Annotated in this window: 53 protein-coding genes and 1 pseudogene (2 of these 54 running past the window's edge); 25 read left to right on the top strand and 29 right to left on the bottom strand. The window is 69.3% G+C overall.

Annotated features, from left to right (window positions below; all coding sequences use genetic code 11):
* Together SK854_RS39450 and SK854_RS39455 are read right to left on the bottom strand one after the other, a co-directional pair.
* Nucleotides 1–846 carry the 5' portion of a sensor histidine kinase gene (locus SK854_RS39450; RefSeq protein WP_319980245.1) on the bottom strand. Its footprint begins 414 nt before the window's first position, so only the first 846 of its 1,260 coding nucleotides appear in the window; its start codon is at nt 844–846; its stop codon lies off the left edge, out of view.
* Complete coding sequence (locus SK854_RS39455) at nt 843–1,544, bottom strand: response regulator transcription factor (RefSeq protein WP_319980246.1); 702 nt, start codon at nt 1,542–1,544, stop codon at nt 843–845. The genes SK854_RS39450 and SK854_RS39455 overlap by 4 nt, the downstream gene beginning before the upstream one ends.
* Nucleotides 1,545–1,710: 166 nt before the next feature.
* Here SK854_RS39455 and SK854_RS39460 point away from each other — a divergent pair, with 166 nt between their 5' ends.
* Genes SK854_RS39460 through SK854_RS39470 form a run of 3 tightly spaced genes read left to right on the top strand, consistent with a single transcriptional unit; the run spans nt 1,711 to nt 4,585 of the window.
* Complete coding sequence (locus SK854_RS39460) at nt 1,711–2,784, top strand: LolA family protein (protein ID WP_319980247.1); 1,074 nt, start codon at nt 1,711–1,713, stop codon at nt 2,782–2,784.
* On the top strand, nt 2,781–3,785 hold the full coding sequence (locus SK854_RS39465) for an ABC transporter ATP-binding protein (RefSeq protein ID WP_319980248.1): 1,005 nt from the start codon (nt 2,781–2,783) through the stop codon (nt 3,783–3,785). Before SK854_RS39460 ends, SK854_RS39465 begins: the two co-directional genes overlap by 4 nt.
* A complete protein-coding gene (locus SK854_RS39470; protein WP_319980249.1) occupies nt 3,782–4,585 on the top strand; it encodes an ABC transporter permease in 804 nt (267 codons plus the stop codon). The genes SK854_RS39465 and SK854_RS39470 overlap by 4 nt, the downstream gene beginning before the upstream one ends.
* Nucleotides 4,586–4,675: 90 nt before the next feature.
* On the opposite strand, the pseudogene SK854_RS39475 reads toward SK854_RS39470, so the two are convergent.
* From SK854_RS39475 to SK854_RS39495, 5 genes and pseudogenes are all read right to left on the bottom strand, one after another.
* Nucleotides 4,676–5,071, bottom strand: a pseudogene (locus tag SK854_RS39475) (HIT family protein); the annotation flags it as partial.
* Nucleotides 5,026–5,784 (bottom strand): SDR family oxidoreductase, encoded by a 759-nt coding sequence (locus SK854_RS39480; RefSeq protein ID WP_319980250.1) that lies wholly within the window; start codon nt 5,782–5,784, stop codon nt 5,026–5,028. The gene SK854_RS39480 and the pseudogene SK854_RS39475, both read right to left, overlap by 46 nt.
* Before the next feature lie 11 nt (nt 5,785–5,795).
* Nucleotides 5,796–6,749, bottom strand: coding sequence for an ABC transporter ATP-binding protein (locus SK854_RS39485; protein WP_319980251.1), 954 nt, complete (start codon nt 6,747–6,749; stop codon nt 5,796–5,798).
* Entirely contained in the window at nt 6,749–8,368 is a 1,620-nt protein-coding gene (locus SK854_RS39490; RefSeq protein ID WP_319980252.1) for an ABC transporter permease, read from the bottom strand. Before SK854_RS39490 ends, SK854_RS39485 begins: the two co-directional genes overlap by 1 nt.
* A complete protein-coding gene (locus SK854_RS39495; RefSeq protein ID WP_406601884.1) occupies nt 8,332–9,330 on the bottom strand; it encodes a thiamine ABC transporter substrate-binding protein in 999 nt (332 codons plus the stop codon). Before SK854_RS39495 ends, SK854_RS39490 begins: the two co-directional genes overlap by 37 nt.
* Before the next feature lie 137 nt (nt 9,331–9,467).
* On the opposite strand from SK854_RS39495, the gene SK854_RS39500 reads away from it, so the two are divergent.
* Together SK854_RS39500 and SK854_RS39505 are read left to right on the top strand one after the other, a co-directional pair.
* Nucleotides 9,468–9,761 (top strand): 4a-hydroxytetrahydrobiopterin dehydratase, encoded by a 294-nt coding sequence (locus tag SK854_RS39500; RefSeq protein WP_319980253.1) that lies wholly within the window; start codon nt 9,468–9,470, stop codon nt 9,759–9,761.
* A 155-nt stretch (nt 9,762–9,916) separates the two neighbouring features.
* Nucleotides 9,917–10,819 carry a glycoside hydrolase family 88 protein gene (locus tag SK854_RS39505; protein WP_319980254.1) on the top strand — a complete coding sequence of 301 codons (903 nt, stop codon included), beginning with the start codon at nt 9,917–9,919 and terminating at the stop codon, nt 10,817–10,819.
* Here the strand turns inward: SK854_RS39505 and SK854_RS39510 are convergent.
* The 5 genes from SK854_RS39510 to ychF form a co-directional block, all read right to left on the bottom strand.
* Entirely contained in the window at nt 10,736–11,950 is a 1,215-nt protein-coding gene (locus tag SK854_RS39510) for a mannosyltransferase (protein WP_319980255.1), read from the bottom strand. The genes SK854_RS39505 and SK854_RS39510 overlap by 84 nt on opposite strands.
* Before the next feature lie 277 nt (nt 11,951–12,227).
* Nucleotides 12,228–12,383 carry a DUF6131 family protein gene (locus SK854_RS39515; RefSeq protein ID WP_089909616.1) on the bottom strand — a complete coding sequence of 52 codons (156 nt, stop codon included), beginning with the start codon at nt 12,381–12,383 and terminating at the stop codon, nt 12,228–12,230.
* Nucleotides 12,384–12,445: 62 nt separating this feature from the next.
* Nucleotides 12,446–15,154 (bottom strand): AfsR/SARP family transcriptional regulator, encoded by a 2,709-nt coding sequence (locus tag SK854_RS39520; protein WP_319980256.1) that lies wholly within the window; start codon nt 15,152–15,154, stop codon nt 12,446–12,448.
* Nucleotides 15,151–18,267 carry an AfsR/SARP family transcriptional regulator gene (locus SK854_RS39525; protein WP_319980257.1) on the bottom strand — a complete coding sequence of 1,039 codons (3,117 nt, stop codon included), beginning with the start codon at nt 18,265–18,267 and terminating at the stop codon, nt 15,151–15,153. Before SK854_RS39525 ends, SK854_RS39520 begins: the two co-directional genes overlap by 4 nt.
* A 285-nt stretch (nt 18,268–18,552) precedes the next feature.
* Nucleotides 18,553–19,632: a redox-regulated ATPase YchF gene (gene ychF, locus SK854_RS39530; protein WP_319980258.1), complete on the bottom strand. Its 1,080-nt coding sequence runs from the start codon at nt 19,630–19,632 to the stop codon at nt 18,553–18,555.
* 80 nt (nt 19,633–19,712) lie between these two features.
* On the opposite strand from ychF, the gene SK854_RS39535 reads away from it, so the two are divergent.
* Both SK854_RS39535 and SK854_RS39540 read left to right on the top strand, forming a co-directional pair.
* Nucleotides 19,713–20,999, top strand: coding sequence for an AlkA N-terminal domain-containing protein (locus tag SK854_RS39535; RefSeq protein WP_319980259.1), 1,287 nt, complete (start codon nt 19,713–19,715; stop codon nt 20,997–20,999).
* Nucleotides 20,996–21,493, top strand: a complete 498-nt coding sequence (locus SK854_RS39540) for a methylated-DNA--[protein]-cysteine S-methyltransferase (protein ID WP_319980260.1) — start codon at nt 20,996–20,998, stop codon at nt 21,491–21,493. The genes SK854_RS39535 and SK854_RS39540 overlap by 4 nt, the downstream gene beginning before the upstream one ends.
* Here SK854_RS39540 and SK854_RS39545 read toward each other — a convergent pair.
* Genes SK854_RS39545 through SK854_RS39555 form a run of 3 tightly spaced genes read right to left on the bottom strand, consistent with a single transcriptional unit; the run spans nt 21,490 to nt 26,014 of the window.
* Nucleotides 21,490–21,981 (bottom strand): hypothetical protein, encoded by a 492-nt coding sequence (locus SK854_RS39545; RefSeq protein ID WP_319980261.1) that lies wholly within the window; start codon nt 21,979–21,981, stop codon nt 21,490–21,492. The two genes, SK854_RS39540 and SK854_RS39545, sit on opposite strands and share 4 nt — an antisense overlap.
* Nucleotides 21,982–22,001: 20 nt before the next feature.
* Nucleotides 22,002–24,878: an SMC family ATPase gene (locus SK854_RS39550; protein ID WP_319980262.1), complete on the bottom strand. Its 2,877-nt coding sequence runs from the start codon at nt 24,876–24,878 to the stop codon at nt 22,002–22,004.
* Nucleotides 24,875–26,014, bottom strand: coding sequence for an exonuclease SbcCD subunit D (locus SK854_RS39555; protein ID WP_319980263.1), 1,140 nt, complete (start codon nt 26,012–26,014; stop codon nt 24,875–24,877). The genes SK854_RS39550 and SK854_RS39555 overlap by 4 nt, the downstream gene beginning before the upstream one ends.
* Nucleotides 26,015–26,112: 98 nt before the next feature.
* On the opposite strand from SK854_RS39555, the gene SK854_RS39560 reads away from it, so the two are divergent.
* The 3 genes from SK854_RS39560 (at nt 26,113) to SK854_RS39570 (ending at nt 31,361) form a co-directional block, all read left to right on the top strand.
* Nucleotides 26,113–27,024 (top strand): DNA recombination protein RmuC, encoded by a 912-nt coding sequence (locus SK854_RS39560; protein WP_319980264.1) that lies wholly within the window; start codon nt 26,113–26,115, stop codon nt 27,022–27,024.
* Nucleotides 27,025–27,113: 89 nt separating this feature from the next.
* Nucleotides 27,114–27,839 (top strand): DUF6542 domain-containing protein, encoded by a 726-nt coding sequence (locus tag SK854_RS39565; RefSeq protein WP_319980265.1) that lies wholly within the window; start codon nt 27,114–27,116, stop codon nt 27,837–27,839.
* A 144-nt stretch (nt 27,840–27,983) separates the two neighbouring features.
* Entirely contained in the window at nt 27,984–31,361 is a 3,378-nt protein-coding gene (locus SK854_RS39570) for an nSTAND1 domain-containing NTPase (protein WP_319980266.1), read from the top strand.
* Here the strand turns inward: SK854_RS39570 and SK854_RS39575 are convergent.
* Nucleotides 31,358–32,302, bottom strand: a complete 945-nt coding sequence (locus SK854_RS39575; protein WP_319980267.1) for a 4-hydroxy-3-methylbut-2-enyl diphosphate reductase — start codon at nt 32,300–32,302, stop codon at nt 31,358–31,360. The genes SK854_RS39570 and SK854_RS39575 overlap by 4 nt on opposite strands.
* Before the next feature lie 63 nt (nt 32,303–32,365).
* Between SK854_RS39575 and SK854_RS39580 the strand changes: the two genes are divergently transcribed.
* The 8 genes from SK854_RS39580 (at nt 32,366) to SK854_RS39615 (ending at nt 37,848) form a co-directional block, all read left to right on the top strand.
* Nucleotides 32,366–32,860, top strand: coding sequence for a lipid droplet-associated protein (locus SK854_RS39580; RefSeq protein ID WP_319980268.1), 495 nt, complete (start codon nt 32,366–32,368; stop codon nt 32,858–32,860).
* The gene (gene xseA, locus SK854_RS39585; protein ID WP_319980269.1) at nt 32,857–34,107 is read left to right on the top strand and encodes an exodeoxyribonuclease VII large subunit; all 1,251 of its coding nucleotides are present in this window, start codon (nt 32,857–32,859) and stop codon (nt 34,105–34,107) included. The genes SK854_RS39580 and xseA overlap by 4 nt, the downstream gene beginning before the upstream one ends.
* On the top strand, nt 34,100–34,441 hold the full coding sequence (locus SK854_RS39590) for a sugar ABC transporter substrate-binding protein (protein ID WP_319980270.1): 342 nt from the start codon (nt 34,100–34,102) through the stop codon (nt 34,439–34,441). Before xseA ends, SK854_RS39590 begins: the two co-directional genes overlap by 8 nt.
* Nucleotides 34,438–34,668, top strand: coding sequence for an exodeoxyribonuclease VII small subunit (locus SK854_RS39595; protein WP_319980271.1), 231 nt, complete (start codon nt 34,438–34,440; stop codon nt 34,666–34,668). Before SK854_RS39590 ends, SK854_RS39595 begins: the two co-directional genes overlap by 4 nt.
* 67 nt (nt 34,669–34,735) lie before the next feature.
* Nucleotides 34,736–35,776 (top strand): class II fructose-bisphosphatase, encoded by a 1,041-nt coding sequence (gene glpX, locus SK854_RS39600; protein ID WP_319980272.1) that lies wholly within the window; start codon nt 34,736–34,738, stop codon nt 35,774–35,776.
* 131 nt (nt 35,777–35,907) lie between these two features.
* Nucleotides 35,908–36,678: a S1 family peptidase gene (locus SK854_RS39605; protein ID WP_319980273.1), complete on the top strand. Its 771-nt coding sequence runs from the start codon at nt 35,908–35,910 to the stop codon at nt 36,676–36,678.
* Between the two features lie 137 nt (nt 36,679–36,815).
* Nucleotides 36,816–37,358: a L,D-transpeptidase gene (locus SK854_RS39610; protein WP_319980274.1), complete on the top strand. Its 543-nt coding sequence runs from the start codon at nt 36,816–36,818 to the stop codon at nt 37,356–37,358.
* 79 nt (nt 37,359–37,437) lie between these two features.
* On the top strand, nt 37,438–37,848 hold the full coding sequence (locus SK854_RS39615) for a L,D-transpeptidase (protein ID WP_319980275.1): 411 nt from the start codon (nt 37,438–37,440) through the stop codon (nt 37,846–37,848).
* Between the two features lie 45 nt (nt 37,849–37,893).
* Here SK854_RS39615 and SK854_RS39620 read toward each other — a convergent pair whose 3' ends face one another.
* Nucleotides 37,894–38,835 carry a Glu/Leu/Phe/Val dehydrogenase dimerization domain-containing protein gene (locus SK854_RS39620; RefSeq protein ID WP_319980276.1) on the bottom strand — a complete coding sequence of 314 codons (942 nt, stop codon included), beginning with the start codon at nt 38,833–38,835 and terminating at the stop codon, nt 37,894–37,896.
* 111 nt (nt 38,836–38,946) lie between these two features.
* On the opposite strand from SK854_RS39620, the gene SK854_RS39625 reads away from it, so the two are divergent.
* Entirely contained in the window at nt 38,947–39,408 is a 462-nt protein-coding gene (locus tag SK854_RS39625) for an Lrp/AsnC family transcriptional regulator (RefSeq protein ID WP_093602793.1), read from the top strand.
* A gap of 28 nt (nt 39,409–39,436) precedes the next feature.
* Here the strand turns inward: SK854_RS39625 and SK854_RS39630 are convergent, their stop codons facing one another.
* On the bottom strand, nt 39,437–40,405 hold the full coding sequence (locus tag SK854_RS39630) for an NAD(P)/FAD-dependent oxidoreductase (protein WP_319980277.1): 969 nt from the start codon (nt 40,403–40,405) through the stop codon (nt 39,437–39,439).
* Between the two features lie 63 nt (nt 40,406–40,468).
* Between SK854_RS39630 and SK854_RS39635 the strand changes: the two genes are divergently transcribed.
* On the top strand, nt 40,469–41,863 hold the full coding sequence (locus SK854_RS39635; RefSeq protein WP_319980278.1) for a class II fumarate hydratase: 1,395 nt from the start codon (nt 40,469–40,471) through the stop codon (nt 41,861–41,863).
* Between the two features lie 23 nt (nt 41,864–41,886).
* Here the strand turns inward: SK854_RS39635 and SK854_RS39640 are convergent, their stop codons facing one another.
* Nucleotides 41,887–42,573 carry a hypothetical protein gene (locus SK854_RS39640; protein ID WP_319980279.1) on the bottom strand — a complete coding sequence of 229 codons (687 nt, stop codon included), beginning with the start codon at nt 42,571–42,573 and terminating at the stop codon, nt 41,887–41,889.
* 19 nt (nt 42,574–42,592) lie between these two features.
* On the bottom strand, nt 42,593–43,264 hold the full coding sequence (trhA, locus tag SK854_RS39645) for a PAQR family membrane homeostasis protein TrhA (RefSeq protein ID WP_319980280.1): 672 nt from the start codon (nt 43,262–43,264) through the stop codon (nt 42,593–42,595).
* A gap of 77 nt (nt 43,265–43,341) precedes the next feature.
* On the opposite strand from trhA, the gene SK854_RS39650 reads away from it, so the two are divergent.
* Complete coding sequence (locus SK854_RS39650) at nt 43,342–44,124, top strand: isoprenyl transferase (RefSeq protein WP_319980281.1); 783 nt, start codon at nt 43,342–43,344, stop codon at nt 44,122–44,124.
* Between the two features lie 62 nt (nt 44,125–44,186).
* On the opposite strand, the gene SK854_RS39655 is transcribed toward SK854_RS39650, so the two are convergent.
* On the bottom strand, nt 44,187–44,453 hold the full coding sequence (locus tag SK854_RS39655) for a hypothetical protein (protein WP_319980282.1): 267 nt from the start codon (nt 44,451–44,453) through the stop codon (nt 44,187–44,189).
* Between the two features lie 86 nt (nt 44,454–44,539).
* Nucleotides 44,540–44,809 carry a hypothetical protein gene (locus SK854_RS39660; RefSeq protein WP_319980283.1) on the bottom strand — a complete coding sequence of 90 codons (270 nt, stop codon included), beginning with the start codon at nt 44,807–44,809 and terminating at the stop codon, nt 44,540–44,542.
* A gap of 229 nt (nt 44,810–45,038) precedes the next feature.
* Between SK854_RS39660 and SK854_RS39665 the strand changes: the two genes are divergently transcribed.
* Nucleotides 45,039–46,289 (top strand): DUF885 domain-containing protein, encoded by a 1,251-nt coding sequence (locus SK854_RS39665; RefSeq protein WP_319980284.1) that lies wholly within the window; start codon nt 45,039–45,041, stop codon nt 46,287–46,289.
* Nucleotides 46,290–46,677: 388 nt separating this feature from the next.
* Nucleotides 46,678–47,982 (top strand): PhoH family protein, encoded by a 1,305-nt coding sequence (locus SK854_RS39670; protein ID WP_402910872.1) that lies wholly within the window; start codon nt 46,678–46,680, stop codon nt 47,980–47,982.
* 61 nt (nt 47,983–48,043) lie between these two features.
* On the opposite strand, the gene SK854_RS39675 is transcribed toward SK854_RS39670, so the two are convergent.
* The 5 genes from SK854_RS39675 to SK854_RS39695 all read right to left on the bottom strand — a co-directional run bounded on the left by SK854_RS39675 (nt 48,044) and on the right by SK854_RS39695 (nt 54,221).
* Nucleotides 48,044–48,814 carry an ABC transporter permease gene (locus tag SK854_RS39675; protein WP_319980286.1) on the bottom strand — a complete coding sequence of 257 codons (771 nt, stop codon included), beginning with the start codon at nt 48,812–48,814 and terminating at the stop codon, nt 48,044–48,046.
* The gene (locus SK854_RS39680; RefSeq protein WP_319980287.1) at nt 48,811–49,764 is read right to left on the bottom strand and encodes an ABC transporter ATP-binding protein; all 954 of its coding nucleotides are present in this window, start codon (nt 49,762–49,764) and stop codon (nt 48,811–48,813) included. The genes SK854_RS39675 and SK854_RS39680 overlap by 4 nt, the downstream gene beginning before the upstream one ends.
* A 4-nt stretch (nt 49,765–49,768) precedes the next feature.
* Nucleotides 49,769–51,208: a GuaB1 family IMP dehydrogenase-related protein gene (locus SK854_RS39685; protein WP_319980288.1), complete on the bottom strand. Its 1,440-nt coding sequence runs from the start codon at nt 51,206–51,208 to the stop codon at nt 49,769–49,771.
* A 60-nt stretch (nt 51,209–51,268) separates the two neighbouring features.
* A complete protein-coding gene (locus SK854_RS39690) occupies nt 51,269–52,468 on the bottom strand; it encodes a GNAT family N-acetyltransferase (protein ID WP_319980289.1) in 1,200 nt (399 codons plus the stop codon).
* A 223-nt stretch (nt 52,469–52,691) separates the two neighbouring features.
* On the bottom strand, nt 52,692–54,221 hold the full coding sequence (locus SK854_RS39695) for an ATP-dependent DNA ligase (protein ID WP_319980290.1): 1,530 nt from the start codon (nt 54,219–54,221) through the stop codon (nt 52,692–52,694).
* Between the two features lie 90 nt (nt 54,222–54,311).
* Between SK854_RS39695 and SK854_RS39700 the strand changes: the two genes are divergently transcribed.
* Nucleotides 54,312–54,461, top strand: coding sequence for a hypothetical protein (locus SK854_RS39700; RefSeq protein WP_319980291.1), 150 nt, complete (start codon nt 54,312–54,314; stop codon nt 54,459–54,461).
* Here the strand turns inward: SK854_RS39700 and pdxR are convergent.
* Entirely contained in the window at nt 54,458–55,810 is a 1,353-nt protein-coding gene (pdxR, locus tag SK854_RS39705) for a MocR-like pyridoxine biosynthesis transcription factor PdxR (protein ID WP_319980292.1), read from the bottom strand. The genes SK854_RS39700 and pdxR overlap by 4 nt on opposite strands.
* Before the next feature lie 47 nt (nt 55,811–55,857).
* On the opposite strand from pdxR, the gene SK854_RS39710 reads away from it, so the two are divergent.
* Complete coding sequence (locus tag SK854_RS39710) at nt 55,858–56,796, top strand: DMT family transporter (RefSeq protein ID WP_319980293.1); 939 nt, start codon at nt 55,858–55,860, stop codon at nt 56,794–56,796.
* A gap of 6 nt (nt 56,797–56,802) precedes the next feature.
* Here SK854_RS39710 and SK854_RS39715 read toward each other — a convergent pair whose 3' ends face one another.
* A protein-coding gene (locus SK854_RS39715; RefSeq protein ID WP_319980294.1) for a hypothetical protein crosses the window boundary here: on the bottom strand, nt 56,803–57,194 show its 3' portion. Its footprint extends 7 nt past the window's final position; only the last 392 of its 399 coding nucleotides appear in the window; its start codon lies off the right edge, out of view; it ends in the stop codon at nt 56,803–56,805.

Raw genomic sequence — 57,194 nt, forward strand, 5'->3', positions numbered from 1 at the left:
CAGCACGAGGTCCACCGCTTCTGCCCGCGGCGGTGCCCCGGTGTCCGCCCGCGCCAGGATCAGCAACGACTCCACCAGCGCGCTGAGCCGGATCGACTCCTCGACCACGGACTCCAGCACCTCGATCGAGAAGTCCGGATCCGGATGCGCCACGGCGACCTCGGCCTGCGCCCGCACCGACGCGACCGGCGACCTCAGCTCGTGCGCCGCGTCGCCCGTGAACCGCCGCAACCGGTCCGACGCCTCGTCGCGCCTGGCCAGCAACGCGTTCAACGCCTCGGCCAGAGCCTGCAGCTCGTCCCGCGCGAGCGGCACCGGCAACCGTTCCCCGTGCGGCAACTCCGCCGCCGCGACCCGCATCCGTTCGACCGGCCGCAACGACGACCGCACCGACAGCCAGGTCGCGATCCCCACCAGCCCCGCCACCAGCACCGCCGCGACGGCCAGCCAGCGCGTGCCGAGCGTGTTGGCCTTGCCGTAGCCGAGCAACGTGCTCGCGTAGACCTCCAGGCGAGGCGTCCCGTCCCCGGAGAACACCACCTGTCCCCGGAACCTGAGCGCGGACTCCCCGTCCATCCGCAGCACCGGCTCGCCGGACCTCAGGGCCCGGATGTCCTGAGCTGTCAACGGAAGCGGCGGCTGACCGTCCACCGGCGTCCCGGACACGTCGAGCACCCGCGGCGGCGACTTCTCCAACTCCTGGTCCACCGCCGTGATCTGGATCAGCCCGATCAACGCCGGCGCCAGCCCGGTGAACGCCAGCAGGCACAGCAACGCCACCCCCGTGGCCACCACGGTGATGCGGAAGCGCAACGTGCGCCGCAACCACCAGCGGCGAGGGTTCACTTGTTGCCCAACGCGTTGTCCAGGTCCGGAGTCGACGCGATGTACCCGTGCCCGCGAATCGTCCGCACGACCTCGCCGGCCCCCACGGCGTCGAGCTTGCGCCGGAGGTACCCCACGTAGACCTCGACCGCGTTGCGGGTGGCTGCCTGCTCGTCTCCCCAGACGGTCCGCAGCAGCTCGTCCTTGGTCACCACGGACCCCGCCCGCGACGCCAGCACGTCGAGCACCGCGTACTCACGCGGCGACAGCGACACGTCCTGCCCGGCCCAGGTGACCTCGCGCAGGCCGCGGTCGATCACCAGCTGGCCCAGCGTCAGCCTCCGGCGAGCCCCGCCGCCGCGTCGCAGCAACGCCCTGACCTGCGCGACCAGCACCACGAAGCTGAACGGCTTGACCAGGTACCCGTCGGCGCCGAGATCCAGCCCGTCCGCCTGGTCGACCTCGCCGTCCTTCGCCGACACCATCAGCACGGGCGTGCGCACCCCGTCGGCCCGCATGCGCTGCAGGATCCGGTACCCGGACAGGCCGGGCAGCATGATGTCGAGCAGCACCACGTCGAAGGCCCCGGTCAACGCCACCCGCAACGCCGTGGGCCCGTCGGAGGCGGTGACGACCTCCATGCCCTCCGCCGACAACCCGCGCTCCAACGCGCGACGTACGCCGACTTCGTCGTCCACGACCAGCACTCGAGGCTTCACGGGTCACAGCATGACGCGCACGGCTCTCAGCCGCGCGCAAGATCTCAGCCGACTCTCAGAAATCGTTCTGCGGCAGGCACAAAACCGCAGGTGGGAGTAGTCTCAGCACCATCTCAGCAACCCACCACCAAGCTATGAGTACAACCCTTGGAGGAGGGGACCACTGATGAACAAGCGAAAGGTGACCCTGGCCGCTGCGGCGGCCGGAGTGATCACCGGTGCGACAGGCCTGAGCCTGCTCGCCATGCCGGCGGGTGCGGGCCAGCCGCCGTCCCTGCCGGACGTCTCCGCGGAGACGCTCGTCGAGCAGGTGCTGACGAGCAACCCGAGTGCGTTCGGCGGAACCGTGGAGGTCGACAACAAGCTCGGTCTCCCGTCGATCGCCGAGATCCCGCAGCTCGCCGACGGCAAGCACAGCGCGCGGATCTGGACGGACGGCAACGGCAAGTTCCGCGCCGCCCTGCCGAACGGCCAGTCCGAGCAGACCATCGTCGACGACGGCACGACCACGTGGTCGTGGAACTCCGCCGACAACGAGGTCACCAAGTCCGAGCACAAGGCAGACCAGCCGAAGCCGGACACCGAGAAGGCCGAGACCGTGGACCCGGCCGCGGCGGCCAAGCAGGTCGTCGGGCTGACCAAGGAGTTCAGCGACATCAGCGTCGACGGCACCGCGCGGGTCGCGAACCGTGCCGCCTACGAGCTCGTGCTGACCCCGAAGGCCAGCGAGAAGACCCTGATCCGCGAGGTGCGGATCGCGGTCGACTCCGAGCTCAAGATGCCGCTGCGCGTCGCCGTTCTGACCAACGGCACGAGCGAGCCGGTCGGCCTGGTCGGCTTCAGCGAGATCAACGTCGGCCCGCAGGACTCGAAGCTGTTCGAGTTCACGCCGCCCGCCAACGCCAAGGTCACCACGCCGGAGGCCAAGGAGGAGAAGGGCCGCGACCGCATGCCCGAGATGGGCATCGAGCAGGCGCTTCAGGGTGAGCACCCGCAGATCTTCGGCACCGGCTGGGACACCGTCGTCGGCGCGAGGATTCCGGCGGAGGCCATGACCCAGGTGCCCGCAGAGGCGCAGGGCATGGTCGACCGGTTCACCAAGAAGGTGAGCGGCGCCTGGGGTAGCGGCAAGATCTTCAACACGAAGGTCGCCACGATCCTGATCGCGGACGACGGCCGCGTTGTCGCGGGCGCCGTGCCCGAACAGGTGCTGTTCGACACGATCGGACAGGTGAAGTGACCACCTCGACCAGCGCGCCGGTGACAGCGCCGTCGAAACACGCTGTCGCCGCGCGGACCAAGGGTCTGCGCAAGGAGTACGGGAGCACGGTCGCCGTGGACCGCGTCGACCTCGAGCTGCCGGAAGGTGCCGTGCTCGGCATGCTCGGGCCCAACGGGTCCGGCAAGACGACCACGATCCGGATGCTGCTCGGGTTGGTCCGCCCCACGCAGGGGGAGATCGAACTGCTCGGTCAACGTCTTCCCGACGGAGCCGAGCAGGTGCTGCCGCACGTCGGCGCGCTGGTCGAGGGTCCGGGGTTCCACCCGTTCCTGAGCGGGCGGGAGAACCTCGTCAGGTGTGCCGCGTTCGAGCCTCTGCTGCCCAAGAAGCAGATCAAGCAGGCGGTCGAGGACGCGATCGAACGCGTCGGGCTCGCGCAGGCGGCCCACCGCAGGTACCGGGGGTACTCGCTCGGCATGAAGCAGCGTCTCGGCCTGGCCGCGGCGTTGCTCGTGCCGCGCAAGCTCGTCGTCCTCGACGAGCCGACCAACGGCCTCGACCCGGCCGGCACGCGGGAGATCCGCAAGATCATCGCGGACCTCCACGCGGCGGGCAGCACGGTGCTGGTGTCGAGCCACCTGCTGAGCGAGGTCGAGGCCACCTGCACGCACGTCGCCGTGCTGCACCGCGGAACCGTTGTGGCGCAAGGAGAGCTGACCGAACTGCTGCAGGCGGGCGGATCGGCGCTCCAGGTGATCACACCGGACGTGGAGAAGGCGCTGAGCGCGTTGCGGCAGGCCAAGATCTCCGCCCGGCCGCTCGGTGACGGCCTGCGGGTCGAGCTCGCGGGGACGAGCGCGCCGCAGGTGATCGAGACGCTCGTGCACGGAGGCGCCCAGGTCTACGAGGCGACGCGCTGGAAGACGGGCCTGGAGGAGCTGTTCGCCCGGCTCACCGAGGCCGAGGAGGCCGAGCGCGGAATGTCCGCTGTGGACACTCTGGACGGGGGACGGCGATGATCACGCGTCAGTTCGGTTCCGAGGTGCGCTGGATGCTGCGCAGGCCGCGGACCCTCATCGGGTTGTTCGGCCTGGTCCTGGTGCCGATCATCATCAGCTTCGGCATCTGGACGGCAGGCGACGAGGGTGGCGGCGGGCCGGGGCTCGCCGCGATCATCGAGGGCAACGGCATGGTCGTGCCGATCTTCACGTTGTTCCTGTCGCTCAACCTGTTGCTGCCGCTGGTGGCGTCGATCTGGGCGGCGGACGGACTCGCGGGCGAGGCCCAGCACGGCACGTTGCGCGGCCTGCTGGTCGCGCCCGTGTCCCGCGTGCGGCTGCTGTTCGTGAAGCTGTTCGGGCTCACCGCGATGTCGTTGCTCGCCGTCACGCTGATGGCCGTCGTCGGCATCATCGCCGGCACCGCGTTCCTCGGTTCCGACGGCATGGCGACGCTGTCCGGCACCACCCTCTCGACCGGAGAGGGCCTGCTGCGCATCGGTCTGTTCATCCTGCTGGTGACGTTCCAGATGGTGTCGATCGGCGCGGTCGCCCTCGCCGTCTCGTCCGCCACCGAGCACCCGCTGGTGGTGCAGGCGGCGACCATGGTGACGATCATCGTGTTCCAGGTGCTGGGGCAGTTCAGCTCACTGGACTGGCTGCACCCGTTCCTGATCACCACGGGCTTCCCGGGGTTGATAGACGTGATGCGCGACCCGATCCCGTTGGGGCAGATCGGCGACAGCACGTTGCTCGCCGGGTGCTACCTGCTGATCGGCACCGGCCTGGCGGCCATCCGCCTGGTCACGAAGGACAGCTAGCAGCTTGTCCGCGTAAGGCCGGCGTTGCTCGCCGGTGGCGAATCCCGGTAGCGGCTTCGACCCGTGGAGGTCGTCGCCGTGGTACCGGGGGATGACGTGGACGTGGAAGTGCCACGCGTCCTGGCCACCGGCGGGCTCGTTGTGCTGACGGGTGGAGATCCCCTCGCAGCCGTACGCCTCCCGCATGGCGACGGCGATCTCGCGAACGACGTCGTGCACGGCGTGGCCGTATTCGGCGGGCAGGTCGTAGATGTTCTCGTGGTGGGCGTTGGGGATCACGATGACGTGACCGCGGTTGTTCGCCCACCACCCGGACGCGACGAACGCCGTGGCCCGCTCGGTGCGCAGCACGACGTCGCTCTGACTGTCGATCTCGGTCTCCCCGCCGGCGAGCAGGAAGCAGAACGGGCACTCGTACCCGTCCGGCGCGTGGCTGATCGTCACCGGAACCCGCCCTCGCTGTTGATCACCTGGCCGGTGATCCACTCGGCGTCGTCGGTGCAGAGCCAGGAGATCAGCCGGGCGGCGTCGTCCGGCTGACCCCAGCGGCCGAGTGGCATGCGTTCGCGCACCCACTCCCTCGTCTCCTCGCCCGCGTAACCGGTGTCGGTCGGGCCGGGGTTCACCGCGTTGACCGTGATGCCCTGCCTGATCAGCTGGTGCGACAGCGTCGACATGATCCCCACCAGCGCGCCCTTCGACGCCGCGTAGGCGATCTCGCCCGGCATCGGCCCGAGGTTCTGCCCGGACGTCATGAACACGACACGGCCGCCCGGTGCGCCGTCGTGCTGGCGGGCAAACGCTTGCGCCAACAGGATCGACGACCTCGTGTTCACCGCGTAGTGCGCGTCGATCTTCTCCGCGTCCAGCTCGCCCAGCGCGCCGTCGGGCCCGCTGCTCGCGTGGTTGCACACCAGCACGTCGACGCGCCCGAAAGCCTCGACCGCGGCCTCCACGAGGCGGTCGGGCGCGTCCGGCAGGGCGAGGTCGGCACCGGTGTGCTCGACGCGACCGCCGATGCCCGCGATCACGTCCTCGATCGAATCCGCGCCCCACGGTCGCTCGGCGTCGTGCGCGACGTGGTGCTGCACGAACAGGTCCGCGCCCAGCCCTGCCAGCCGCTGTGCGATCGCGTACCCGATGCCCTGGCGCCTGCTCACGCCCGTGACCAGCGCGACTCGTCCTTCGAGAGATCCCATAGGACTCACAGTCAACCGATGCGGGCGACGCCGTCCAAGTCAATTTCGAGCCGGACCCGGTCCCCGATCTCGGTCATCGGTCCCACGGCCTCGTACTCCTCGCCGTCGATCTCCACGAGCAGCCGCACGTGATCGCGCCGGTGCACCCGCTCGACGACCGTGCCCTCCAGCAGGCCGTCCGAGGAGACCCGAAGCGCTGTGGCCCGCAGCCCGACCCGTTCGACGTCGAGCCCCACGAACGACCCCGGCACGAACTTGCTGCACCCCAGGAACTTCGCGGTCTCCACGTCCACCGGCGACGACCACACCTCGGCAGGCGGCCCGACCTGGACGATCCGCCCGCGCGACATGATCGCCACGCGGTCGGCCAGGGTGAACGCCTCGTCGTGGTCGTGCGTCACGACGAGGGCCGTCGTCGCGGCCTCCCGCAGCAGCCGGGCGAGGTCGACCGCGAGCTGTTCGCGCAACGCCCGGTCCAGCGCCGACAACGGCTCGTCCAGCAGCAACAACCGCGGTGACGGCGCCAACGCCCGTGCCAGCGCGACTCGCTGCTGCTCGCCGCCGGACAGCTGCGTCACCCGGCGGTCGGCATAGCCTTCGAGCCCGACGAGTTCCAGCAGCGACAGCACGCGCTTGTCCCGCGTCTCGCGTTCGACCTTCTTCATCCGCAGGCCGAAGGCCACGTTCCCGGCGACCGTCCGGTGCGGGAACAGCTGCCCGTCCTGGAAGACCAGCCCGAACTCGCGCCGGTGCACCGGAACGCCGGCCAGGTCCGAGGAATCCCACCGGACCGCGCCGGCAGAAGGCTTCTCCAGCCCCGCCACGGTGCGCAGCAACGTCGACTTCCCGCACCCCGACGGCCCGAGCAACGCGACGACCTCGCCGTCCGCCACCGACAGCGACACGTCCGACACCGCGGCCGTCTGTCCATAGCGGACGGTGATCGAGTCCAGTTCCAGCGCCATCAGAACTCCCCGCTGCTCGGCACGCGCAACCGCTCGATCAGCAGCACGCACCCGACCGTCACGACCATCAGCAACGCGCACGCCGCATAGGCCATCTGGCTGTTCAACTCCCCCGGCCGCGACATCAGCCGCGCGATCACCACCGGCAGCGTCGGCGCGTCCGGGCGGGCCAGGAAGCTCGTCGCGCCGAACTCCCCCAGCGCCACCACGAACCCGAACCCGGCCGCCGCCACCAGCGACCGCCCGACCAGCGGCAGGTCCACCTCTCGCCACACCCGCAACGGTGAGGCGCCCAACGTCGCCGCCGCCTGCCTCAGCCGTTCGTCGACGGCCCTCAACACCGGCAGCACCATCCGCACGATCAACGGCGTGACCACCAACGCCTGCGCCAGCGGCACCAGCATCGGCGACGTGCGGAAGTCGCCGGGCAACGCGTCCATCGTGATCAGGTAGCCGAAACCGACCGTCACCGCGGACACCCCGAGCGGCAGCATCAGCGCGGTGTCGAGCACCTCGGAGACGCGACTCCCCGACCGCCGCAACCCGACCAGCACCACCGCCGAGAACACCCCGACCACCAACGCCACGAGAGTCGCGTCGAAGGCCGTCCGCAGCGAGTTCACCGCGGCGTCGATCCCGGTCACCGCCAACGTGCCGCGGTCGCCACGGGAGTTCAGCGCCACGTACCCGGCGAAGCTCCAGCCGTCCCGAGTGGACAGTGACCGCGTCACCAGCCCGACCACGGGCGTCAGCAGCGCCACCACCACGGCGAAGGCGGCGAAGACCACGTACCACTCGCCGCCGGACGGTCGTCGCGCCAGCTCTTCCCTGCCCCGCAACGCCAGCGCGGTCTCGCGTCGCCGCCGTGCCAGGGCGCCCAGCACCAGCACCGCGAGCACGGCGAGGAACTGCAACAACGACAGAGCCGCTGCCCCGGACAGGTCGAACAGCTCGACCGTCCGCAGGTAGATCTCGGTCTCCAACGTCCGGTACCGCGACCCGCCCAGCACCAGGACCACGCCGAAACTCGTGGCGCAAAAGAGGAACACGACCGCCGCGGCCGACCCGATCGCCGGTGCCAACGCCGGCAGCACGACCGACACGAACGCTCGCGGCCGTGAAGCCCCAAGCGCCCGGGCCGCGTCCTCGGCCCGTCGATCCGTGTGCGCCCACAGCCCACCGACGGTCCGCGCGACCACGGCCACGTTGAAGAACGCGTTGGCCAGCACGATCGGCAACACCCCGCCGTCCGGCCAGAACGTCCGGAAAGCCAGGCCCACCACCACGGTCGGCAGCACGAACGGCACCATCACCGCGGCCCGGATCACGCCGAGCCCGCGAATCCGGCACCGTGCCAGCACGAACGCCAGCGGCATCCCGGCGACGACCGCCACGACCGTCGACGCCAGGGCCTGCCCCAGGGTGAATCCGACGAGCTCCCAGGTGTCGCCGTCGACGAGCGCGGCGACCACGCCCCCTTCGCGCAACCCGAGCGACACGATCGCCAGCACGGGCCACGCGAAGAACAAACCCAGGAAGGCCAGCGGCAGCAGCGCCGCCGCCGACCACCCCGTGCGGGAACTCAGCCCTGCACGAGCTTGCGCCACTGCTCGACCCATGCTTCGCGGTTGTCCTTCACCTTGTCCGCGGGCAGGGTCTGCGGGTTCGGCGGCAACGGCGCGTCCTTGGCCCACGACTCGGGCAGCGCGACACCCTCACGTGACGGGTAGACGTACATCTGCTCGGCCACTTGGGCCTGGAACTTCTCGCCCAGCAGGAAGTCGAGGACCTTCTTGGCGTCCTCGGTGTTCTTGGCCCCGGACAGCACACCCGCGTACTCGACCTGGCGGTAGCAGGTGTCCAGCACGGCCTTGGTCTTGCCGCCTTCAGCCGACGGCGACGACGCGTACGACACGACGATCGGCCGGTCGCCCTTGGTGGCGGAGAACTCCTGGTTGTAGGCCTCTTCCCAGCCGCTCACGACCTTGACGCCGTTGGCCTTGAGCTTGGTCCAGTAGTCCTGCCAGCCGTTCTCGCCGTACTTGGCGATCGTGCCGAGCAGGAACGCGAGACCGGGCGAGGACGTGGCCGGGTTCTCGACGACCAGCTTGTCCTTGAACTTCGGGTCGGCCAGGTCGTCGTACGACTTCGGCTCGACACCGCCGAGCTTGGCCGGGTCGATGTTCAGGCACACGTCACCGACGTCGACGGCCTGCAGGCGGTTCGACTCGTCCGCCTTGTACCGCTGAGCGCCCTTCGAGGCCTCCGGCGAGGCGTACTCGGCGAACACGCCCTCCGCCAGCGCCCGCGAGGCGAACGTCGAGTCGACGCCGAACGCGACGTCGCCGATGGGGTTCGCCTTGGTGAGCACCAGCTTGTTCGTCAGTTCGCCCGCGTCACCGCTCGCGATCTGCTTCACGGTGATTCCCGAGGACTTCTGGAACTCGTCCAGAACCTCGGGCTTCACGACGAACGAGTCGTGCGTCACCAATGTGACCTCGTGCGTCTGCGGCGCGGTCGAAGTACCGGCCGAACAACCGGTCAGCACCAGAGCAGCGCAAACAGCAAAAATCTTTCTCACGTCAAATCTCTCCCTACGCCGGTATGACCCGGATCAGGTGGACGGTCGAGGGCTTGCGAGCCCTCCTCTCAGCCCGGCGCTTCACCGGACTCCCGTGGCAACGCGCAGCCTACGTGACGTGGTGGGACGATCAGGACATGGCCGAGCTGTTGAGCGACGATCAGTTGAACGACGTGCTGCCCAAGCTGCCCGACTGGGGTGCCCAGGACGCGGCGCTGGTCCGGACCGTGGAGCTGGCGAGCTTCTCCCACGCGATCATGGTCGTGAACCGGATCGCGGAGATCGCCGAGAACGACAACCACCACCCGGACATCGACATCCGCTACAAGACGCTGACATTCCGCCTGAGCACTCACTACAAGGGAGGAATCACCGCGCTCGACGTGTCCCTCGCCGAGGAAATCGACGGGGTCCTGGACGCCATGAGCTGATTCGGTCAAGATGTGCGCTGCCGCCGCCCGCGGAAATGAGAGGGAACACCCTCATGCGGTTGCTGCCCAAAAAATTCAACACTGTTGTTTTCGCCGTTGCGCTGGCTGGCAGTCTCTTGATCATCCCCACGGCCGCTCAGGCCGTACCTTGTGCCGTGACGGACACGATGATCAAGGCCAGCGCGACGTGGGTCACCAAGGGCCCCGATCTCGCGGCGAACAACTGGTCCAACGCGAACTTCCACGTCGGCAACCTCGCCCAGGTGCGAACCACCGGGATCAGCAACCACAAGACGTGGCCGTGGGTGCAGGCGAACAAGTACCTGCTGCCGGTCGACCCGGCGAACCCCTTCGCCCCGGACGCCCAGTCGACCGGTGAGCCTTATCTCGACGTGGCGTACTTCCACCCGGAGCCCGAGGTGCTGCAGCCGTTGCGCGACAACCTGCGCGCCCAGGTGAAGGACGGGAAGACGCACTACTGGAAGTCCCCGGACGCGCTGAACATGGCGCTGCCGTCGTTCACCCGCGTCGCCGTGGCCGACCACGACCAGGCCATGCTCGACTACTCGTTCAAGTCGTACCGCAGCCTCAAGGCCCGGACGTTCAACGAGTTCACGGGCCTGTGGAGCCTGAACGCGCAGACGAACGGCTGGGCCGTGCAGGGCCTGGCCAAGGCGATGCTCGCGCTGCCGGCCGACCACCCGTACCGCGCCGAGTACGCCAAGACGCTGCGCAAGAGCGTGCAGACGCTCAAGTTCCTGCAGCGCCACGACGGCTTCTGGGGCGCCACGGGCAAGGACTCCGCGGCCACCGCGATGATCACCTACGCGATCGCCGCCGGCATCAACGCGGGCGTGCTCGACCGGGAGACCTACCTGCCGCACGTCCAGAAGGGCTGGCAGGCCCTCCTGACCGCGCTGGACGCCGACGGAACGCTGGGCTGGGTCGCGGCCCGCAACTCGTGGAAGCCCGCGTCAGCCGGTGACACCGGTGGGTTCGCCGTGGGCAGCTTCCTCATCGCGGGGCAGCAGCTCGTCCCTCTCACGCCTGGTTGCTAGGCCGATCGCGACGAGCGTGAGCAGGCCCGCGGCCGGATAGCCCCAGCCGAGCACCACGAAGACCCAGGGCCGCGGGAAGTCCCAGATGTTCGGCTGGGCGAGCAGCAGGAACGAGATCAGGTAGCCGCCGGTCAGCAGCACCCACAGGCCGGCGGTGATCTTGCACAGGAGGTGACCGCCGGAGTAGATCAGCCACAACAGGGCGGGCACCATCCACACCCAGTGGTGGCTCCACGAGATCGGCGAGACCAGCAGGCCGAGCATCTGGACGCTGACGATCAACGCCAGCGCGTCCTTGGTCTTGCTGACCGCGAACCACGTCAGCGCGGCCGCGACGAGCACGGCGACGATGTAGATCGGCCCGGTCTTGACGTCGTAACCGACCGTGCGGCTCAGAGCACCGCGCAGCGACTGGTTGATCGCGCTGCCGACCGGTCCGACGCGGCTCGCGTCACCGAGCAGCTGGAACCAGAACTTGTCCGACTGGGACGGTGAGATGGCCCAGCCGATGCCGTACACCACGACAAAAGCGACGAACGACCACACAGCGGCCATCCATCGACGCTGAATGAGGAAGTACAGCCCGGAAATCGCGGGCGTGAGCTTGATGCCCGCGGCGAAACCGACACCGGCGCCGCCGACCCAGTTGCGCGCGCTGGCGAGCGTGCCGATCAGGATCGCGACGAGCACCAGGTTGATCTGTCCGTAGTTGAGCGTGGTGCGGACCGGCTCGATCCACAGCGTCAGCGCGGTCCACATCATGGCGCGGCGCGGGTCCTGCAGCTTCAGCAGCTTCAGGCTGGTGCGCACGATGTAGTAGAGGCAGCCCAGGCAGAGCAGCTGCCAGATCCAGCGCGAGGCCTCCCACGGCACCCAGCTCATCGGCGTGAAGATCGCGGCCGCGAACGGCGGGTAGGTGAACGGCAGCGGGAACACGTCCGCGTACTGGTCGAGCCGCCACTCGTAGAGGTCGCCGGAGAACAGGTGCGGCGAGCCGTTGCGGTACACCAGCAGGTCGATCATGGTCATCTTCGCCTGGAACGCGACCATGAACAGGTGCCCGGCGACCGACAACGCGAGCAGCCACGGTGCTACGGAGAGCACACGCGCTTCCACAGCACGGAGTTTCACCCCGAAAACGTTACCCGAGGCAACGAAACGGGGTACCCCGGCGTCATTAGGACGGGAGAGATCGCAAGAGGGAGTTTTCTGGTCATGTCTGTTGATCTTGTAGTTGCCGCTGTCGCCGCTCTGGCCATGCTGGGGGTCGCGTTCGGAGTGTTCGCCGCTGCCGCACGCGCCAAGAACAACGTGTAAAACCTTGTGAGACGAGCAGAAGGGGGAGCCTCCACAAAGGAGGCTCCCCCTTCACCGTTTCCGAGGGGAGGAACGGTGACCTGGTGCGCGTTTAGAAGTAGTGCGCCCGTCCGCCGATCGGCTTGCCGACCGCGCCCAACACGGCGAGGATCGCGCCGATCACCAGGAGCACCACTCCCAGGGTCGTCAGGATGCTGATACCCATCAGCCACCCGACGACAAGCAAAATAAGACCGAGGACGATCATGACACCTCCAGGTGGGGAATCCTTTTCTGGATTACCCCACGGGGGTCGGTACAAACCTCGCTTCATACATTTGTCACCGATGCAATCAGCTCCCGCACCTCAGCGGCTTCGGCCCGGCCGAACTCCTCGTACAGCGCCAACGCCTCGGTGAGCTGCTCCTGGGCCACGGCGGGTTCCCCTGCCGCGATGTGCGCCCTTGCCAGACGAACGATCGCGTCCCCCAGAGCCTGGCGGTGCTCCAGCGCCCGCAGCACCTCGACGGATGCGTGGTAGTTCTCCACCGCCTCCGCGTACCGGCCCAGCTCCAGATGAACGTCCCCCAGCGTCTCGAAGTTGTTCGCGCTGGGCATGCTCTGGCGTTTCACCTCGAAGAACAAGGCTTTCGCTTCCAGACAGAGCTCGATCGCGCGCTCCCGGTCACCGGCCTGGTGGTGGGCCCTGCCATACGCTTCGAGGTAGCAGGCTCGCTGGTACTCGCTCAGCTCGGCGATCCTCGGGTGCACGCGACTCAGGATCTCCAGGCCGCGATCGGCCTGCCCCAGCTTCTCGTACACGTGTGCCAGCCCGCGGGAGACGTCAGCCTGCCCGTTGACGTTGCCCCTTTCCTCCTCGAGTCGCAGAGCCGACTGCAGGTGGAGTTCTGCCTCGAAGAACATCTGTTTCGCGATGTAGACCCCTCCGAGCGAGCGGTGGAGACGCGACTGCCCGAGGATGTCGTTCCGTCGTCGTGCGGCATCCAGCGCGAGCAACTCCGTTTCCTCGGCGTCGACCAGCATTCCTGAGCGCAACAGGGGCAGATGCAGCGTGTAGCCCAACCGCCACACGAGGTCGTCCGCGCCCGCGGCCACCATCTCTCTCAGGACGCCCAGCAACACCGGGTACTCGACCCGGAACCACTTCCTCGCCGCCCGGGTGTCCGGCATCGGGACGATCACGGCTGCCGGCGACGGCGGTGCCAGTGGCGTCCAGATGACCTTGACCTCGATCCGCAGGTTCGCGTCCAGCGAGGTGTGCAGGTAGTGGTCGAACATCCGCTGCTGCGCCTCGGCCTGCCGTTCCCGCGACAACTCGTTGAAACGCTCGGCGGCGTAGTCCCGCAACAGGTCGTGCAGCAAGAACCGGCCGGTGTGCGTGCGGGTGACGAGACTGCCCGCCACCAGTTCGTTCAGCCCACGCACTGATTCCGCTCGTGGCACCGCGGAGAGGCTTGCGGCGGCCTCGACCGTGAACTCCGGGCCTGGATGACTGCCGAGCATCACGAACAACCGGGCAGCGGCCTCGCTGACGGACCTCAGCGACCAGGAGAAGACGTGGCGGACGCCGGTGGTGGGGTCGTCGATGTCGAGTGCGTCGAGCCGTTCCTGCTCCAGCTCTGTCGCGAGGGCGGTGAGCGGGTCGCCGTAGGCCGCGCGGGCAGCCACGATGCCCAGCGCCAGCGGCAGGCCCGCACACCGTTTGACCAGCCGCGCGACGGCGTCCGGCTCGGCCGCGGTCCGTGCCGCGCCGATCCGTTCGGTCAGCAGGTCGATCGCGGCCCGCTCGTCCATGACGTCCAGCGCGACGGGCTGGGCACCCTCACGTGCGACGAGACCGCTCAGGCGGTTGCGGCTGGTGACCAGCACCAGGTTGCCGGCCCCACCGGGCAGCAACGGGCGCACCTGCTCCACGTCCCTGGCGTTGTCCAGCACCACCAGAACGCGGCGTCGTGCCAGCAGCGACCTGTACTCGGCGAGCACCGCCTCGTCCGACCCCGGCAGTTCGTTCCCAGGCACACCGAGCGCCACCAGGAAGTCGCGTGCCACCGCGACCGGGTCGAGCGGCTCGGCGCGCAGGTCGAAGCCGCGCAGGTTGACGTGGAGCTGCCCGTCGGGGAAGCGGTCGGCGACCTGATGCGCCCACTGCACCGCGAGCGCCGTCTTGCCGACGCCACCGATGCCGTTGATCGCGGAGATCAGCACGGGTTCGCCGGGGCGCGCCCCGGCGATCTCGGTCAGCCGCGCCAGCTCGTGCTCACGGCCCGCGAAGTGCCGATAGGCGGGCGGCAGCTGCCGGGGCACGACCGGCGAGGCGGGCGTCTCACCGCTGAGGACCTGCGCGTGCGCCTCGCGCAGCCGTTGGCCGGGGTCCACACCCAGTTCGTCGGCGAGCCGCCCGCGGATCTCCTGGTACGCCGAGAGCGCCTCGGCCTGCCGGCCCGCGCGGTGCAGCGCGAGCATCAGCTGAGCCCAGAACGTCTCGCGCAACGGGTGTTGCCGCACCAGCGACCACAGCTCCGGCACCAGCAGGTCGGCGGGCCGGGCCAGATCCTCGTCGATGCGGCTTTCCAGCGCGACGACCTGCTCCTCGACCAGTCGCGGCACGTCGTCGCGGTGCAGCGACTCGGACGTGACGTTGCCCAGCACCGGGCCACGCCACAGCTCCAGCGCGGCACGGTGCTCGCCCTGCGCGACGAGCTCGCGGAATCGGGCGAGATCGAGCTGTCCGGGAGCGACCTCGGCTGTGTAACCGCGCGACGACGTGCGGACGCAGTTGGCGGCCCCCAAAGACTGCCGCAACCGCAGCACTACCGTCTGCAACGTCTTGTGTGCCCGGTCGGGGGCGGGCGGCTCGCCGTCCCACACCCGTTCCACCAGTTCGTCCACCGACACGAACTCGTTGGCGCGCAACAACAGCGTCGCCAGCAGCACGCGTCCGCGACCTGCGGGAACAGCGACAGGCTCGCCGTCGAGGAGCACTTCCAACGGCCCCAGGACGCGGTACTCGACGGTCATCCGGACGAACCTACCGGCACGCCGCAGTCCCGGTAAGCGTTGGTGGCCAACGCTTCCGCGGCCGCCGCGCCTTCCTCGTCACCTGTGCCACGGCGCACGGTCGCGAGTGCTTCGAGCGACTGCCCTTCCAGGTACCGCTGGTGATGGTGCCGGTTCGTGGCGACGGCCTCCTCCGCGCACCGCAGCGCTTCCTCCGTCTCGCCCAGCGCGAGGTGCAGCAGCGCTCGTTCCCTGAGTTCGTCTCCGGCGGTCGAGGCGTAGTCGCCGCCGATGCGGGCACGCATCTCGTCCAGGTGGCGTGCCGCGGCCTCGTAGTCGCCGAGCTTGCGATGCGCCCGCGCGGCGTGCCAGTCCGCGGTGATCCGCTGGTGAACCATCAACTCCCGGTCGGCGAGCTTGAGCTCCACCTGCGCGACGGCCAGTGCGTCCTCGTGCGCACCGCTGTCGTCGAGCAAGTCCGCCAACGTGTTCCAGGTGTCGAACTCCTCCTCCACTCCGACCGTCGTCCGCATCTCGTCGAGAAGGTCGATCAGGCGATCGAAGGCCTCGTCGGCCTCGCCCAGCGCCAGTGTCGCCCGAACAGCGGTGGTGGCTCCCATCGTCAACCGCCGCGTGCTCCCGAGCTCGGTCTGCAACGCGACGTGGGCCTCGTGGTGCGCGATCACCTCAGGCAGCTTTCCCAGCTCCATGTAGATGCTGGTCAGCGAAGCGTGCGCGTGTCCTCGGAGGCCGGGTGAACCGCTGAGCTCCAACGCCCTGAGCAGCGATCGCTCGGCCCCGAGGAGATCAGGGACGTGGAACGAGATCGTGGCCATGTTGACCAGGACCATCGCCTGCCCCTCGACCGAGCCGGTCTGCTCGTGGATGGCGAGCGCCTGCCGCTGGTGGTGCAGGGAGGCCGCCGCGTCGCCCGCGTGCCGGGTCAACGCGCCCAGCACGTTGTGCGCGGACGCCTGGATCGGCAGATCGCCCGTCAGGAGGGCGCGGTCCAGCGCCGCCTGGGCGAGCTGCTTCGTCCGCGCGAAGTCCCCCTGGCTGAAGGTGTAGATCGCGGTGGCGATGTCCGAGGAGGCGATCAGCACGTCCTCGCCCGACTCCTGGGCCGCGCGGTTGCGCACCTCGCACAACGCCGACCAGTTCGCGTCGTCGCGGGTCTCGTAGCAGTGGGCGCCGAGCACAGCGCCGATCTCGTTGGCGGGCCAGTGGTCACCCCGCTCGGTCGCGAGCGCCACCGCCGAGAACAGGTTCTGGTATCCGGCGGTCATCCACGCGAACGCCTCTTCCGACGTCCTCAGCACCACGTCCGGCAGCTGGGTCGTGGTGGTGGCGAGCGGGAACCGCCGCTGGTCCGGGAACAACAACTCGGCCGCGTCGTCGGTCATGCGGCGGTAGAAGTCGTACAGCCGGTTGATGGCTTCGTCGACCTCCTCGCTCGTGCACCGTTCCCTCGCGTACGCGCGCAGCAGGTCGTGCAGGGCAAAGCGGCCGTCGCGCTGCTCGACGAGATGAACGGCCACGAGCCGATTGAGATGACGGCGGGCATCGGGCAGACCCGCGATCACGGCGGCTTCGTCGGCGTCGAAGTCCACGCCGGGCAACACGCCGAGCCGACGCAACACCAGTCGCGAGTCCTCCGACAGCGCGGAGTAGCTCTCGTCGAAGACGACGCTGACCGCGGCCGCCGGATCGCCGGGCACGGCCAGCTCGCCGAGCAGGTCACCCTCCAGCTGCGCGACCTTGTCCGCGATGGTCGTCCCGTCCTGCGCGCGCAGATCCGCGGCCGCGATGCGCAACGCCAGCGGCAGCCCGCCGCACAGCCGCACCAGCGAGGCGGCGGCGTCCGCTTCCGCGCGCACCCGGACCTCACCGAGCACGCGTTCCAGCAGCCGCATGCCCCCGTCGTCGCTCAGCGCCGGAAGCCGCAGGAGGTCCGCGTCGTTCAGGGCCAGTCCACGCAGGTCACCACGGCTGGTGACGATCGCGAGCGCTCCGGTGGACGCCGGCAGCAACGGCCGCACCTGCTCCGCGTTCGCGGCGTTGTCCAGAACCAGCAACAACTTCCGGTCCGCGACCAGCGAGCGGTAGAGCGCCACCTGCTCGTCCACGCCGACCGGGACGGACTCGACGTGCAGTCCCTTGAGGACGAGCGTCAGGGCCTCCTGCGGCGACATCGCGCGCACCGGGTCCTGACCGCGCAGGTTCACGAAGATCTGCCCGTCCTCGAAACGGCCGGCGATCCGGTGTGCCCAGTGCAGGACGAGCGACGTCTTGCCCACTCCGCCGGTACCCGTGATGACCAGCACCTTCGCATCGCTGGCCGCGAGCCGCTCCACGTCGTCCTCGCGCCCGGCGAAGGTGGCGAGATCCGGCGGCAACTGCCTGGGCGTGACGCGCTTCTCCTTCGGTGGCGTGACCTCTCCACGCAGGATCTGCTCGTGCAACTCGCTCAGCGCGGGCGCCGGGTCGATCCCCAGTTCGTCCGCGAGCATCTCGCTGACCTGCCGATATGTCGCGAGCGCACCGGCCTGCTGCCCCGACCGGTACAGGGCGAGCATGAGGTGACCCCAGAAGCGGTCGCGCAACGGATGCCTGCGGGTGAGGTCCTGCAGTTCCGGTACCAGGTCCACCGACCGCCCGGCCGTGAGGTCCGCCTCGATCCGCTGCTCCAGCGCGGCGAGCTGTTCCTCCACCAGCGACGGCACCTCGTCGCGGTGCAGAGACTCCGACGCGACGTTGCCCAGCACCGGCCCCCGCCACAACGCGAGCGCGGGCCCGAACTGCTGCCGGGCGACCAGCGCGCGGAACCTCAGCAGGTCGAGCTGCTCCGGTTCGATCTCGGCCAGGTACCCGCCGGGCTCGTGCCGCACGCAGTTCGCCTCGCCGAGCGCCTGCCGCAGCCGCATGACGACCGTCTGCAACGTCTTGTGCGCCCGGTCCAGATCCGGTGGCGCGCCCTCCCACAACCGTTCGACCAGCTCGTCCACGGACGTGAACCGATTGGCACGCAACAACAGCGTGGCGAGCAGCACCCGGCCGCGGCCGGCGGGAACCGGCACGGGCTCACCGTCGAGCACTACCTCCAGCGGTCCCAGCAACCGGTACTCAGCTCTCACACCGCGGAAGTCTAGGTGCGCCCACCGAGGCGCGCGCTGGGCGCCGGACGTGACGCGATGTCACCGTCTGCGACGCGACCCCGCTCTGCAGGCCGCTGACTTCGTGCCATGACAGCGCTGCCTGACCGGATGCGTCCTCCTCGCGCGGAAGGGTGGTTCGCGGAGGACCTGGATCTCCTGTCGCCGCAGCGGTCGTGGCACAGCCGAGTCGTCACCAACCTCACGCTCGACCGCTCGGACGTGCAAAAGGCCCCTCCGGTGGAGGGGCCTTTTGTCATGAGCTGCTCAGACGTTGAAGCGGAACTCCACCACGTCGCCGTCGGACATGACGTAGTCCTTGCCCTCCATGCGGACCTTGCCCGCCGCCTTCGCGTCGGCCTTCGAACCAGAGGCCACCAGGTCGTCGAACGACACGACCTCGGCCTTGATGAAGCCGCGCTCGAAGTCCGTGTGGATCACGCCGGCCGCCTGCGGGGCGGTGGCGCCCTTCGGGATCGTCCAGGCGCGCGATTCCTTCGGGCCTGCCGTGAGGTACGTCTGCAGGCCGAGGGTGTGGAAGCCGGCGCGGGCCAGGGCGTGCAGGCCCGGCTCGGTCTGGCCGATCGACTCCAGCAGTTCGAGGGCCGACTCGTCGTCGAGTTCGATCAGCTCCGACTCGACCTTGGCGTCGAGGAAGACCGCGTCGGCCGGGGCGACGAGCTCGCGCAGTTCCTTCACGCGGGCCTCGTCGGTCAGCACGCCCTCGTCGGCGTTGAAGACGTAGAGGAACGGCTTGGTGGTGAGCAGGGACAGCTCACGCAGCAGTTCACCGTCCACTTCGGACTGTGCCGCGAACAGCGTGCGGCCCGCGTCGAGGATGTCCTTGGCCTTCTTGGCGTTGTCGAGGACGGCGCGGCGGTCCTTCTGCATCCGCGCCTCCTTCTCGATCCTCGGGATGGCCTTCTCGAGGGTCTGCAGGTCGGCGAGGATCAGCTCGGTGTTGATCGTCTCGATGTCGCTCGACGGATCGACGCGGCCGTCGACGTGCACGACGTCCGGGTCGTCGAAGACGCGGATGACCTGACAGATCGCGTTCGCCTCGCGGATGTTCGCGAGGAACTTGTTGCCGAGGCCCTCGCCCTCCGACGCGCCCTTGACGATGCCCGCGATGTCGACGAACGACACCACGGCGGGCACCTCGCGCTCCGAGCCGAAGATCTTGGCGAGCGTGGTGAGACGGGCGTCCGGCAGCGGCACCACGCCCACGTTCGGCTCGATGGTCGCGAACGGGTAGTTCGCGGCGAGCACGTCGTTGCGCGTGAGCGCGTTGAACAGGGTGGACTTGCCAACGTTGGGCAGGCCGACGATACCGAGGGTCAAACTCACGGTGAGCGAGTCTACGGCAGCCGACGGTCGTGTCCGATTCCCGCGAGCCATTGGGCGTTCCCGCTGGCAGGATCGATGGCATGGTCATTGACGAAGAACACGCGTACCGGGTGTGCTCCGCACGTGACGCCCGTTTCGACGGGTGCTTCATCCACGCGGTCCGCACGACCGGCATCTACTGCCGGCCGTCGTGCCCCGCGGTGACCCCGAAGCGCCGCAACAGCCAGTTCTTCCTGACGGCCGCCGCCGCGCAGTCCGCCGGCTTCCGGGCCTGCCGCCGCTGTCTGCCGGACGCCGTGCCGGGCTCCCCCGAGTGGAACCTCCGCGCGGACCTGGCGGGCCGGGCGATGCGGCTGATCAGCGACGGCATCGTGGAACGCGACGGCGTGACGGGCCTCGCGTCCCGGCTCGGCTACTCGGAACGCCACCTCACCCGCGTGCTGACCGCCGAACTCGGCGCCGGTCCGCTGGCACTGGCCCGCGCCCACCGCGCCCACGCGGCCCGTCTGCTGATCGAGACGACCGAACTGCCGTTCGCCGACATCGCGTTCGCCGCGGGCTTCGCGTCGGTGCGCCAGTTCAACGACACGATCCGCATGGTGTTCGCCTCGACCCCGTCCGACATGCGCGGCCGGGGCAAGGCACCGGTGGGCACGCCGGGCCGCATCGTCCTGCGCCTGCCGTACCGCCCGCCGTTCGACGCCACGGGCCTGCTCGCCCACTTCCGGGCGCACGCGTTGCCCGGCGTCGAAGAGGTGACCACCGACTCCTACGCACGCACCCTCTCCTTGCCGCACGGCGAGGCGACGGTCCGCCTGACGTTCCCGACCGACCACGTCCTGTGCTCGCTGCGCCTGGCCGACGTGCGGGACCTGGGCGCGGCCGTGGCCCGCGTCCGCCGTCTCCTGGACCTCGACGCCGACCCGATGGCCGTCGACTCGTTCCTGGGCGCCGACCCGCTGATCGGCCCGCTGGTCCGCGAGGTGCCCGGCATCCGCGTGGCGGGCAGCGTCGACGGCGCCGAGACCCTGCTGCGCCTGGTGGCCCCGTTCACCGGCATCCCGCTGCAGATCCCGGACGGCGCCCTGACCCACCTCTACGCGGCCGGGGACCACCCCGTCACCGAGGCGCTGGCGAACGGCAGACTCGTCGTCGACGTGGGCCGCTCGATCGAAGACCTGACCGAAGAACTCACTCCCCTGGTCGGCGCCTCCGTGGCCGACGAGGTGGCCATGCGAGTGCTGGGCGCACCGGACGTGCTGGTGCTCCCCGAGGCCTCGCGACACCTGGCTTCCCACGGCCCGGACTGGCGGCCGTGGCGCTCCTACGCCGGAGCACACCTGACGAGGAAGGCAGCAACATCATGAGCGTCGCGCACACGTCCACTGTGGACACCCCGGCGGGGCCGTTCACCGCGATCGTCGCGCCGGACGGGGCAGTGCTGGCCAGCGGCTGGACCGGCGACCTCGCCCTGCTGACGCCCCAGATCCACGCCTCCCTGATGCCGTCCGAGATCACCTCGCGACCCGATCTGGGCGACGTCACCAAGGCCGTCATCGCCTACCACGAAGGCGACCTGACCTCGATCGACACCATCGAGGTCCGCCAGAGGTCCGGCCCGTTCCTGCAGCACGCGTGGGACGTCCTGCGCACGGTCAAGGCAGGCGAACCGGTCACCTACTCCGAGTACGCGGAACTGTCCGGCCGCCCGGCGGCGATCCGGGCGGCGGCCTCGGCCTGCGCCCGCAACTCCGCGGCGCTGTTCGTGCCGTGCCACCGCGTCATCCGCATCGGCGGCAACCTGGGCGGCTTCCGCTGGGGCCTCGACGTCAAGCGCTGGCTCCTGGCCCACGAGAACTAACCCACGAGATCGATCTCCGGCGCGGTACCGGTGATCAGTTCGGTGCCGCACCTGGAGCACGAGCTGGTCACCGGCGCCGCGCCAGAGATCAGGTGACCCTCGATGCCCAGCCACTCGCCGACCCCGTTGTCCCGGCACGTGTGGCACCCGACGCGGTAGTTCAGCCGCACCCACGGTTGCGCGGTCAGTTCCGAGGCCTGGACTTCGGGCTCCATCAGGTCGGTGAACGGCGCCCACCACGACGTGATCCGGCATCGCAGCCTGCGCTCGGCACCGCGCTCGGTGGCGTCGAACGCGCTGACGCGCATCGGGGCCGGGTGCTCGTTGCCGGTGCAGAGCCCGTGAGGCATGCCGTGCTGCAGCTGCACGACACGTCCGACGCGCAGGCAGACGAGGCAGTCGTGGGTGAAGTCGAGCCGGTTCGACCACACGAAGTGGGCGGCCGGGGTCACGGTGACGCGCGCGGTGACTTCCACATGGGACAGCACGGGCCGAGATTAGAGCCAACTCACGCCAGCGACATCTCCAGCGTCGAGCCGGTCCTGGCCTTCCGCACCCGCAGCCGCGTGGGAATCCGCTGCCGCAACTCCTCCACGTGCGACACCAGCCCCACGACCCGTCCACCGGCCCGCAGCTCGTCCAGCGTGTTCATGACGATGTCCAGCGTGTCCGAGTCCAGGGTCCCGAACCCCTCGTCGACGAACAGGGTGTCGAGCAACGCGCCGCCGGTCTCGTTGGCGACCACGTCGGCCAGCCCGAGCGCGAGCGACAGCGACGCCAGGAACGACTCCCCGCCGGACAGCGTCTTGGCCGGCCGGGCCCGCCCCGAGTAGTCGTCCAGCACGTCGAGGTTCAGCCCGCCACGAGTGCCGCGCGCACCGGCCGAGTCGGAGTGCACGAAGCTGTACCGGCCCTGGCTCATCCGGTGCAGCCGGGCGGACGCGGCGACCGCGACCTCCTCCAGACGCGCGGCCAGCACGTACGACCGCAAGGTCATCTTCTTGGAGTTCTGCCCGCGGCCGTTGATCACGTCGGTCAACGCGTCCAGCTCGGCGTACGTGGCTTCCAGCGGCTCCAGCGACTTCCACTCGGCCCGCAACCGCGCGGCCAGCTCACCGACCCGGTCCAACGCCGCCTGCGCACGCGCCAGGCCGGTGGCGGCGGAGGACGCGGCGGCACGGGCCGACGACGCCGCGGCCGTCACCTGGCCCAGGTCCACCTCGTGAGCCGGGTCGATCTCGGCCAGCTCCTCCACCGTCGCCGAGGCCGAGGCACGGGCGCGTTCCCAGGCGGCGATCCGGTCGTCCAGGGCCTGCAGCTTGATCGCCGGACGGGCCGCGGCCAGGACCGCGTCGACGTCGGGGAAGCCCGCGTCGGCGGCCATGGCCGCCACCAGGGCCTGCTGTTCTTCCACGCGGGCGAAGGCGGCGTCACGGGCAGCACGGCGGTCGGCCAGTTCCACCAACGCCTTCGACAGCCGGAGCAGGTGGTCGCGGCGGGTCAGGACGTCGTCGTGCTCGCCACGGGCCTTGTCCAGGCGGGCACCGCGTTCCTCCACCACCCCCACCAGCGACTTGTGTTCGGTGTGCAGGCCCACCAGGTCCTGTTCCACCTGGGCCTTCTCCGCGCCGAGCTCACGGGTCTTCGCTTCCAGGCCGACGAACTCGTTCTGCCGCTGCGAACGGGTGTGGGCCAGGTCGTAGGCCTGGCGGTACTCGGCGATCGCGGCAGCGGGCTCGGCGGAGCCCAGGGCCTCCCAGCAGGCCTGGATGCGCAGTTCGGCGGCGTGGGCGGCACGCTCCGCCTCGTTGCGGCGGTCCAGCGCGAGCTGTTCTTCGGCGGCCGCGTCCTCCTCGGCGGTCGCGTCGACGCCGCCGAGCATCGGTTGCGCGGGCGCGGGGTGCGACGGCGAGCCGCAGACGGCGCAGGGCTTGCCGCGCTTCAACGCCGAGGCCAGTTCGATGGCCATGTTCTCCAGGCGCTGGTGACGGACCTGCTGAAGGACGTCCTTGGCCTTCTGGTGGACGTCGATCGCCTCGTGCAGCTCTTTTTTGGTGCGCTCCAACGCTTTCCCGGCGTCCGGCAGCGCCAGAGCCGCGTCGGCGCGGGACTTCAGGGACTCCAGGCGTGCCGAGGCCTCCGCCGCCGCGTCGAGCTGGAGGCGGCACTGGGCCACGCGTTCGGGCAGCACGTCCAGTTCGGCGTTCAGGGCCAGCAGCCGGCGTTCGACCTGGTACGAGGAGTTCTTCAGCACCGACAACCGGCGCACGTCGGCCTGCTGGCGTTCGGCCTCGGCGGCCAGTTCGCCCAGGCCGCCCGCCTCCTCGCGGTGGCGCGAAGCGTCCTCGCGCAACTCCGAACCCGTGTAACCCAAGCGCTCCAACGCTTCGGCGGCGCGGGCCTCGTCGCGCACGGCGAACTCGTAGGACTGCTGAAGCTTCGCGATCTCGCCGAACGCCGGCACGACCGGAACGGCACGGCGGGCCGCGTCCCGCTCGGCGAACCACGCCGCGGAGTCCGCTGCTTCCACCCGCGCCAGCAACTCGCGGGCCTCACGCACGCGGCGGATCTGATCGGCCTGCACGCGGGCCTGCGCCAGCAACGCGTCCGCCCCGTCGGCCAGGCCCGCCGTCTCCTCCGCCAGCGCCCCGGCCGCGGACACGGCGGAGGTCAGCCGCTCCAGCACGGATTCCAGCCAGCCCGGCTCGAACGACGGCTCCTCGCCCGCGGCCTCGGCCACCCGGTGCATCAGCTCGTTGGCGCCCTGGCGGCGGTCCTCCAGCACCCGGCCGGCGACGACCCGCTTGTCCCGGAACCACTTCTCCACGTCGAGGAACCGCTCGGTGCCGAAGAGCTTCTCCAGCAACACCTCGCGTTCGGCCGTGTCCGACCTCAGGAACCGCGCGAACTCGCCCTGCGGCAGCAGCACGACCTGGAAGAACTGCTCGTACGACATGCCCAGCATGTCCTCGACCGCGCGCGCCACGTCGTCGATGCGGGTGATGCCCTCGCCGTCCCAGCCCTCGAGCCAGGTCAGCGAGCACTTCGCGGGCTGGGTGGTGAAGCCGCCGCCGCGCTTCTTCGGCCTGTCGAACTCCGGCGAGCGCACGATCCGGAACCGCCGCGACTGCACGGTGAGTTCCAGCGACACCTCCGTCGGCACCTCGGGATCGGCGTACTCGCAGCGCAGCTTCTTCACGTCGCCGCGCGCGCCCGGCACCCGGCCGAACAGCGCGAACGCCACCGCGTCGAGCAGCGTCGTCTTGCCGGCGCCCGTGTCGCCGTGCAGCAGGAACAGCCCGTCCGCGCCCAGTTCGTCGAAGTCGACGACCTCAGGCTTCGGGTAGGGACCGAACGCCGTGAGCTCCAGGCGGTGCAGTCTCATTGCTCCTGCTCCCTCGCCACCGACGCGAACGCCTCGCGCAACAACGCCATCTCCGCCGTGGAAGGCTCGGAGCCGCGCGCGTCCGACACGAAGCAGCAGGCCACTTCCTCGTCGGAACGGCCGCGCACCCGGTCCGCGTAGGTCATGGTGTGCTGCTGGCCCTGTTCCGGCCGCCACTCCACGTGCACCGCGTGCTCGAACCGCTTCTGCAACTGCCGCAACGCGTCCATCGGCCGCACGTGGTCCGTCAGCACGACCGACAGGAAGTGGTCTTCCAGCGGTTTGTGCGCCGGATCCTCCAGCACCTCCGCCAAGGTGCCGCTCACCACGGCCAGCTGCCGCGGCACCGGCAGATCCCGCCGTTCCACCCCGACGAGCCCGCCCGCGTCCAGTTCGACCAGCCACACCGACTTGCGGTGCCGCGCCTCGGAGAACGAGTACGCGAGCGGACTGCCCGAGTACCGCAGGTTCTCCGCGAGCGTCTGCGGCCCGTGCAGGTGCCCGAGAGCCACGTAGTCGACGCCCGCGAACACCTGCATCGACACGTCCTGCACACCGCCCACCGCGATGGTGCGCTCGGACTCCGACGGCGCCCCGCCCGTCACGAAAGCGTGCGCCAGAACCACAGAGCGCGCCTCGCGTGATGCCAGGTCGGCGCGAATCCGCCGCATCGCCTCGCCGAGAACGGGGGCGTGCCCCTTGTCCGTCACCCCGAGCACGTGCCGCGCGGGCTCCGGCTCCAGGAACGGGATCCCGTACACCGCGACGGGCCCGTGCTCGTCCTCCAGCTCGACGGGCTTGTCCAGCAACGAGATCTGCGTGCGCAGGTACAGCCCGCCCGCCGCCGCGAACTCCCCGAACACCCCGATCCGCGCCGCCGAGTCGTGGTTGCCGGGCGTGATCACGATCCGCGCTCCTGCCGCGCGGATCCGCATCAGCACCCGCGCGCACAACGCCACCGCGTCGGCCGACGGCACCGCCCGGTCGTACAGGTCGCCGGAGATGACCACGACGTCGACCTTCTCGGAAGACACCAGGTCAGCGAGGCCGCTCAGCACCGACTCCTGCTCCACGAGCAGATCGCGGCCGTGGAAGGTGCGCCCCACGTGCCAGTCGGAGGTGTGCAGGATCCGCATGGCCCCAACCGTAGAGACGGGGTCTGACAAATCTCCGGGAGGGTTCCCGGCGTGTCACCCGATCGAGTTCAACATCTTTGAGAGAGCATCATCGTGCCGTGACCGCAGTGATCATCACCGCCTCGCTCGTCCTGGCGCTCGTCAGCGCCGGGGCGCTGCTGTTCGTCTGGCGCCTCTACCAGGACAGCGTCCGGCGAACCGACGAAGCGCTCCAGGCCATCGGCAGCGAACGCGCGCGCTACGACGCGCAACAGGTTGCCCTGCAACGCTACGAAGTGGCGTTCTCCAGCGTCAGCGGACGCGGTGAGCTGGGCGAACAGGTGCTCGTCGAGACAGCGCGCGCACTCGGCCTGAGGGAAAACCTCCACTACACCCTTCAAACGGACGTGGCGGGCGGCGGCGCGGTCCGGCCCGACATGGTGCTGAACGTCGGCGGTGGCCGCGCGGTCCCGGTCGACTCGAAGATGTCCATGGCGACGTGGGCCGAGGCCGTCGAGACGGACGATCCGCAGGAACGCCAGGACGCGCTGCGGGTGCACGTCCGCAACATCCGTTCGCGCGCCGCCGAACTGGCCGGCAAGGGCTACCAGCGCTGGGCCGACGCCATCTACGGCACGATCATGTTCGTCCCCAACGACGGCGCGGTCGTCGCGGCGCTGGACACCGATCCCGAACTGCTGCGCTGGCTGCTCGACCGCCGCGTCTTCCTGTGCGGCCCGACCGGGTTCGCCGTGATCGCTTCGAGCGCCATGTTCGCGGTCACCGAACGCGCGCTGGCCGACGACGTCGAGCAGGTCAGGCTGCAGGCCGGCCGGGCGAACCGGGCCGCCGACAGCGCCATCGACGCCGTCAACCTCTCCACCACCCACCTGCAGCGCTTCCTCTCGGCGAGGCGCAGGGAGCTCGACGCCCTGGAGGGTTTCCGGGCGAGCGTGGAGCCGCTGACGGACGCTTCCGCCACTCCTACGCCGCTCCCACTGGTCCGAAGGGCGGACGAACAGTCCGCTTAAAACGCACGCAGTGTGCCCGCGGGTTGCTTCTGGGTGAGAAAGCCGCGGACTGACGAACACCGAATGGCCGAACGGCTACCGTGTGCGTCGTGAGTGCGTTGCGCGAGCGTTCAGCAGCTTTCGATGATGACGATGTCGAAGACTACGACGCGGTCCCGTGGAACTACCGAGCGATCTTCGGCGAGTTCAAGGGCATCCCGTGGTGGGCGGCGATCCTCGCTGCCCTGGTCCCGGCGTTCATCGGCGCGTTCATCGACATCAACTCCAGCAAGACCGTCGGCTGGACGTTCAACGCGGTGTTCTTCCTGGGCGCGCTGGCCGCGATCCTGCTGGTGCAGCGCCGCAGCCTGTTCGGGCCGATGGTGCAGCCGCCGCTGATCCTCGCCATCACGGTGCCCTTGCTCGTGCTGTTCACCGGCGGCATCGCGAAGGGCGGCTTGACCTCCATGGCCCTGGGCCTGGGCAGGCCGCTGATCGACAGCTTCCCGGTCATGGCCGTCACCACCGCCGTCACGGTCGGGCTGGGCATCCTGCGGATCGTGCTGCAGAAGGACCCGAACCGCCCGTCCAAGGACGAGGTGCGCGAGGCCAAGGCGGAGATCAAGGAACGCTCCAAGCCCGTCCGCAGGCCCCGCGAGGAGCCCGAGGAGGAAGAGCGCCCGCGCCGTCCCCGTGCGGAACGCGCCGAGGGCACCCCGGCCCGCCGCCCGCGTCCCGAGGGCGCTCCTGCCCGCCGTCCCCGCCCGGAAGGCGCCGCCCGCGGCGAACGCCCGGCGGGCCAGCGCAGGCCCCGCCCGCCGCGCGAGGACCGCTAGCGGTGCGACCCGGAACGTCGGCTGGGTGATTCGCCCGGCGACGTTCCAGGCCGCGCCACTGACTCGTTGTTCGCGATCGCCCCTGGCAACGTCGTACAACGGATCACGGACAACAACCCCCTGACCAGCACGCACTCTGCGAGCATGAGTTCGATGCCTAGGGGAGAACGTCCACTGGACGAGGGCGACAGCCCGCTGCTGCTGTTCGCCGCGGACCTGCGCCAGTTGCGTGCCGACGCGGGGAAGCCGAGCTATCGGGAACTGTCCCGGCGCGCGCACTTCTCGGCGAGCACGCTGTCCGACGCGGCGGGCGGCCGGAAGCTGCCGGGCCTCGACGTCACGCTCGCGTACGTCCGCGCGTGCCACGGCGACGAGCCCGCGTGGGAACGGCGCTGGCACGACCTCGCCGTCGCGATGGCGCAGAGCAGGACGAACGACGGACCGTCGCCGTACGTGGGCCTGAACCCGTTCACGAGAGAAGACGCCGACCGCTTCTTCGGCCGTGAGGCGCTCACGCACACGTTGCTCGACAGGCTCGACCGCCAGCCGTTCCTAGCCGTGTTCGGCGCGTCCGGCGAGGGGAAGTCGTCGCTGCTCAGGGCGGGCATCGCGGCGAGGTTCCCGAACGCCGTGGTGTGCACGCCCGGCCCGGATCCGGACGCGGCCCTCGCCGACGCGCTCGCGCTCCACCCGGACCTGCTGGTCGTCGACCAGTTCGAGGAGCTCTTCACGCTCTGCGAGGACGAGGTGCGGCGCCAGGCGTTCCTGGACGCGCTGCTCGCCGCGGAGTGCCGCCGCGTCATCGCCGTCCGATCCGACTTCTACCCGCACTGCGCCCAGTACCCGAAGCTCGCGGAAGCGCTCACGGACGCCCAGGTGCTCCTCGGCACCATGACGCCGGACGAACTGCGCCGCGCCATCACCCAGCCCGCCGCGACCGTCGGCTGCACCGTCGAAACAGCCCTGCTGACCACCCTCGTGGCCGAGGCGGCGGGACGCAGCGGCGTGCTCCCCCTCGTGTCGCACGCGCTGCTCGAAACGTGGCACCGCAAGCGCGGCAACACCCTCACGCTCGGCGGCTACCAGTCCGCCGGCGGCATACAGGGAGCGCTCGCGCAGAGCGCCGAGGCCGCGTTCGCCACGCTGGACGAGTCCGAGCAGCACCTGGCCAAGCAACTGCTGCTCCGGCTGAGCGCCGACGGCACCAAACGGCCCGTGCCACGGCACGAGGTCGTGGGCGAGGAAGTGCTCGACGTGCTCGCCGGCACCCGGCTCATCACCGTGGACGAGCACACCGTCGAGGTGACCCACGAGGCGTTGTTCCAGGCCTGGCCGAGGCTCCGGGCATGGCTGGACGAGGACCACGAGGGCCTCAGGACGCACCGCAGGCTCACCGACGCCGCCCGCACGTGGCAGGAGCTTGGCCAGGACGACGACTCGCTCTACCGCAGCACCAGGCTCGCCGAGACGACCGAGTGGGTCACCCGTGCCAGGCCGGAGCTGACCGGCACCGAACGCGAGTTCATCGGCGCCTCGAAGGCGCGGGAACGCCGCCGCACCCGCCGTCTGCGCTGGACCGCGGCCGGACTGGCGGTGATGCTGGTGGCCACTGCCGCGAGTGCCGTCGTGGCCGTCCAGCAGCGCCGTGAGGTCGAACGGCTCGGCCTGATCTCGCAGTCCCAGCGGCTGGCGTCCGCGTCGGAGGCACTCGCCGTCAGCGACCCCCAGCAGTCCGCTCGCAAGGCCGGCGAGGCCTACCGGGCCTATCCCACGCCTGAGGCGCGCAGCCGCGTCCTGAGCGCGTCGGCGTCGGCCCGCGGCCGCAAGCTCGACCACCTGGGCGGGTGGAGCTTCGCGTTCGGCAAGGACTTCGTCGGCCTGATGGGACCGGAGGGACTGGTCGTGCACGACACGGCCACCCTGTCGCTGAAGGCCCGCTGGCGCCCGAGCATGACCGGCGTCGTCTACTCCTGGGCCGTCGCGCCGGACGGGCGCACGATCGCGGTGTGTCTGCACGACGGCCGGATCGTGCTGTGGACGGGCCCCGAGGACGACCAGGTCGTGCTCCAGCGCCAGGGCACGCGCGGTGGCGTCGCCTTCACCGCGGACGGCCGCTCGCTCGTCGTCGGTGGCGACGTCTGGGACCTCGCCACCCGCGAGGTGCGGGTCTCGCTGCCGGTCGGGCCGATCAACGGCCCGTTCGACATCGCGGACGACCGGGTGCTGGCGCTGGTGACCGCCGGCTCCCTCTCGTTGTGGGACCTGCAGACGAAGCAACGCACCGGCGGCCTGCAGGTGCAGTCCGGCGAGATCACCAGGGTGCGGTTGCTGCCCGGCGGCAGACTGGCCGCGCTCGCCACCACCGAGGGACAGGTGCAGGTGCGGGACCTCGCGACCGGCGCCGTGGTCGCCACTCCACCGGCGCACACCGGCGTCGTCAACAGCCTGACGCTCAGCGCCGACGGCAGCATGCTGATCTCCGGCGGCGAGGACGGCCGCGCACACATCTGGGACGTCGCGCACGGCAACGCCATCACGACGATCGTGATCAACGAACCGGCCAGGAGCGTCCGGTTCTCACCGGACGGCGGACTGGCCGTGCTCACCCCGCGGGCCCTGCGGTTCTGGCCTCCTGGCAGCGTCCCGCGGACCGCCGGCTACACCGTCCGCGCGCTCACCGTCGACGACGACGGCACGATCGTCACCCTCGACGAAGCCGGCGTGATCGAACGCAGGGACAGCACGCTGCGCACGCTCAAACGCATCGAAACCGGTGTACCGCAAAGCCGTTCCGGCCGCTTCAGCCCGAACCACGACCTGGTCGTACTGAACGACGACCTCCAGGTGCTCGACGCCAGGACCGGGGAGAAGGTCAGCGCGCCGGCGGTGCGCGCCGGGAGCTCGATCACGGGCATCGCGTTCGGTGAGAAGCAGATCGCCGTCGTGAACTCCGCGGAACCCGACGCGGTGTGGCCGCTGGACAAGGAGAGCAAGCCGAACTTCATCGGCGGTGACTCCAGCGGCCCGCGCAGCGCCATCTCGTTCGGCAGGAACGACGGGCAGCTCGTCTTCGCGCGCGAGGACGGCGAAGTGCTGATCCGCGACGCCGGCCTGCAGTTCCAGAACCTGGCGCTGCCCCACACCCACTCCGCGGCGGTGCGGGTGCTCGCGCTCTCCCCGGACCGCGGGATCCTCGCGACGGGTGGCGACGACGGCCTGATCGCGTTGTGGGACACCACCGGCTGGCAGAAGATCGGCGAGCTGCGCGGGCACGCCGACGCGGTCAAGGCCCTGGAGTTCAGCCCGGACGGCAGCCGGCTGGCGAGCGGGAGCTCCGACCGTTCGGTGATCGTGTGGGACGTGCGCGAACGAACCGCGTGGGCGACCCTGCGCGGGCACAGTCGCGGCGTCACGCACGTGGCGTGGCGCCCCGACGGCTCGCAACTGGTGTCCGCGGGCGCGGACGCGATCCAGGTGTGGGGCCTGGACATGGCCCAGGCCCTGCGCACCGTCGAGAACTAGCGGACGAGGTCCTTGCGGAGCTCACGCGGCAACGAGAACGTGATGCGCTCGTTCGCCGTGGTGATCTCCTCGACCTCGCCGTAGCCCTGCGTCTCCAGGTACTTCAGCAGTTCCATCACCAGCAGGTCCGGCACCGACGCGCCCGAGGTGACGCCGACGGTCTCGACGCCTTCGAGCCACGCCGGGTCGACCTCCTTGGCGTAGTCGATCAGGTAGGAGGCCTTGGCGCCGTGCTGCAGCGCGACCTCGACCAGCCGGACCGAGTTGGAGGAGTTCTTCGAGCCCACGACGAGCACCAGGTCGCACGACGGCGCCATCGTCTTCACCGCGGTCTGGCGGTTCGAGGTGGCGTAGCAGATGTCGTCCGAGGGCGGGTCCTGCAGATCGGGGAAGCGGTCCTTGAGCTGCCGGACCCGCACCATGGTCTCGTCGACCGAGAGCGTGGTCTGCGACAGCCAGATCACCTTGTTCGGGTCGCGGACCTCGACCTTGGCCGCGTCCTCCGCGGTGTCGACGAGCTGGACGTGGTCCGGCGCCTCACCGGCGGTGCCCTCGACCTCCTCGTGGCCCTCGTGGCCGATCAGGAGGATGTCGTAGTCCTCCTTGGCGAACCGCACCGCTTCTTTGTGGACCTTCGTCACGAGCGGGCAGGTGGCGTCGATCGTGCGCAACGACCGGTTCGCCGCCTCCTCGTGGACGGCGGGCGACACGCCGTGCGCTGAGAACACCACGAGTGCGCCCTCAGGAACCTCGTCGGTCTCGTTGACGAAGATGGCGCCGCGGTCGGACAGCGTCTCCACGACGTACTTGTTGTGGACGATCTCCTTGCGCACGTACACGGGCGCGCCGTACTTCTCGAGGGCGAGCTCGACCGTCTCGACGGCACGATCAACGCCCGCGCAGTAACCACGCGGCTTCGCCAACAGGACTCGCTTGGGCATGGCTCCAGGGTACCCAGGCCCGTTCCTAGGCATTCGCCGCACAGTTGCGGCAGGCTAGGACCCATGAAGCCACTGCCGTTGCCGGTCCGACTCGCTGCCGGGCTCGCGGTGACCGCCCTCGAACAGGCGCGCAAGCTGCCGCAGCAGCTCGCCGGACTCCCGTTGACGGTGGTCAGCGAGGCAATGCAGTTGTCCATGCGCGTGCAGCAGCATGTGACCGAACTCGCCATCAAGGGCGACGACGTCCTCTCTGGACTGCGCCCGGCCGAGGAAGAACCTGAGTGGGCGACGTTCGACGAGGACGAGACGCCCGTCACGACTTCTCAGGAAACTCCCGCCGACGACCCGTGGGAGGAAGAGGAACGGGCGATCGCCGAGGTTCCCGAGTTCCTCCCGATGTACGACGAACTGTCGATCGCCCAGTTGCGCGCCCGGCTGCGCAACCTGGATGTCGAGCAGCTCGAAGAACTGCTGCGCTACGAGAAGGCGCACGAGTCGCGGCCTGAGTTCGTCGGGATGCTCAACCGCCGGATCGCGACGGTCAAAGCCCAATCGTGAGTGAAGCAAAATCCACGCCGGAGAACCCCTGGCCGGTGCGGACGGTCGCCCGCAAGCTGCTCGACTGGATCAACCGGCTCGGCGACGTCTGGGTCGAGGGCCAGGTCACCCAGCTCAACGCGCGCAGCTCGACGGCGTTCCTGACGCTGCGCGACCCGAGCGTCGACATGTCGATGTCGATCACCTGCAACGCCTCGATGATCCGCGAGCTGCAGCTCGCGGAGGGCAGCAGGGTGATCGCGCACGGGAAGATCAGCTTCTACCCGAACCGGGGCACGCTGTCGTTGCGGGCGGACGACATCCGCGCGGTCGGCATCGGCGAACTGCTGGCGCGCATGGAGCGGTTGCGCAAGCTGCTGCACGCCGAGGGCCTGTTCGACCCGCGCCGCAAGCGCCGGCCGCCGTTCCTGCCGAACAAGATCGGCCTGATCACCGGACGCGCCTCGGCAGCGGAACGGGACGTGCTCACGAACGCGCGAAACCGTTGGCCTGGAGCACATTTCCGGGTCATCAACGTCGCCGTGCAGGGCCCGACCGCCGTCACCCAGGTGATGACCGCACTGTCCACTTTGGAACGCGACCCCGAGTGTGACGTGATCATCATCGCTCGCGGCGGCGGCAGCGTGGAGGACCTGCTGCCGTTCTCCGACGAGGCGTTGTGCCGGGCGGTCTCCTCCTGCCGCACGCCGGTGCTGTCGGCGATCGGCCACGAACCGGACACCCCGCTGCTCGACCACGTCGCTGACGTGCGTTGTTCGACGCCGACCGACGCAGGCAAACGGGTGGTTCCCGATGTCGCTGAAGAGAGTGAACGCGTCCGCCAGATGCGCGATCGCGGCCGGCGCGCGTTGCACGGCTGGGTAGATCGAGAGCGCAAACTGCTCGACGCCCTGCGCTCCCGACCAGTACTTTCGGACCCTTACGGGCCACTGGAGCGGCGTTCCGAGGAAGTGAAGCGTTTTCGCGACCAGGGACGCAGGGCCGTGACGCAACGACTCGATCGGGAGGACGTCCACCTCTCGGGGACGAAAGCCCGCTTGACGACCCTCGGACCAGCCGCCACGCTGGCGCGCGGATATGCCGTTGTGCAACTCGTCACACCTGACGGGCCCGACGGCGTGCTGCGTTCTGTGACGGACGCGCCGAGCGGAACACAGCTGCGGGTACGCGTCGTTGACGGGGCAGTGCGAGCGGTTGTCTCCGGCTCGGAGGTCGACTCGGAAGGGGGAGGTACCGATGATGCGTGATGCCGTGTTCCTGCCCCTGACCATGGAGGCGGCCGGCGAGTGCGCGACGGGACTGCGAACCAAGGCGGAGGCGGCGAACCGCGCCGCCGCCGACTGCTGGACGGCGATGGTGGGCGACTGCGACACCAAGAGCCGCCGCACGCTGATCCTCACGTTGCACGACCTGAGCGAGGCCACCGCCGGCACGGTGCAGTACCGGCGCGTCGCGGAGGCCGAGGCGCTCATCGACGAGGCGGTGCGAGAGGGTGACGGCGAGGAGTTCGCGGAGGCGCTGGTCGGGTACGACCTGGCCGTCGCGACCGTGCTGAGCCGTCTGAGGAGTCAATCCGCGTGAGTTCGGAAACCAGCCAGGAGACTTCACCGGGTTACGAGGCCGCCCGCGACGAACTGGTCGAGGTGGTCCGCAAGCTGGAGGCCGGCGGGCTGTCCCTTGAGGACTCGCTCGCGTTGTGGGAACGCGGCGAGGCGCTCGCCAAGACGTGTGAGCAGCATCTCGCCGGTGCGCGCGAGCGAATCGATGCAGCTCTCGCTGTGGTCGAGGAGGACGTTTCGCAGGCGTGATCCCGTGCAAGGATTCAGTTGCCGATCACAAAATCCGGCACGCTGAGTAGTCGCATGGAGGCGCGCAATGGTGAACACCCCCGCGGAACGACGTCGCGAAGCCCCCGACCGGAACCTGGCATTGGAGCTCGTGCGCGTCACCGAGGCAGCGGCGATGGCCGCGGGCCGGTGGGTGGGACGCGGCGACAAGAACGGCGGTGACGGCGCGGCCGTCGACGCGATGCGCAAGCTCATCCACACCGTCTCGATGCGAGGCGTCGTGGTGATCGGCGAGGGCGAGAAGGACGAGGCGCCCATGCTGTTCAACGGCGAGGAAGTGGGCAACGGCGAGGGCCCGGACTGCGACGTCGCGGTCGACCCGATCGACGGCACCACGCTGATGGCCAAGGGCATGCCGAACGCGCTGGCCGTGCTGGCGGTGGCCGAGCGCGGGGCGATGTTCGACCCGTCCGCCGTGTTCTACATGGAGAAGCTCGCCGTGGGCCCCGAGGCGGCCGACGTCATCGACATCACCGCGCCGCTCGCGGAGAACATCCGCCGCGTCGCGAAGGCCAAGCACAGCGACGTGTCCGACGTGAACGTGTGCATCCTCGACCGGCCCCGGCACGAGCAGATCGTGCAGGAGGTCCGCCAGGCCGGCGCGCGCATCCACTTCATCTCCGACGGCGACGTGGCCGGTGCGATCGCCGCAGCACGCCCCACGTCGGGCGTGGACATGCTCGTGGGCATCGGTGGCACTCCCGAGGGCATCATCGCCGCGGCGGCCCTCAAGTGCGTCGGTGGAGCCATTCAGGGCCGGTTGTGGCCCAAGGACGACGAGGAGCGCGAGAAGGCGATCGGCGCGGGCCACGACCTGTCCCGCGTGCTCACCACGAACGATCTCGTGTCGGGCGACAACGTGTTCTTCTGCGCCACGGGCGTGACCGACGGCGACCTTCTCCGCGGCGTGCACTACCGGGCGGGCGGCTGCACGACCCAGTCGATCGTCATGCGCTCCAAGTCCGGCACCGTGCGCATGATCGACGGCTTCCACAGCCTGCACAAGCTGCGCGAATACGCCTCGGTGGACTTCGACCTGCCCGAGGCCGCGCAGCAGCCGCTGCCGTAGTCGTCTGTGAATCTGTGAACCGTTAACGGAGGGTCACCCTCCGAGTGACCCTAGTGACCAAGTCACTTTCGTCCTTAGTTTCCGTCTTGACCCCGGCAACCCTGCGCCGGGTTCAGGAAAGGAACTCAACGATGAGGGCACGTTCGTTGTTCTCCGCATTCGTCGTGGCCGCGGGCGCTCTGCTCGCCTCGGCCACCGCGGCCACCGCGGCTCCGGCTCCCACCGCCGACGGCGACGTCTCGCCGATGATCGTCGGCGGCACCAACGCCACGCAGGTCTACTCCTGGATGGTCTCCCTGCAGAGCACCTCCGGCAGCCACTTCTGCGGCGGCACGCTGATCAAGGCCAACTGGGTCGTGACGGCGAAGCACTGCGTCCAGGGCTCGTCCGCGGCCTCGATCCGCACCCGGATCGGCACGACCAACCGCACCAGCGGCGGCACCACCACCGGGGCGTCCCGGATCGTCACGCACCCGTCCGCCGACCTGGCGCTCGTGCAGCTCAACACCTCGGTCAGCCAGGCCCCCGCGGCCGTGTCGGCCTCCTCCGGCGCGGTCGGCACCGCCACCCGCATCATCGGCTGGGGCCAGACCTGCCCGACCCGTGGCTGCGGTTCCGCTCCGATCACCCTGCAGGAGCTCAACACCTCGATCGTGACGGACAGCCGTTGCTCCGGCATCAGCGGCGCCTCGGAGATCTGCACCAACAACACCGGTGGCAACAAGGGCGCCTGCTACGGCGACTCGGGTGGCCCGCAGGTGAAGTCCGTGGGTGGCCGCTGGGAGCTCATCGGCGCGACCAGCCGCTCCGGTGGCGGCGCGACCTGCGCGACCGCTCCGTCGATCTACGTGGACGTCCCGTACTTCCGCTCGTGGATCAGCCAGTACGCCGGCACCGTGTGAACTGACCCGGTAGATCGGTAAACGCATTCCGAAGGTCCGTCTCCCAACCGTTACGGGAGGCGGACCTTCGCGTTGCAACCTGAGCACACGTCCCGTCGTCTACTTCGGCAAGGGATGGAACAACCAGGGGGTGCGCGATGAGGATGCTGCTCGTGGCGGTCGCGTTGATGTCGGTGGCGGGGTGCGCGCAGGGGGCCGTGCACGCCGAGACTCCAACGGCGCCACCATCTTCGTCTTCTCCGGCACCTTCTTCCGAGGCACCTTCCTCCGCGCCGCCGGTCTCGTCGGAAGCGCCTCCCCCTCCGCCGCCGCCTCCGCCCGTCGTGAAGCCGACGCCGTGCACCATCAGCGACGGCGCGTGCATCCAGCTCTCCACGAACCAGTCGTGGGTCGTGCGGGGAGACAAGATCGTCTACGGCCCGACGCCGATCACGCACGGGCGCAAGGGTTTCGAGACGCCGCTGGGCAACTTCCCGGTGCTGCGCAAGGTGAAGGACGAGTGGAGCCGGCCTTACAACGCGCCGATGCCGTGGTCGACGTACTTCACCGAGAGCGGCATCGCGTTCCACGAGGGCTCGCTGACCGTGCCGTCACACGGTTGCATCCATCTGGACCCGCCGTCGGCCCAGTACTACTTCAGCAACCTGTCGATCGGCGACTCCGTCCAGGTGGTCTCATGATCACCAACTGTGCGGGTGCATAAGAAGATGATTGAGATCACCCCGTCGTGGTTACTCCACTACTGAGGGGTGATGAGAGATGCGAGTTCTGATCGCGACGGTGCTCCTGATCCTCGGTTTCGCCATTCCCGCGCAAGCCCAGGCGGGATGCACCGTCCACAACGGAGCATGCCTGGAGAAGCACTCCAACCGGGCGTGGCTGGTCTTCAACGGCAAAACGAGCTACGGGCCGGTGACGATCAGCCACGGCAAGCCGGGGTACGAGACCCCGGTGGGCATGTTCTCGGTGCTGCGCAAGGTGAAGAACGACTGGAGCGTCCCCTACAACGGCCCGATGCCGAACGCGGTGTACTTCACCACGACCGGTATCGCGTTCCACCAGGGTGACACCGCGGTCCAGTCGCACGGGTGCATCCGGATGCCGATGGATGCGTCGCTCGTGTTCTACGACAACCTGATGGTCGGCGAGCAGGTGCAGGTGCTGCCCTAGCCGGCGGTGACACTTCGAAGGCCTGGCCGCCCTCCGGTCAGGCCTTCACCCCTGTGCCTGGAGCATCCTCTCGACCGTCGCCTCGATCCCGTCGACCCTCTTCAGCGCGGTCTCGTGGTCGGCCCCGTCGTCCTCCCTGGCCAGGGTGTAGATCACCCCGCCGGCACTGGCGACGTGATCGGGCACCCAGACGATGCCGCGCTCGTCCAGCAGATCGGCCACGTCGTCGTCGGTGAGCTGGTTGTTGGCGGGCCCCACGATCAGCTTGACGTCGAGGTGCCGCACGGTTTCCGGGCTCAGCACCCCGCCCACGGCCGCGGGGATCAGCACGTCCGCCTTGATCTTGTACGCCTCATCGGGGTGCACCCAGCCGTACTCACCGGTGCGCCTGCTTTCGTCCACATCGGACACCGTGATGTCCGCGCCGTCGAGCCCCTTCGCGATCAGCTCCCCCACCGAACCGAACCCGCTGATCACCACCTTCCTGCCGGTGAGGTCCGGCGTCCCGAACACGTGCCGCGAGGCCGCTTTCAACGCCGCCAGCACACCTCGCGCCGTGGGCCCGCTCGACGAGCCCGTGCCGCCGTGCTCCTCGGGCAGGCAGTAGGCGTGCGGCGTCACTTCCCGGAGCACCAGCATGTCGTCCGGCCCCGTTCCGACGTCCGGGCCTGCCTGGTAGGCGCCGCCGAACTCGTTGATCAGGTCGGCGTGGTCGAGCAGCACCGCGCGCCGCAGTTGCGGGGTGAGCTCCCGGTCGACCACGATCACGCTCTTGGCTCCACCGTGCGGAATCCCGGCCGCCGCGCACTTCAGCGTCATGGCCTTGGACAACCGCAGCACGTCCGTGACGGCGTCGGTGATCCGTTCGTACGGCTTCATCCGGCACCCGCCGACCGCCGGTCCCGCCTCGGTCGAGTGCAGGGCGACCATGGTGGTCATCCCCGACCGCTTCCCCGTGCGGACGACGAGCTGTTCGTGCTCCCACATCTGCGTTCCCCTCCCGAACTTCGGTCAAGCTCTGACCTCGAAGTTAGGGTGAACACCAGTGTTCGATGCACTTCACCGAACATTATTCGGCACGGTGGTGTGGAGAACGTGATGGATGAACTTGATTCGGCGATCGTGCGGGAACTGCAGCGCGATGCCCGGCAGTCGAACCGCGACATCGCCCGCAAGGTGGGTGTGGCGCCGTCGACGTGCCTGGAGCGCACCCGCCTGCTGCGCGAACGCGGTGTGATCCGCGGCTACCACGCCGACATCGCCCCGTCCGCGCTGAACCGGGGCGTGCAGGCGCTGGTGTCGGTGCAGGTGCGCCCCTTGAGCCGGGCGGTGATCGACGCCTTCAAGGCGTTCACCGTCGGCCTGCCCGAGGTGACGGCGGTGTTCGTGATGGCGGGCAGCGACGACTTCGTGATCCACGTGGGCGCTCAGGACAACGAGCACCTGCACGCGTTCCTGGTCGACAGGCTGAGTCAGCGCAAGGAGATCGTCGGCTTCCGCACGTCGATCATCTTCCAGCACCTCGCGAAGCACGACCCGGCACCGCTGCCGGAGGCCTGACCGCTGCCGGTCAGGCCTCCGCGCGGCGTCAGGTGCCGTCGCTGGAGTGCCCTGGGAACAGGTGCGCCGACGGGTTGAGCACCACCGCGATGTTGTTGACCGCGGTCGCCGCCTCACCGAACCCCGTCGCGATGAGCTTGACCTTGCCGGGGTACTGCGCGACGTCGCCCGCCGCGTAGATCCTGTCCAGCTTGGTCTTCATCGTGGAGTCGACGAGCACCGCGCGGTGGTCGAGCTCGAGGCCCCACGACTCGATCGGCCCGAGGTCGGCGGTGAACCCGAGCGCCGCGACCACGGTCTGCGCGGGCAAGGTCCGCGCGTCGCCGCCCTTGACCTTGATGTCCACTTCGGACAGTGGCTCGCCGCGCAACGCCAGCACCTCGGCGTCGGTGATGATCTCGACCCCGAGCTCCCGCACCTGCCGCACGGTGGCGGCGTGCGCGCGGAAGTTGGCCCTGCGGTGCACGATCTTGACGCTCGCGGCGATCGGCTGCAGCGCCAGCGCCCAGTCGAACGCCGAGTCGCCACCGCCCACGATCACCACGTGCTGCCCGGTGTGCTCGGCCAGCACCGGCACGAAGTGGACCATGCCGCGCCCCAGCCAGCCGTCGCCCGCGGGCAGCGGGCGCGGGTTGAACTCGCCCATGCCCGCCGTGATCAGCACGGCCCTGGTGTTGATCGAGGTGCCGTCCGCGAGCCCGACCCGCAGACCGTCCTCAGTGGACTCGCAGGTGCGCGCCTGGCGGCCGAGCAGGTAGTTCGGCTTGAACTGCGCCGCCTGCTCCACCAGGCCGTTGACGAGGTCGCGTCCCCTGACTGCGGGGAACCCGGCCACGTCGAAAATCATCTTCTCCGGATACATCGCGGTGACCTGGCCGCCCGGTTCGGGCAGCGCATCGACCACGGCGACGTTCATTTCCCGGAAGCCGGCGTAGTAAGCGGCGAACAACCCCGTGGGACCAGCTCCCACGATGAGGAGGTCGACGTCACGCTCCATGAGTGGTGCCCTTCTGCCAGTGGTGGGTGGCAGTGCTGTGATCGACGATAGAGACTCGGAGGTATGTCTGAACAGGAGTACCGCGTCGAGCACGACACGATGGGTGAGGTCCGCGTGCCGGTCGACGCATTGTGGCGCGCCCAAACACAACGCGCGGTCGAGAACTTCCCGATTTCCGGTCGAGGCCTCGAACGAGCCCAGATCAGAGCGCTGGGCCTGCTCAAGGCGGCGGCGGCCCGAGTGAACGCCAGGCTCGGCGTTCTCGACGGGGACCTGGCCGCGGCCATCGCCTCCGCGGCCGACGAGGTCGCCGCCGGTCAGTGGGACGACCACTTCCCGGTCGACGTGTTCCAGACAGGTTCCGGCACGTCCTCGAACATGAACGCCAACGAGGTCATCGCCACCCTGGCCACGCGCGCCCTCGGTCGCGACGTCCACCCGAACGACCACGTCAACGCCTCGCAGTCGTCCAACGACACGTTCCCGACGACCCTGCGCGTGGCCACCACCGAGGCCGTGGTGACCGACGTGATCCCGTCTCTGGAACATCTGCTGGGCGTGCTCGAGTCACGCGCGGCCGAGTGGTCCGACCTGGTCAAGTCCGGCCGCACGCACCTCATGGACGCCGTCCCGATCACGCTGGGCCAGGAGACGGGCGCCTGGGCGGCCCAGGTCCGCTACTCCGTCGAACGCCTGCAGGCCTCGATCCCGCGCCTGGCGGAGCTGCCGATCGGCGGCACCGCGGTCGGCAGCGGCCTGAACGCCCCCGCGGAGTTCGGCGCTCTCGTCGCCACCGAACTGGCCAAGGCCACCGACCTGCCACTGGTCGAGGCCCGCGACCACTTCGAGGCCCAGGCCACCCAGGACGGCGTGGTCGAGATGTCCGGCCAGCTCCGCGCCACCGCCGTGGCGCTGTTCAAGATCGCCAACGACCTCCGCTGGCTGGGCTCCGGCCCCCGCACGGGCCTCGGCGAACTGGCTCTCCCCGACCTCCAGCCGGGCAGCTCGATCATGCCGGGCAAGGTCAACCCGGTGATCTCCGAAGCGACGATGATGGTCGTGGCCCAGGTCATCGGCAACGACGCCACCGTCGCGTTCGCCGGCTCGCAGGGCAACTTCCAGCTCAACGTCATGCTGCCGGTCATCGCCCGCAACGTCCTGGAGTCGTCCCGCCTGCTCGCCGCCGTAGCCCGGCTCCTGGCGGACAAGGTCCTGACCGGCACCGAAGCGCAGGCCGAGCAGATGCGCGAGTACGCGGAGTCGTCCCCGTCCATCGTCACGCCGCTGAACCGCTACATCGGCTACGAGGAGGCGGCGTCGATCGCCAAGCAGTCGTTGAAGGAGCGCAAGACGATCCGCGAGGTGGTGCTGGAGCGCGGCCACGTGCCGGGCAAGCTCACCGAGGAACAGCTGGACGCGGCGCTCGACGTGCTGCACATGGCGCGCGGCGGCCGCTGACGCTCAGAGTTCCGGTCGCCGACCTATCCCTCGGCGACCGGAGCCGCCTGTTCCTCGGCCAGGAACGGGTATCGCAGACAGGCAGCCGCCAGGGACTCCTCGTCCGTCATCCGCGGCACCTCCCACCGGTTGGCCGCCATGTGCGCGAGGAACTCCTCAGGCAGCGCCACGTGGTACTTGCGCAGGTAGTGGACGAGCGCGCCGCTCCAGAACCACACACCGTCGGTCCACTCACCGCGCTCCTTGACGCCGGGACCGTCCGGGTCGAGCAGGTCGGTCTCCCAGGACAGCGGGATCACGACCAGATGGCCCTGTTCGAGGTAGCGAAGCGCGTCCCGTTCCCAGGGCTGCTCATCGCCGGTCACCGCGGCCCGAACCTCGTCCGCCGACTCGTAGAACCCGATCTCCCTCGCCACGGCGCCACCGTGACGGAGCTGGTAGGGCGTCACCAGGAACTCGTGGTGCCCGTCCACCGTCGTCACACCCCACGGACGCTCGGTGGACACGGTGACGAGTTCGCCATCCGTGCTCACGACCTCGCAGGCGAGCTCGACGTCGACCGGGAACTCGACGTCGAGGGTCAACCACTGATCGCCCAGGACGGCGGCCCTGTCGACGAAGCTCCGCGTCGCGCCTGTCGCGTCGGTGAACCGGACCTCGACCATCTCGTCGTCGACCCACCGGACCGCCTGGCACACCACGCTCAACATGGGGCAGACGCTAGGGACCTCAGGAGTACATCGCGAGCCAGATCGCGATGTAGTGGCAGATCGCCGCCACCACAGTCGCGGCGTGGAAGAACTCGTGATACCCGAACACCTGCGGCCAGGGATTCGGCCACCGAGTCGCGTAGAACACCGCGCCAACCGTGTAGAGCGCCCCACCCACCAGCAACAGCACCAAAGCCGCAACCCCGGCGTGGTGCAGCAGCTCGGGCAGCACGAACACCGCGACCCATCCGAGCGCGATGTAGATCGGCACGCCGAGCCACCGCGGCGCGTGCGGCCAGGCCAGCTTCAACGTGACACCGAGGATCGCGCCGATCCACACCACGGTCAGCACGACGCGCCCCGTGTCGGGATTCATCGCCAGCAGCGCGAACGGCGTGTAGGTGCCCGCGATGAACACGAAGATCATCGAGTGGTCCAGGCGCTTCATCCACGTGCGCACGCGTTCGGACTTCCACGTCACGCGGTGGTACAGCGCGGAGACGCCGAACAGTCCCAGGACTGTCAGGCCGTAGACGGAGGTGGCGAGGGCAGCGCGCGCGGACACTGTGGACGCTGCCAGGGCGATCAGAGTCGCGCCTGTCGCCACCGAGGCGACGAACGACCAGAGATGCAGCCATCCACGCAGGCGCGGCCGCAGTCCGGGCTGAGGAGGAACGGTCGCAGTGGTCACAGGGTCCTAGGTTACGCGACCGTAGGTTTCCTACCGCGTCTCAGTGATGAACGTTGCACGGCGTACGCTGTTCGGACGTGGCACTCCGCACCCGTGTGAAAGACGTCGCTATCCACTTCTACGAGTGGATTCTCCGCCGCGAGCTCAGCGCGACCACGCAGGTGCCCAAGCACGTCGGCGTGGTTCTCGACGGCAACCGCAGGTGGGCCAGGGAAGCCGGGTTCACCGATGTCGCGCACGGGCACAGGGCCGGCGCTCGCAAGATCCTCGAGCTGCTCGACTGGTGTGGTGACGCCAAAGTGGAGGTCGTCACCCTCTGGATGCTGAGCACCGACAACCTCAACCGCGACATCGACGAGCTGGCGCCGTTGCTCGACATCATCGCGGACATCACCGACGAGCTGGCCGAGGACGGCAAGCCGTGGCGGGTCCGGCACGTCGGCGCGATCGACATGCTGCCCAGGGAGCACGCCGAGCGCCTCACGAACGCCGCGAACAAGACCAAGAACCGCACTGGCATCCAGGTCAACGTCGCCGTCGCGTACGGCGGGCGGCAGGAGATCGCGGACGCCGTCCGGAAGCTCCTGCAGTCGCACGCCGAGCGCGGCGGCACCATCGAGGAGCTGGCCGAGGTCCTCGACGTCGACCACATCGCGGAGCACCTCTACACGTCCGGGCAGCCCGACCCCGACCTGATCATCCGCACGTCCGGTGAGCAGCGGCTCTCCGGTTTCATGCTCTGGCAGTCGGCGCACTCGGAGTTCTGGTTCTGCGAGGCCTACTGGCCCGGTTTCCGGCGCACCGACTTCCTGCGGGCCATGCGCGAGTACGCCAAGCGCCACCGCAGGTACGGCGGCTGACACGACACGCAGAAGGGGCGCCCACCGCGAGGTGAGCGCCCCTTCGAGCGTTGACGACGAGATCAGTCGTCGTAGCCCCACTCGGCGCCGTCCTCGATGCCGCCGGCAGCGCAGGTCTCCGTGATGGAGGGCGAGTTCACCGGAACCGCTCCACCGAGCACCGCGACGTTGTTGCCACACGCGCCCAGAACACCGTTCAGGTTGTTGGCGTTGCCGGCGATGAGCAGCGGCGCGTTCTCCCAGTGGTGGCCGGGAGCGGCCATCGCGGGGGAACCGACGGCAACGAACGCAGCAGCGACACCGAGAGCGGCGGCAGCCTTCTTCAGCACGATTTTTCTCCTCATGAAGGTTTAAGCGGGAAAACGCGTCTGGGGGCGCCAGAAATGACGCCCCCAGACGTACTGCTAAAGGGAGATCAGCCCTCGTCGACGATGCCGCCGGCGGCGCAGGTCTCGGTGATCGACGGCGAGTTGATCGGCACGGCGCCGCCCAGCACGCCGACGTTGTTGCCGCAGGCACCGACAGTGCCGTTGAGGTTGTTGCCGTTCAGCAGGACCAGCAGCGGGCCGTTGCTCCAGTGGTGGCCGTAGCCGTGGCCGTGGTGGCCCTCGCCGGCCATGGCGGCCGGGGCGAACGCGAGCGACAGCGCGGCTGCGGCGACAACCGCGGCACAAGTCTTCTTCACGTCAATCTCCTTCATGTCGGGTTATCCCCGTCATTTCCGGAGTCTTCGGGGATCTCCGGAGCGGTGGGGTCTCCGGGCGGAAACGCTATAGGTATTGATCTCGAATGGCGGCCCGCGTGACCCCATTGTGTGACGTCAAGATCAACAACATTCCCCGATCAGGTGGTCGTCGATTCACGATTCGGTCGCGAGTAAGACGCTGTGGTAGACGCTCTACGCTCTCCGACTCATGGACGCCAACGAGCTGGTGCGCGGCTACCTGGTGCTGGGGCTGCGCCTCGGGCGCCTGGTGCCCGGGTTCGTCGACTCGTTCACCGGCGACCCGGCACTGAGCCGCGCCGTCGACAACGAACCGCGCCTGCACCCCAGGGCGCTGGGAGACCACGCGCGGCTGCTGCGCAGGGAGATTCCCGGCAGCGACCTCGCCGACCAGCGCAAACAGTTCCTCGACGCGCACCTGAGGGCGCTGGAGTGCACCGCGCGCAAGCTCGACGGCGAGCACATCTCGTTCGTCGACGAGGTCCAGCAGTACTTCCAGGTCCGCATCCGCCCCGGTGACGAGGACGCGTACGCGCAGGCCCACCGCAACCTCGGCGCGGTGCTCGAAGGACCGGGCTCACTCACCGACCGCCTCGCCGACTTCCGCGAGACCGACGAGGTGCCCCCACGCAGGCTCCAGGGCGTCGTGCAGGCCCTGTCGAGCGCTCTGCGGGACCGGGTGCGCCAGAAGTACGCGCTGCCCGAGCAGGAGATCGTGGAGTACCAGGTCGTCACGAACAAGCCGTGGAGCGGCTTCAACTACTACCTCGGCGGCTACCGCAGCAAGGTCGCGATCAACGCCGACATGGGCCACCGCATGTCGAACCTGCCGCACCTGGTCGCGCACGAGTCCTATCCGGGCCACCACACCGAGCACTGCCGCAAGGAGGCGGGCCTGGTGGCCAAGCGCGGCCACGCGGAGCAGTCGATCTTCCTGATCAACACGCCGCAGTGCCTGATGGCCGAGGGCATGGCGGACCTCGGCCTGCACGCCGCGGTCGGACCGGGCTGGGGCGTGTGGACGGAGCGGATCCTCGGCGACCTCGGGTTGCGAATGGACGGCGAACTGTCCGAAAAGGTCGAGGCCGCGGCATCGGGCCTGCTCACAGTGCGGCAGGACGCGGCGCTGCTGCTACACGATCGTGGTGCGGATCAGGATGACGTGGTTGCGCATCTGCGCAGGTGGCTGCTAGTCCCCGACCGTCGCGCACGGCAAATGGTCCGTTTTCTGGCCGATCCGCTGTGGCGCGCGTACACCACGACGTACGTCGAAGGGGTGCGTCTCGTACGGGCCTGGCTCGACGTCCGCGCGCCCGGCGAGTCGCTCGACTCCCGCTATCTGAGACTTCTCGACGAGCCCCTCGTGCCGAAATCACTCGAATCCCAGGTCAGGGACGGTGTGTCGTGGTTGGCGCGCAACAACCACGAAAACAGTATCTGACCAGCAAGAACACGGCTGCGGTCACGTTTCGGGTTGTTTTCGGGCAGATGACGAATCGGGAATCACCTGTGTGGCTTCGTGCAGATGAGGCACTTTCGCAGGTAACTTCGAATGTGGCGGGACGCGACCACTGCGGACCGCGCAGGGAGGCTCTGATCGTGGCAGACAACGTCGCGAGGGGGCCGGCACCCGGCCCTCGTGGTCGACCTGCCTGACGCCACACCGGCGGAGGGCAAGACGATCAATCAGGGTGGTGCCTGGCCCAGCGAGGAGCGGACGCGGGTGCCGCGTTCGTGAGGGAGTTGCCGTGAACGCACGACGTCCCGCGAGCCGTTCCTCAGGCTCATCGCGCAGTTCTTCCTCCCGGCGCAAGTCCGCCGCCCCAGCCATCACGACATATGTGCTGGACACGTCGGTACTGCTGTCCGATCCTCTCGCCGCCACCCGTTTCGCGGAGCACGAGGTCGTGCTCCCGCTCGTGGTGATCAGCGAGCTGGAGGGCAAGCGCCACCACCCCGAACTGGGCTGGTTCGCGAGGGAAGCCCTGCGCCTCCTCGACGACCTGCGCTTGCGGCATGGTCGCCTCGATTCGCCGATCCCCATCGGGGATCTGGGAGGCACCTTGCACGTCGAGCTCAACCACTCCGACCCGGAGGTGTTGCCATCAGGTTTCCGAACGGACTCCAACGACGCCCGAATCCTCGCGTGCTCCCTCAACCTCGCTGCTGAGGGGCGCAACGTCACCCTGGTGACGAAGGACATGCCGCTGCGGGTCAAGGCCGGATCGGTCGGCCTGCAGGCGGAGGAGTACCGGGCGCACGACGTCACCCTGTCAGGCTGGACGGGAATGTCCGATCTGGACGTTCCACAGTCCCTGGTGGACAGCCTGTTCAAGGAGAACGTCGTCGACCCCACCCAGTTCGAGGACCTGGAGCACATCGCGGAACTGCCCTGCCACACCGGAATCCGGTTGCTGGCGGGCACCTCGAGCGCTCTGGGCCGGGTGACCGCGGACAAGCAGATCAAGCTGGTGCGCGGAGATCGGGAGGCGTTCGGACTGCACGGGAGGTCCGCCGAACAGCGGATCGCACTGGATCTGCTGCTGGACTCCGAAGTCGGCATCGTCTCGCTGGGCGGACGTGCGGGCACCGGCAAGTCGGCACTGGCGCTGTGCGCCGGTCTCGAAGCCGTGATGGAGCGAAGGCAGCACCGCAAGGTCGTGGTGTTCCGGCCGCTGTACGCGGTCGGTGGCCAGGAACTCGGCTACCTGCCGGGTAGCGAGAGCGAGAAGATGGGGCCGTGGGCGCAGGCGGTGTTCGACACCCTCGGCGCGCTGGTGAGCCAGGCGGTGGTGGAAGAGGTGATGGACCGCGGAATGCTCGAGGTCCTGCCCCTCACCCACATCCGCGGCCGCTCGCTGCACGACTCCTTCGTGATCGTGGACGAGGCGCAGTCGTTGGAGCGCAACGTGTTGCTGACCGTGCTGTCGCGTCTGGGCAGCAACTCGCGGGTGGTGCTGACGCACGACGTGGCGCAGCGCGACAACCTGCGGGTCGGCCGGCACGACGGCGTGGCGGCGGTGATCGAGAAGCTGAAGGGCCACCCGCTCTTCGCTCACGTCACGCTGACCCGCTCGGAGCGTTCGCCGATCGCGGCCCTCGTCACCGAGATGCTGGAGGACTACGCCTCGTAGTGCCGTGAACGAGAACGGCCCCGCGCATTCGTCGCGCGGGGCCGTTCTTCACTTCCGGGTTCTAGTCGAGAGCGCGTTTCATGAAGCCGCGCAGGCCGAGTCCGCCGAAGCCGGCGATCGCGACGACGAGCACGAGCAGCACGATCGGCAACGGGATGTGCGGCACGCTCGGCACCAGTTCGGCGCGCATGCCCTCGCTCACGTACGTCAGCGGGTTGAGCGCGCAGACCACCTTGAACCACAGCAGATCATCGCTCAGCGACCGCCACGGGAACTGGGCGGACCCCGTGAACAGGATCGGGGTGAGGATCACCGCGAACATCACGTTGACCCGGCGCGCGGGCACCGACGTGCCGATGACGAGGCCGACGCTGCCACCCGCGAGACATCCGAGAACGATCACCAGCAGTGCGCCGGGGATTCCCGACCACGCCCACGACACGTCGAGCATCACGAAGCCGACCGGCACCATCAGCACGGCCGCGAAGAACCCGCGGACCGCGCCGAACACGATCTTCTCCACCGCGACCAGCGGGATGGAGATCGGCGCGAGCAGCCGGTCCTCGATCTCGCGCGTCCACGAGAAGTCCAGCACCAGCGGCAGCGTCGTGTTCTGCAACGCGCCCAGGAACCCGTTCATCGCGATGATGCCGGGTAACAACACCTGGGCGAAGTCGTCCTGGACGTACCCGATGTCCCCCAGCACCTTCGCGAAGATGAAGAGGATGAAGAACGGCTGGATGATCACCTGCGCGAGGAAGCTCGGCAGCTCGCGGCCCGTGACGAAGACGTCGCGCCACAGGATCGCCTGGAACGTCCTGAGTTGACTCACCGAAGCTCCCTGCCGGTCAGGTGGATGAAGACGTCTTCCAGGCTGGGCTTGCCGATCGCGACGTCGCTGACCGTGACGTCGAGGTCCCGCAGGACGTTCAGCACCGCGGGCAACGTGATCGCGGTGTCGCTGTCGGTGTAGACGCGGAACACGTCGTTCAGGTCCTCGACCCGCTGCACACCCTCCACTTCGGACAGTCCCTGGGTGATCTTGGCGGGCTCGCTGCCGTTCGGGCTCACCGTGACGCTGACGGTGTTGCTGCCGGGCAGGCTCTTCGTGAGCTCAGCCGGCGTGTCCAGCGTGAGCAGCTTGCCGTGGTCGACGATGCCGACGCGGTCGCACAGCTTTGTGGCCTCGTCCATGTCGTGCGTGGTGAGCACGACCGTGACGCCGTCCGCGTGCAGTGCGGCGACGCGCTCGTGGACGAAGAGCCTGGCCTGCGGGTCGAGTCCGGTGCTCGGCTCGTCGAGGAACAGGACCCTGGGACGGTGCATCAGCGCGCGGGCGATCATCAGCCGTTGCGCCTGACCGCCGGACAACGTGTCGACGAGCGCGTTCTGATGGTCCTTGAGACCCATCCGCTCGAGGATGTCGTCGGCGAGCGCCTGGCGTTCCTTCGGGCCGATGCCGTGATAAGCCGCGTGGAACAACAGGTTCTGCCGCGCGTTGAGCGACCGGTCGAGGTTGTTGCGCTGCGGCACGACGGCCAGCAGCTGCCGCGCGCGCTTGGAGTCGGCCACCACGTCGACGCCCTCCACGAACGCCTGCCCCGAGGTGGGGCGGACGCGCGTGGTGAGGACACCGACCGTGGTCGTCTTGCCCGCGCCGTTGGGCCCGAGCAATCCGAAGACCTCACCCCGGCGGACGTCGAAACTCAATCCGTCCACCGCGGGCTTTTGTCCCGTTTTATAGACTTTGCGGAGATCTCTTACCGAGACCGCTTCGTCCACTTTTTCACCATCCCCCTGGCAACGGCCTTCCTTCCGCGAATCCAGCGGCGGACTGGATGCCGAGCACAGCCTTGTCGTGGAATTCCTCCAGCGAGTTCGCACCGGCATACGTGCAGGCCGAGCGAACGCCGGACGTTATCGCATCGAGCAGGTCCTCCACGCTCGGGCGCACCGGGTCCAACCTCATCTTCGAGGTCGAGATGCCTTCTTCGAACAACCCCTTCTTGGCCCGGTCGAACGCGTTGTCGCTGCGCGTCCGCGCCGTCACAGCGCGCTTCGACGCCATTCCGAAGGATTCTTTGTAGAGGTTCCCGCGCTCATCCCGCTGCAGATCCCCAGGCGACTCGTACGTCCCCGCGAACCAGCTGCCGACCATCACGCTGCTGGCCCCTGCAGCCAACGCCAGCGCCACGTCGCGTGGGTGCCGCACGCCGCCATCGGCCCACACGTGCTTGCCGAGCTTCCGAGCCTCCGCGGCGCACTCGGCCACGGCGCTGAACTGCGGCCGCCCCACGCCGGTCATCATCCGCGTGGTGCACATCGCACCGGGGCCGACACCGACCTTGATGATGTCCGCGCCGGCCTCGACCAGGTCCCGCACACCCTCCGCGGTGACGACGTTGCCCGCCGCGACCGGCACGCTCGGGTTCGCTTCCTTCACGGCCTTGAGCGCCGCGATCATCTTCTCCTGGTGCCCGTGCGCCGTGTCCACGACCAGCACGTCCACCCCGGCCTTGATCAGCGCTTCGGCCTTGGCCCGCACGTCCCCGTTGACCCCGACGGCGGCCGCGACCCGCAACTTGCCGTCGTCGTCCTTGGCGGGCTGGTAGACCTCGGCCCTGAGCGCCGTCAACTCGGTCAGCACGCCCCTCAACCGGAGCGAGTCGTCCACGCCCAACGCGATCTTGTGCGCGCTGTGGTGCAGCTCGTCGAACACGTCCTGAGGCCGGGAGTCGAGCGACAGCTTCAGCACGTCGGTGTTCATGACGTCGCCAAGGCGCGCGAACCGGTCCACGCCCGTGAGCGCGGCCTCGTCGACAACGCCAAGAGGCCGCCCACCGTCGTCCACGATGACAACCGCCCCGTGTGCCCGCTTGTGAAGCAGGTTCCAGGCGTCCGCCACCGCGTCACGCGTCGTGAGCGTCAACGGCGTGTCCCAGACGGGATGCCGCTCCTTGACCCACGCGATGATCTCCGCGACGGCCTCGGTGGGCACGTCCTGCGGGATGACGACGAGCCCGCCACGCCGCGCGATGGTCTCCGCCATCCGCCGCCCGGCCACGGCCGTCATGTTCGCGACGACGATGGGGATCGTGGCCCCGGTGCCGTCCGAAGTGGAGAGGTCGACGCCGAACCGGGACTCCACGGCACTGCGGCCGGGAACGAGGAAGACGTCGTCGTAGGTCAGGTCGTAAGAGGGTCGATGCCCTTCGATGAACCGCACGTGCTTCCACGATACGCGCCGTGTCTCACTTGGGCAGCCGGTCTCACTTGGACAGGCGCGTCACGGCTTCCAGACGTAGCCGGTGGTCGTGGTCACCACGACGAACCCGAGGCGTTCCAGGATCGGCCTGCTGTCCTCCGACGCGTCGACCTGCAGGTACTTCACACCTCGTTCGAGCGCGACGCGCGCACGGTGTGCCACGAGAGCGCGGTAGATGCCCTTGCCTCGCCACCGCTCAAGCGTGCCGCCACCCCAGAGCCCGCCGAATTCGGTGCCGGGCACGATCTCCAGCCGCGCGGACGACACGACCTGGCCGTCGGCCTCCGCGATCACGACGACCGTGTTCGGGTCGTCCTTCTTCTCCAGCAGGTAGTCGGCGAGCCAGCTGCTGTCGCGCTCGAACACCTCCGTGGCGGTGGTGGCGAGCCGATGCAGGTCGGCCTCCTCCCTGGTCTCGCGCAGGACGATCCCGTCTTCAAGGTCGACCGGTCCCGCCATCTCCTCGGCGAGTCCGACGAGCACGGTCTCGCGGCCCTCGGAGACGAACCCGGCCGCCTCCAGCCGTTCCGGCAGGTCCGCGGGCCTGTCGTGACCCCAGGTCTTCCACTCGACGGCCTGCCCGCGGGCGGCGAAGAAGTCGCGCTGACGTGCGATCACCGCGTCCAGCTCGGCGCCGGCGAGGCGGAGGTTCGGCGGGCCTGAGACGAAACCGCGGCGGTGGTCCCAGGCGACCCGGAACACCTCCGCGTCCTGCACGGCGTCGGGATACGCCTCCCACTCGGCGGAGCGGGCCTGGGTGTCGAATGCGCTGAGCAGCGCGGAAGCGTCGGTCACTGGCTGGACGCTATTGCCGGGCGCCGGTGGCCGCACGCGATTTTCGAACCAGAACCGCCCGAGCGCGAGCACGCTGACCGGCCACTTCTCGGTGAGGACGCGCTGCAGGGCGGGATGCTCGGAGCCGGTGACGCGGGGCAACCACTCGCCTGGTTCTCCGGCGAACGTCACCGGGGCGCCGTAGACCTCCGGCCAGGGCTCGACCACGTTGAGCAGGAGACCTCGGGCGGGCACACCGCGCCAGCCGTTCTCCAGCTCGGAAGCGAGTTCGCCGCTGTCGCCGAAGTCGAGGACGACCCAGACCTCGATCCGCACCGTTCCTCCGGTGTCGAGGCTGATCGGCAGGACCACCCGGATCGTGAAGCCGAAGTCCTGCACGGCGACGACCCGCCCGTCGTACCAGCTCACCGTCGCGCCGCGGTCCAACTCCGTCCACTGCGCGAAGTCGTCCGGCTCGGCGTAGACGCGGCCGAACTCCTGGTGCGCTCCCCCATGCCGCCACGCTAGCGGCGGTCAGGTCCGGCGAGCATCCATGACGGCTCGGCGCGACCACGTCTCGGTCAGAGCCCGCCTCAGCAACGTGTCCGGCTCGTCCAGCGCCCCGCAGACGCCGAGCGTCACGGCCGCGCCACCCCGCGGAGAAGCCGGCTCAGTCGCCTTGATTCGGTTGTGCGGCAAGCAGAAGCGCCCTCACCTCCTCGATGGTCGTCGCCTCCGACGGGTCCTTGTCCGGGCGGTAGCGCACGACGCGGGCGAACCGCAGCGCGACGCCACCGGGATAGCGCGGCGAGACCTGCACGCCGTCCAGTTCGATCTCGATCACCAGCTCGGGGCGGACCATGACCACCCAGTCGTTCTGCTCGGCGGCGATCTCCTGCAGGGCCTTGGTCTGCCACTTCAGCAGCTCGTCGGTGAGGCCCTTGAAGGTCTTGCCGACCATCACGGGCGGGCCGCCGTCCGGGTCGCGGGCGCCCAGGTGCAGGTTCGAGAGCCAGCCGCGGCGGCGGCCGCTGCCCCACTCGACGCCGAGCACGACCAGGTCGAGCGTGTGCACCGGCTTCACCTTCTGCCAGGCCTTGCCGCGACGGCCTGCCGCGTAGGGCGAGGCCAGCGACTTCACCATCACGCCCTCGTGACCCGCGGACAGCGATGCCGTGACGACGGCCGCCGCCTCCTCCGGCGACGGGTCCAGCACGCCGGGGATGACGTGTTCGCCCGCCACCTGCCGCAGTGCGGCGAGGCGGTCGCGCAACGGCTCGTCGAGCAGGTCCTTGCCGTCGAGGTGCAGGCAGTCGAAGAAGTACGGGTGCAGCAGCAGCTCCCGTTCGTCCTGCGCGCCGAACCTGCTCATCGTCTCCTGGAACGGGCGGGGTCTGCCCTCGTCGGTCAGCGCCAGCGTCTCGCCGTCGAGCACCACCGACGTGCACGGCAGGTCGCGCACGAGTTCGACGAGCTCGGGCACCGTCTTGGTGATCTCGCGCAACGTGCGGGTGTAGACGTGGACCTCGTCGCCGGAGCGGTGCACCTGGATGCGCGCGCCGTCGAGCTTGTGCTCCACCACGACGCTGCCCAGCTCGGTCAGCGCCTCGTCCAGCGACTCCGCGGGCGAGGCCAGCATCGGCCGCAGGGGGCGCCCGACCTCCAGCCGGAACGCCTCCAGGGCCGGCGCACCGCCGTCCAGCGCGGCCACGGCGGTCTCCGGTAAGCGGCCGGACAGCATGAACGCGCGCCGCACCGTCTCGCCCGGCACGTCCGCCGCGGAGGCGATCGCGTCGAGCATCACGCCCTCCAGCGCGCCCTGGCGGAGCTCACCGGTGAGCAAGCGGCGCAAGAAGTCCTGCTCGGCCTCGGTCGACCGCCCGAACAACGCCGTCAGCAGGTCGATCCGGCGCTGCGCCGAGCCCTTGCCGGACGTCGCGGCCACCTCGGCGAGCGCGGCGTCGACCTCGGCGATCGTCAGTTCGGCATGCGCGACTGGAGGCACGGCCAGGTCGACGACGGTGCGCCAGCCCGCACCGATACGACCCTGCCGCGGGGTGCCTATGAGGAACGACACCACCGCGACCACTACGTCCGCCGTCGCCGCGCGCAGCAACGCGGACAACGCCTTGACCTTGGCCAGGCGCGACCGGGTCGCCGCTACGGCGGCCGACGTGTCGACCACTTCGGAGAGAAGCACGTGTTCAATGGTGCACCCCGGCACTGACAATTTCTGGAGGCGCGGGCTAGGCTGGCCCGTCAACCGTTCTACCTGGGGGTTTACCGAACCATGAACGCTTTCAAGATCGTCGCGGCTGCCCTGCTGTTCGCCGCCGCCGCGGTGACGACGCTCAGTGCCGCCGGTGACGGCACCGACCGCGAGCACATCATGAGCGACCGCGAGCACATCATGAGCACCGACCGCGAGCACATCCTCTAAGCCACGGCCGCATCGGCGATCTCCCTGACCGCCTCGCGCAGGCGGTCAGGGGTGAGCGCCGCGTAACCGAGCACCAAACCGGGCCACATGGGCGTGCGCGTGTACTGCGCCAACGCCCAGACGTGCACGCCGCGGTCCGCAAGCCTGCTCTTCAACGCGAGGTCGTCCGTCCCGTCAGGCATGCGCAGCACGACGTGCAGACCAGCCGCGACGCCGATGGGCTGCCATGCGGGCAGATGCTCCGCAACGGCTTCCAGCAACGCGTCCCGCCTCTTCCGGTAGAGCGCGCGCGTACGACGCAGATGGCGGTCATAGCCACCCGTCCGCAACAGGTGCGCGAACGCGGCCTGCGGGATCGTGCCGGTGCCCATGTCGTTGTACTGCTTGCGTTGCACGATGCCTTCGCGCAGCCGTTCCGGCACCACGAGCCACCCGAGGCGCAACGCGGGTGCCAGCACCTTGCTCGTCGTGCCCTGGTACACCACGTGCTCGGGCGCGAGAGCCTGCAACGCCCCCAGGGCCGGCCGGTCGTACCGGTGCTCGGCGTCGTAGTCGTCCTCGATGATCAACGCGTCCCGTTCGCGCGCCCAGTCGACGAGCGCCCGCCGCCGTTCCGGATGCAGCACCACTCCGAGCGGAAACTGGTGTGCCGCGGTGACCAGCACCGCTTTGCAGTCCGTTTTGGACAGAAGATCGACCCTGATGCCCTTGTCGTCCACCGGAACCGCCACGGTGTTGAGTCCGTGCGACCGCAGCATGTTCTCGCCGCCGAAGTGGCTGGGCTCCTCGATCGCGATGCTGCCGTTCAGCATTCGGGCGGTGAGCTGCAGCCCGTCCGCCGCGCCATTGGTGATCACCGCGTCCTTCGCGACGACCGCCCGCACCCGCGAGAGGTAGTCGACGATCTCCTTGCGCAGCCCCACGAAACCGGCCGGGTCGGGATAGGCGAGGTCCTCGTCGGGGAGCTCGGCGAGCGCCGAACGATGAGCCGCCACCCACTCGGCGCGGGGAAACGCGCCCAGCGCGGGCAGGCCGGGCCGCAGGTTGTACCGCCACCGCGGCGGCGGCTCCGGCACACCGCACACGCCGGCCGGTCCGAGGCTCGCGACCGTCGTCCCCGACCCGCGCCGGCTGGTGAGATACCCCTCCGCGACGAGCTGCGTGTACGCCGACGTCACCGTCCCGCGCGCCACGTCCAGCTGCGCGGCCAGGTCCCTGCTCGACGGCAGCCGCGTGCCCGGCAGAAGCCGCCCGTCCCGGATCGCCCGGCGCAGTTCGACCTCCACCCCGCGCCGCCGCTGATGCCCCGGCAACAGCAGCTCGCGAAAAGTGGTCCAGTTCGTAGCCATTGAAGTGGAGCTTAAACCTGGACCAGTTCAGCGCAAGGGTGGTGAGCATGAAACTCGGGGTGGCCGCGGGAGCGACAGCGGCAACGATCGTCGGAGCGTCCGTTCCGATCACGGGAATGCTGGAGGGCTACCCGGTCCTGACCGGCCAGGCCATGCGCTACGCCCTCGGCGCGGCCGTGTTGCTGCTGGTGGCACGCCGTCTGCCGATGCCGTCGTGGCGTGACATCCCACCGTTGCTCGGTGTGGTCGTCACGGGCATGCTCGGCTTCAACGCCGTGCTCATCGCCGCCCAGCAATACGCGGAACCGGGCTTCGTCGCCGCCGTCATGGGCGGCGCCCCCATCGCTCTAGCGCTGCTCTCCCGTCAACGAACCGCATCGGCCGTAGTGGGCGCCGTGGTGGTGGCGGCAGGCATTGTGCTGTTGTCCGGCGGCGGCTCGTGGCACGGCCCGGGCCTTGCGCTCGCATTGATCACGATGGCCGGCGAAGTCTGTTTCACCTTGTTCGCCGTGGGTGTCGTACGACGCCTTGGCGTGCTCGGCGTGGCCACCTGGACGTGCATCCTGGCGACGGTGATCGGCGCTGTGCTCGGCACGTTCGTCGGCGGCTGGCAGATGCCGAACGCCAAGCAGGGCTTCTCTCTCGCGCTGCTGGCCGTGGTGGTGACCGCGCTGGCCTTCGGACTCTGGTACTTCGCCGTGAACCGCCTGGGCTCCGACCGCGCGGGCGTGCTCATCGGCCTGATGCCGGTCTCCGGCCTGGCAACGTCCGTACTACTCGGCGCACAGGAACTCACGCTCGTGTCCGTAGCCGGTGTCACCACGGTCGCACTCGGGTGCGTCATCGGGCTCCGACGGGGAACGCACGAGCCAACTGGAACACACGAACCAACGGAAGCCCACCACACACACGACGCGGGCCGGGTACCCCCAAATTCAACAATAGCGAAAGGGTCTGACACTCCTGCGGAAGTCGTTGCGCCGTAAGAGCGTTCAGGAGTTGGCGATCACGACTGCCATCTGCCGGACGATCGCCCGGGAGGCGCCGGGTTCGGCGAGGACCCGGTCGAAGATCTCCCGCTGTGCCTCCGTGAACCGCCCGCGCTCGATCAAGGCGACGGCAAGGCTTTGCACATCGACGTCCTCGGACGCGCCCTGCGAGTACCAGACCCACACGGCGTGAAGGGCGGCCTCGCGCGGTGCGCCGTACCAGTGCGACGGCCGGTTCGGGTTGGGCGCGGACGGGTGCGGCACGCGGTAGCCCAACTGCTTGGCGCGCCGCCGAAGCACCCCATAGGCGTGCAGTTCGGCCTGCCAGGCGGTGTAGCTCGCGGTCAGCAGTTCCATCGCCCGCGGCAACGCGGCCGGGTCACGGGTGAAGTCAC

The sequence above is a fragment of the Lentzea sokolovensis genome (assembly GCF_033949975.1).
Taxonomy (GTDB): Bacteria; Actinomycetota; Actinomycetes; order Mycobacteriales; family Pseudonocardiaceae; genus Lentzea; species Lentzea sokolovensis.

Excerpts from the sequence above, each read along its gene's own strand:
- SK854_RS39580 (WP_319980268.1), top strand. The coding sequence starts at position 32,366 with ATGAAGCCACTGCCGTTGCCGGTCCGACTCGCTGCCGGGCTCGCGGTG.
- SK854_RS39570 (WP_319980266.1), top strand. The coding sequence starts at position 27,984 with ATGAGTTCGATGCCTAGGGGAGAACGTCCACTGGACGAGGGCGACAGC.
- SK854_RS39550 (WP_319980262.1), bottom strand. The coding sequence starts at position 24,878 with ATGAGACTGCACCGCCTGGAGCTCACGGCGTTCGGTCCCTACCCGAAG.
- SK854_RS39615 (WP_319980275.1), top strand. The coding sequence starts at position 37,438 with ATGCGAGTTCTGATCGCGACGGTGCTCCTGATCCTCGGTTTCGCCATT.
- SK854_RS39700 (WP_319980291.1), top strand. The coding sequence starts at position 54,312 with ATGAACGCTTTCAAGATCGTCGCGGCTGCCCTGCTGTTCGCCGCCGCC.
- SK854_RS39460 (WP_319980247.1), top strand. The coding sequence starts at position 1,711 with ATGAACAAGCGAAAGGTGACCCTGGCCGCTGCGGCGGCCGGAGTGATC.
- SK854_RS39635 (WP_319980278.1), top strand. The coding sequence starts at position 40,469 with ATGTCTGAACAGGAGTACCGCGTCGAGCACGACACGATGGGTGAGGTC.
- pdxR (WP_319980292.1), bottom strand. The coding sequence starts at position 55,810 with ATGGCTACGAACTGGACCACTTTTCGCGAGCTGCTGTTGCCGGGGCAT.
- SK854_RS39640 (WP_319980279.1), bottom strand. The coding sequence starts at position 42,573 with ATGTTGAGCGTGGTGTGCCAGGCGGTCCGGTGGGTCGACGACGAGATG.
- SK854_RS39665 (WP_319980284.1), top strand. The coding sequence starts at position 45,039 with ATGGACGCCAACGAGCTGGTGCGCGGCTACCTGGTGCTGGGGCTGCGC.
- SK854_RS39540 (WP_319980260.1), top strand. The coding sequence starts at position 20,996 with ATGAGCGTCGCGCACACGTCCACTGTGGACACCCCGGCGGGGCCGTTC.
- SK854_RS39575 (WP_319980267.1), bottom strand. The coding sequence starts at position 32,302 with ATGCCCAAGCGAGTCCTGTTGGCGAAGCCGCGTGGTTACTGCGCGGGC.
- SK854_RS39480 (WP_319980250.1), bottom strand. The coding sequence starts at position 5,784 with ATGGGATCTCTCGAAGGACGAGTCGCGCTGGTCACGGGCGTGAGCAGG.
- SK854_RS39620 (WP_319980276.1), bottom strand. The coding sequence starts at position 38,835 with ATGTGGGAGCACGAACAGCTCGTCGTCCGCACGGGGAAGCGGTCGGGG.
- glpX (WP_319980272.1), top strand. The coding sequence starts at position 34,736 with ATGGTGAACACCCCCGCGGAACGACGTCGCGAAGCCCCCGACCGGAAC.
- SK854_RS39470 (WP_319980249.1), top strand. The coding sequence starts at position 3,782 with ATGATCACGCGTCAGTTCGGTTCCGAGGTGCGCTGGATGCTGCGCAGG.
- SK854_RS39500 (WP_319980253.1), top strand. The coding sequence starts at position 9,468 with ATGGCCGAGCTGTTGAGCGACGATCAGTTGAACGACGTGCTGCCCAAG.
- SK854_RS39605 (WP_319980273.1), top strand. The coding sequence starts at position 35,908 with ATGAGGGCACGTTCGTTGTTCTCCGCATTCGTCGTGGCCGCGGGCGCT.
- SK854_RS39520 (WP_319980256.1), bottom strand. The coding sequence starts at position 15,154 with ATGACCGTCGAGTACCGCGTCCTGGGGCCGTTGGAAGTGCTCCTCGAC.
- SK854_RS39625 (WP_093602793.1), top strand. The coding sequence starts at position 38,947 with ATGGATGAACTTGATTCGGCGATCGTGCGGGAACTGCAGCGCGATGCC.
- SK854_RS39710 (WP_319980293.1), top strand. The coding sequence starts at position 55,858 with ATGAAACTCGGGGTGGCCGCGGGAGCGACAGCGGCAACGATCGTCGGA.
- SK854_RS39590 (WP_319980270.1), top strand. The coding sequence starts at position 34,100 with ATGCGTGATGCCGTGTTCCTGCCCCTGACCATGGAGGCGGCCGGCGAG.
- SK854_RS39490 (WP_319980252.1), bottom strand. The coding sequence starts at position 8,368 with ATGGGTCGAGCAGTGGCGCAAGCTCGTGCAGGGCTGAGTTCCCGCACG.
- SK854_RS39630 (WP_319980277.1), bottom strand. The coding sequence starts at position 40,405 with ATGGAGCGTGACGTCGACCTCCTCATCGTGGGAGCTGGTCCCACGGGG.
- SK854_RS39515 (WP_089909616.1), bottom strand. The coding sequence starts at position 12,383 with ATGATCGTCCTCGGTCTTATTTTGCTTGTCGTCGGGTGGCTGATGGGT.
- SK854_RS39535 (WP_319980259.1), top strand. The coding sequence starts at position 19,713 with ATGGTCATTGACGAAGAACACGCGTACCGGGTGTGCTCCGCACGTGAC.
- SK854_RS39555 (WP_319980263.1), bottom strand. The coding sequence starts at position 26,014 with ATGCGGATCCTGCACACCTCCGACTGGCACGTGGGGCGCACCTTCCAC.
- SK854_RS39610 (WP_319980274.1), top strand. The coding sequence starts at position 36,816 with ATGAGGATGCTGCTCGTGGCGGTCGCGTTGATGTCGGTGGCGGGGTGC.
- SK854_RS39485 (WP_319980251.1), bottom strand. The coding sequence starts at position 6,749 with ATGGCGCTGGAACTGGACTCGATCACCGTCCGCTATGGACAGACGGCC.